Raw genomic sequence first — 55,200 nt, 5'->3', positions numbered from 1 at the left:
CCATGACGATGACGGACCCGATCGCAGACATGCTGACGCGTCTGCGCAACGCCAACCAGGCGTACCACGACAAGGTGACCATGCCGTACTCGAAGATCAAGGCGAACATCGCCGAGGTCCTCAAGGCCGAGGGTTACATCGCGTCGTGGACGTCTGAGGAGCCCGAGGAGGGCGCGGTCGGCAAGCGTCTGGTCGTTGAGCTCAAGTACGGCCAGAACCGCGAGCGCAGCCTCGCCGGCATCAAGCGCGTCTCGAAGCCGGGCCTGCGGGTGTACGCCAAGTCCGACGAGCTGCCCCGCGTGCTCGGTGGCCTCGGTGTCGCGATCATTTCGACGTCCCAGGGACTGCTGACCGACAAGCAGGCCCGCAAGCGGAGCGTTGGCGGGGAAGTCCTCGCCTTCGTCTGGTAACTGGAGACTTTGACATGTCGCGAATCGGACGTAAGTCGATCCCGGTCCCGGCCGGCGTCGACGTCACCATCACGGGGCAGACCGTCAAGGTCAAGGGCCCCAAGGGCGAGCTCTCGCACACCGTGGCCGAACCGATCACGGTGGCGCAGGAGGGCGGCGAGCTGGTCGTCAACCGCCCCAACGACGAGCGCAAGGCCAAGGAGTTGCACGGTCTCTCGCGCACCCTGGTCGCCAACATGATCGTCGGCGTGACCGAGGGCTACAAGAAGACCCTCGAGATCAACGGCACCGGTTACCGTGTCACCGCCAAGGGCAAGGACCTGGAGTTCGCTCTGGGCTTCTCGCACCCGGTGAACATCGTGCCGCCGGCCGGCATCACCTTCACCGTCGAGAAGCCCACCCAGTTCACCGTGGCGGGCATCGACAAGCAGCTGGTCGGCGAGGTCGCCGCCAACATCCGGAAGATCCGCCCGCCGGAGCCCTACAAGGGCAAGGGTGTCAAGTACCAGGGTGAGGTCATCCGCCGCAAGGCTGGAAAGGCAGGTAAGAAGTGACCGCCACGCTGCTCAAGCGCCGCAATGGCGGCGGTGTCGCCTCCCGGCGTGCCGTTGGCAAGGCGCGTCGGCACTTCCGGGTCCGCAAGAACGTGCGCGGTTCGGCCGAGCGTCCCCGCCTGGTCGTCACCCGGTCCACGCGGCACATCACCGCGCAGATCATCGACGACCTCAAGGGCCACACGCTGGCTTCGGCCTCGTCCCTGGACACCACGATCCGGGGCACCGAGGGCGACAAGAGCTCGCAGGCCGGCAAGGTCGGTGCGCTCCTCGCGGAGCGCGCCAAGGCCGCGGGTATTTCCAAGGTCGTCTTCGACCGCGGTGGCAACAAGTACGCGGGGCGGATCGCCGCGCTTGCCGACGCCGCTCGCGAAGCCGGACTCGAGTTCTAGGAGGAATTGACCAATGCCTGGTCAGCAGCGCCGTGGCGGCGGGTCCGGCGGTAACACCGAGGGTGGCGGCCGCCGGGACAACCGTCGCGAGGGCGGCCGCGGCAACGCGCCCGTCGAGAAGACCCCGCACCTGGAGCGGGTCGTCGCGATCAACCGGGTCGCCAAGGTCGTCAAGGGTGGTCGTCGCTTCAGCTTCACCGCCCTGGTGATCGTCGGCGACGGTGACGGCACCGTCGGTGTCGGTTACGGAAAGGCCAAGGAGGTGCCCGCGGCCATCGCCAAGGGCGTCGAGGAGGCCAAGAAGCACTTCTTCAAGGTGCCGCGGATCGGGGCTACCATTCCCCACCCGATCACCGGTGAGGCTGCCGCGGGCGTCGTCCTGCTCAAGCCGGCGTCCGCTGGTACCGGTGTCATCGCCGGTGGCCCGGTGCGCGCCGTGCTGGAGTGCGCGGGCATCCACGACATCCTCTCGAAGAGCCTCGGCTCCTCGAACCCGATCAACATCGTGCACGCCACGGTGGCCGCGCTGAAGGGCCTCGAGTCCCCGGAGAAGGTCGCGGCGCGCCGCAGCCTGCCGGTTGAGGACGTCGCGCCGGCGGCCATGCTGTCCGCGCGTGCGGAAGCGGCGGTGCACTGATGGCTCGCTTGAAGGTCACCCAGATCCGGTCCGAGATCGGCCGTAAGCAGAACCAGCGGGACTCCCTGCGGTCGCTCGGGCTGAAGCGGATCAACGATGTGGTGGTCAAGGAGGACCGTCCCGAGATCCGGGGCATGATCTTCGCCGTGAACCACCTCGTCACTGTCGAGGAGGTCGAGTAATGGCGATCAAGATTCATGACCTGCGCCCGGCGCCCGGAGCCAAGACCAAGAAGACCCGCGTGGGTCGTGGTGAGGGCTCCAAGGGCAAGACCGCCGGCCGTGGTACCAAGGGCACCGGTGCTCGCAAGAACACCCCGGCGTCGTTCGAGGGTGGGCAGATGCCCATCCACATGCGTCTGCCGAAGCTGAAGGGCCTGCGGAACCGCCCGCGCAACAAGGTCGTCTTCCAGGTCGTGAACCTGGACCGGCTGGCCGAGCTGTTCCCGAACGGCGGGCAGGTCGGTCCGGCCGAGCTCGTCCAGGCCGGCGCGGTCCGCAAGGGCCAGCCGGTCAAGGTGCTGGGCTCGGGCGAGCTGGGCGGCGTGTCGCTGACCATCTCGGCGCACGCGTTCAGCGAGTCGGCCAAGGAGAAGATCGCGGCTGCTGGTGGTTCCACCACCGAGCTGTGAGGCTTGCGGGGATGCTCGTCCGGACGCGTGTTCGGCGAGCATCCCCTTGTGGCGTCTGACCAGCACTTTTGTGAAGAGTTGTGACGCATTGCCGTACTGACGGCTACCGTGGCTGACCACGGCGGGCCAAGACTGTTAGAGTCCGTTCCCAGCTAGGGATATCGGTCATCCGGGCCGATGCCTTCCCCCCATACCGCCGATCCCGGCGGTTACCTCGCGCAGGAGGAAGAAGTTGCTCTCCGCCTTTTCGAGTGCGTTGCGGACGCCTGACCTGCGCAAGAAATTGCTCTTTACGGTGGCGATCATCGCGCTCTACCGGCTCGGTGCCACCTTGCCCAGCCCCGGCGTGTCGTACACCAACGTGCAGGCTTGCCTCAAGCTGACCGAGCAGTCGGGCAACCAGGTTCTGAACCTGCTGAACCTGTTCTCCGGCGGCGCTCTGCTCCAGCTCTCCGTCTTCGCGCTCGGCATCATGCCGTACATCACCGCGTCGATCATCCTGCAGCTGCTCACCGTGGTCATCCCGCGGCTGGAGCAGCTCCGCAAGGAGGGTCAGTCCGGCCAGGCGAAGATCACTCAGTACACCCGGTACCTGACGCTGGGCCTGGCGATCCTGCAGTCCTCGGCGTTCGTCGCCCTCGCCCGCACCGGCCAGCTCTTCGGCGGTCTCTGCGACCAGGACAACCCGTCCTACCAGATCATCCCCGAGGGCACCGGCATCCCGATGTGGCTGACCCTGACGGTCCTGGTGATGACGATGACCGCCGGCACCGGCGTGGTCATGTGGCTGGGCGAGCTGGTCACCGACCGCGGCGTCGGCAACGGCATGTCCGTCCTGATATTCACCTCGATCGCGGCCCGCCTCCCCGGCGAGGGCTGGACGATCAAGCAGTCCGCCGGCACCGGCAAGTTCCTCCTGGTGATCGCGCTGGTCCTGGTGATCATCGCGCTGGTGGTCTTCATCGAGCAGGCCCAGCGGCGCATCCCGGTGCAGTACGCGAAGCGCATGATCGGCCGGCGGATGTACGGCGGCACCTCGACCTACATCCCGCTGAAGGTGAACCAGGCGGGTGTCGTCCCGGTCATCTTCGCCTCGTCGCTGCTCTACCTGCCCCAGCTGTACCTGCAGTTCTTCGACAAGAACAACCTGGCGGGCTACCAGATCTGGATCCAGAACTGGCTCGCCACGCCGACCAGCTGGCTCTACATCACCGTGTACTTCCTGCTGATCATCTTCTTCACGTACTTCTACGTGTCGATCACGTTCAACCCGACTGAGGTCGCGGAGAACATGAAGAAGTACGGTGGGTTCGTGCCGGGTATCCGCCCGGGCAAGCCGACCGCCGACTACCTGGACTTCATCCTCAGCCGGATCACTCTCCCGGGCGCTCTCTACCTGGGTCTGATCTCGGTGCTGCCGAACTTCTTCTTCATCTGGCTGGACCAGCAGCAGTACCAGAACTTCCCGTTCGGCGGCACCGCGGTGCTGATCATGGTGGGTGTGGGTCTGGAGACGGTGAAGCAGATCGAGAGCCAGCTCATGCAGCGGAACTACGAAGGGTTCCTCCGGTAGTGGGTACGCCGAGCCGGAGGGCTCTGGCGGCGGTTGGCGTGGGTTCTTGCGACCGAAGCGAGGCGATGTAGGTGCGGCTGGTACTGGTGGGCCCTCCGGGGGCCGGCAAGGGGACCCAGGCTGAGTTCATCGCCGCCCATCTCGCCGTGCCCAAGATCTCGACCGGGGACATCTTCCGGGCCAACGTGTCGCAGGGGACCCCGCTCGGGGTCGAGGCCAAGCGGTACATGGACGCCGGGCAGCTGGTGCCGGACGAGGTCACCATCAACATGGTCCGCGACCGGCTCGCCGAGGCGGACGCCGGCGACGGGTTCCTGCTGGACGGGTTCCCGCGCACGGTGCCGCAGGCGTCCGCGCTGGACAAGCTGCTCGCCGACCTCGGCACCGCGCTGGATCTGGTGATGGAGCTGGTGGTCGACGACGACGAGGTGATCCGGCGGCTCTCCGGCCGCCGGACCTGCCGTGGCTGCGGCAAGATCTGGCACGTCGAGTTCGACCCGACGAGCAAGGAGAACATCTGCGACCGCTGCGGGTCGGAGCTGTTCCAGCGGGACGACGACAAGGCCGAGACGATCGCCAACCGCCTGGTGGAGTACGCGGACAAGACCGCGCCGCTGGTCGACTACTACGGTGCGCAGGGCAAGCTGGTGGGTATCGACGCGACCGGGCCGGTCGAGGACGTCACGGTGCGCGCGATCGACGCCCTGCGGTCGTACGGGGGCTGAGATGGCTCGTCAGGAGCTGGACATCCAGCTGAAGACGCCGGAGCAGATCGAGAAGATGCGGGCGGCCGGCCTGGTCGTGCGGGCCGCCCTGGAGGCGATGCGGGACGCGGTCGCGCCCGGCGTCTCGACAGCCGATCTGGACGCGATCGCCGAGAAGGTGATCCGCGACGCCGGCGCGATCCCGTCGTTCAAGGGCTACCACGGCTTCCCGGCCTCGATCTGCGCCTCGGTCAACGAGCAGGTGGTGCACGGCATCCCCGGCGCCCGGCAGATCCTGGCCGAGGGCGACCTGATCTCGCTGGACTGCGGCGCGATCCTGGACGGCTGGCACGGCGACTCGGCGATCACGGTCGGCGTCGGCGAGACCGACCCGGCCCTGCTGCGGATGGCGGAGGTCGCCGAGGACGCGATGTGGGCCGGGATCGCGGCGGCCGCCCGCGGCGTGGCGAACGGGCGCGGCCGGCTCACCGACATCTCGTTCAACGTCGAGAAGGTGATCCGCAAAGCCGGCCGGTACGGCATCGTCGACGGCTACGGCGGCCACGGCATCGGCACCGAGATGCATCAGGAGCCGCACGTGCTCAACCACGGCAAGCCGGGCCGCGGCCCGCGGCTGATCCCGGGCATGGCGCTGGCCATCGAGCCGATGATCACGATGGGCTCGCCGCGCACCCTGGAGCTCTCCGACGGCTGGACCGTGGTGACCCGGGACGGGTCCCGCGCCGCGCACGTGGAGCACACCATGGCGCTCCTGGACGACGGGGTGTGGGTGACGACCGCCCTGGACGGCGGAAAGGCCCGCCTCGGCGATCTGGTGACCGCCAGACAGCCCTGACCGACCGGCCTTACGCCCCCGGCGCCCGCCTGGCATGCTGTGACGCATGGGACGGGAGGGGATGCGGGCCGGCGACAGTGATCGTCAGCGCGTCGCGGATCAGTTGAAGGCCGCGCTCGACGAGGGCCGGCTGGATCTGAACGAGTACGACGAGCGCGTCCAGCGGGCCTACGCCGCCCGGACCTACGGTGACTTCGACGGCCTCCTCGACGACCTGCCCGGCGCGGTCCCGGTGCAGCACGCCCAGATGCAGCCGCATACCCCGCCGCCGGCGCCCCGGCAGCCGATGCCGGTGAAGCCGGAGCAGCACCACGGCCGGCACACCTTCGGCTCGGCGCTCACGGCGTTCCTGGTCTGCACGCTGATCTGGGCCATCACGTCGTTCACCTCGGGCCACGCGTATTATTTCTGGCCCGCCTGGGTGCTGATCCCGGTGGTGATCACGGCGGTCGGAGCGCTGACGGATCGCAATCGCCGCATCCGCTGAGCGGTAGCGCTGAGGGGCCGCAACCGCCGCAACGGCCGCGTCCGCTGAGCGGTAGCGCTGAGGGCCGCAACCGCCGCAACGGCCGCAACCGCAGCAACGGCCGCAACCGCTGAGCGGTAGCGCTGAGGGGCCGCAACCGCAGCAACGGCCGCAACCGCTGAGCGGTAGCGCTTGACGGATCGCAACCGCCGCAGCCGGCTGAGCGGTGCGTGACACGCCCGACCCCGGGTATCGGTGACCTCGGTTTGGCGTCCCCGAGACGTGCGCGTAGACTGGCTTGCTGGCGCGCAGCGTCCACTCCTTCATGTCCTCAGCGCTTCGAGGACAGGGGGAGCCGCGGCTGGTCCGAGCCCCCAAGAGGCTCGGGTACGACGTTGCACAGCCTGCCCCAGAACCCGATGTCAGGTAGCGGAGGACATGCCTAAGAAAGACGGAGCCATCGAGATCGAAGGCCGAGTGATCGAGCCCCTGCCGAACGCCATGTTCCGCGTCGAGCTCGCCAATGGTCACAAGGTCCTGGCACACATCTCCGGGAAGATGCGCCAGCACTACATCCGCATCCTTCCCGAGGACAGGGTCGTCGTCGAGCTCTCGCCGTACGACCTGACCCGTGGGCGCATCGTCTACCGCTACAAGTGAGCTCCTTCCGAGCCGGCCAGGGTCGAGGTCCGAAGCCGGTTCGGGGTGGCTCATGTCGGGTCGCGGGGTTTTCCATACCCGTCTGACTGAGAGTTAAGGCAAACCGTGAAGGTCAAGCCGAGCGTCAAGCGGATCTGCAACAACTGCCGGATCATCCGGCGGCACGGCCGGGTCATGGTGATCTGCAGCACTGACCCGCGCCACAAGCAGCGCCAGGGCTGAGTAGACCCGCGCAGGATCCGCACCACTGAATAAGCCCGTCCCAGCCTCTCTCGCGAGGCTGTACCCCCGGTCGGAGGCCGGGGCCCGCCCGGGCAGGCGGGAAGGGACGGGCACAGACCTCCGCGACAACAACGAGGAGTACGCCCAGAAATGGCACGTCTCGTCGGCGTCGATCTCCCCCGCGAGAAGCGGATGGAGATCGCGCTCACCTACATCTTCGGGATCGGGCGCACCCGGTCCGTCGAAGCATTGACCGCTACGGCGATCGACCTGAACAAGCGCGCCAAGGACCTCACGGAAGAGGAGCTGCTCAAGCTCCGCGAGTACATCGAGGCCAACTTCAAGGTTGAGGGCGACCTGCGCCGCGAGGTCGCCGCGGACATCCGCCGCAAGGTAGAGATCGGCTGCTACGCCGGCATCCGCCACCGCAAGGGTCTGCCCGTTCGGGGACAGCGGACCCGGACCAACGCTCGTACCCGCAAGGGCCCGAAGCGGACGGTCGCCGGTAAGAAGAAGCCCGGTCGGAAGTAATAGGAGCGCACTGACTTATGCCACCGAAGGCACGCGCAGGGGCCGCAGTCAAGAAGGTCCGGCGCAAGGAACGCAAGAACGTCGCCCACGGGCAGGCGCACATCAAGAGCACCTTCAACAACACCATCGTGTCGATCACCGACCCGACCGGTGCGGTCATCTCCTGGGCCTCGTCCGGCCAGGTGGGCTTCAAGGGCTCCCGCAAGTCGACTCCGTTCGCCGCCCAGCTGGCCGCCGAGGCCGCCGCGCGCCGGGCCATGGAACACGGCATGCGCAAGGTCGACGTGTTCGTCAAGGGCCCCGGTTCCGGCCGGGAGACCGCCATCCGGTCGCTGCAGGCAGCGGGTCTCGAGGTCGGTCAGATCTCCGACGTGACCCCGCAGCCGCACAACGGTTGCCGTCCGCCGAAGCGTCGCCGGGTCTAAGGGAGAGATCGAAGCAATGGCTCGTTACGTAGGTGCGGACTGCAAGCGCTGCCGCCGCGAGAAGATGAAGCTGTTCCTCAAGGGCAGCAAGTGCGACGGGCCGAAGTGCCCGTTCGAGTCGCGTCCCTTCCCGCCCGGCCAGCACGGCCGTGGCCGGACCAAGGAGACCGAGTACCTGCTCCAGCACCGTGAGAAGCAGAAGGCCCGCCGCGTGTACGGCGTGCTGGAGAAGCAGTTCTTCACGTACTACAAGGAGGCTGTCACCAAGCCGGGTCGTACCGGCGAGGTGCTCCTGCAGATCCTCGAGAGCCGGCTCGACAACGTCGTCTACCGGGCCGGCTACGCCGCGTCCCGCGACGCCGCCCGTCAGCTGGTCAAGCACGGCCACTTCCTGGTCAACGGCGCCAAGGTCGACATCCCGTCGTACCGGGTGAAGGAGCACGACATCGTCTCGCTCCGGGAGAAGTCGAAGGAGCTCACGCCCTTCGTCGTCGCCCAGGCCCAGGCGGGCTCCCGGCCGGTGCCGGCGTGGCTGGAGCCGATCCCGAGCGAGATGAAGATCCTGATCCACTCGCTCCCGGCCCGCGCGGTCATCGACACGCAGGTCCAGGAGCAGCTGATCGTGGAGCTCTACTCCAAGTAACAAGTTGCCCGGCGCCGTCGGCGGCGCCGGGCAAGTCCGACGGCCATCAAATAGCGGTTGGCCTGACAGAAAGAAGAACAGCGTGCTCATCAGCCAGCGGCCGACTCTCTCGGAAGAGTCGATCAGCGAGACCCGCTCCCGGTTCACCATCGAGCCTCTGGAGCCCGGTTTCGGCTACACCCTCGGCAACTCGCTCCGGCGGACCCTGCTCTCGTCCATCCCGGGCGCGGCGGTCACCAGCATCAAGGTCGACGGCGTGCTTCACGAGTTCACCACGATCCCCGGTGTCAAGGAGGACGTGGTCGAGCTGGTCATGAACGTCAAGGAACTGACCGTCAGCTCCGAGCACGACGAGCCGGTCAGCATGTACCTGCGCAAGCAGGGCCCGGGCGACGTGACCGCCGGCGACATCCAGCCTCCGGCCGGGGTCTCGGTGCACAACCCGGACCTCAAGCTCGCCACGCTGAACAGCAAGGGCCGGCTGGACATGGAGCTGACCGTCGAGCGGGGCCGTGGCTACGTCACGGCGGCGCAGAACAAGAGCGCTGGCGCGGAGATCGGCCGGATCCCGGTCGACTCGATCTACTCGCCGGTGCTCAAGGTCACCTACCGGGTCGAGGCGACCCGTGTCGAGCAGCGCACCGACTTCGACCGTCTGATCATCGACGTCGAGTCGAAGGCGTCCATCTCGCCGCGGACCGCGCTGGCCTCGGCCGGCTCCACCCTGGTCGAGCTGTTCGGCCTGTGCCGGGAGCTGGACGAGACCGCCGAGGGCATCGACATCGGCCCGTCGCCCCAGGACGCGCAGCTCGCTGCCGACCTGGCGCTGCCGATCGAGGAGCTGGACCTCACCGTCCGTTCGTACAACTGCCTCAAGCGCGAGGGCATCAACAGCGTGGGCGAGTTGATAGGGCGTACGGAGGCCGACCTTCTGGACATCCGGAACTTCGGCCAGAAGTCCATCGACGAGGTCAAGATGAAGCTCGCCGGAATGGGCCTGGGCCTCAAGGACAGCGCGCCGTCCTTCGACCCGGCGCACGTCGTGGACTCGTTCGGCGACGTGGACTACGACACCGACGACTACCGCGAGACCGAGCAGCTCTAAGCTCTCGGGACTGCGCCACTTCTTCAAGGAGCATCTGAAATGCCCACGCCCACCAAGGGTGCCCGCCTCGGCGGTAGCCCGGCACACGAGAAGCTCATCATGGCCAACCTGGCCACCGAGCTCTTCCGGCACGGGAAGATCAAGACCACCGAGACGAAGGCCAAGCGGCTGCGCCCGCTGGCTGAGCAGCTCATCACGAAGGCCAAGCGCGGCGACCTGCACGCCCGGCGCCGGGTGCTGACCGTCGTGAAGGACAAGGACGTCGTGTACGCCCTGTTCGAGCAGATCGCTCCGCGGTACACCGGCCGCCCCGGTGGTTACACCCGGATCACCAAGACCGGTCCCCGCAAGGGCGACGCCGCGCCGATGGCGATCATCGAGCTGGTCGAGGAGCTCCAGGTCGCGGCCACCACCGCGCCCGCCGCGAAGGCCGCCGCTCGCCAGGCGACCGCGCAGCAGGACAAGGTCGAGGCCCTGGCGCCGGAGGAGACGGCTCCGGCCGCCACCGAGGACCAGGACTCCGAGCCGCCGGTCAACGCCTCCGGTGACAAGGGCGCCGAGGGCCCTGGTGACAAGGCCGAGGGCGAAGACACCGACAAGGCCTGACCTCAGGTCAGCAGGCCCGGCATCCGTTCAGGGTGCCGGGCCTTTCGGTTGCAAGGACACGATTGACCGGTACGACCGGAGCGCACGGCCCGTGGCCGCGGGGGCGCCAGCCGGGTCGTGGGCAAGGCCGAGGAGCGCGCTGCGGGATGACGGAAAAGATCCGCCTACGACTCGACGTCTCGTACGACGGCGCGGACTTCTCGGGCTGGGCGGCGCAGCCCGGCCGGCGGACCGTCGCCGGGGTCCTCGCCGAGGCCCTGAACCGGGTCCTCGGCGCCCCGGGAGCGGACTGGCCGCTCGGGCTGACCGTGGCCGGGCGCACCGACGCGGGGGTGCACGCCACCGGCCAGGTGTGCCACATCGACCTGCCGGCCGAGCGGTACGAGGAACTGGCCGGCTCCCTGCTGCGCCGGCTGAACGCGCTGATGCCGCCGGACGCCCGGATCAAGGGCGTGGTGCCGGTGCCGGAGTCGTTCGACGCCCGCTTCTCGGCCACGTTCCGCCGGTACGAGTACCGGGTCTGTGACGACGGCTGGGGCCCGGAGCCGCTGCGCCGGTACGACACTCTGGCCTGGCTGCGCCCGCTCGACCTGGACCGGCTGAACGCGGCCGCCGCCGGGCTGCTCGGCGAGCACGACTTCGCGGCGTTCTGCAAGCGCAAGGAGCACGCCACCACGATCCGCGCGATCGCCCGCCTGGACTGGCGCCGCGAGGCCGACCGCACGCTGGTGGCGACCGTGCAGGCCGACGCGTTCTGCCAGGCGATGGTCCGCAGCCTGGTGGGCGCGATGCTGGCGGTCGGCGAGGGCCGGCGGGAGCCGGAGTGGCCGGCCAGGCTGCTCACCCTGCGCGAGCGTTCCAGCGAGGTGACAGTGGCGCCGGCGCACGGCCTCACCCTGGTCGCGGTCGGCTACCCGGACGAGGCGGAGTACGCCGCCCGCGCCGAGGCGACCCGCCGGCTGCGCGCCTGACAGCGCCGGCGAGGTGCTGGGCCGCGAGCCCGGCGTCGGGTCTCCGCCGCACGGCGCCGGCGGGGCGCCGGCCGCGAGTCCGGCATCGGGTGACCATCGCCGGTCACCCGATCGGCGCCGCGCGACGGTCCAGCACCTGTTCGGTGAGGTAGTCGTCGAGCAGGTGGCCGGTCACCTCGCCCAGCGCCGGGCCGGCGGCCGGGACCGGCTCGCCGCCCGGCCCGGTGATCACGCAGTACAGCAGGTAGTGGCCGTGGGCGCGCCAGCCGATCGGGGTGCCCGCGGCGGTCGCGCCACCGGACATCTCGGTGAACCCGCCGTCGCCGGTCTCGACGAGTGCGCGGACCCGGTCGGCGACCGCCGCGGCGCCCTGCGAGTCGGCCAGGTTGAGGATGCCGGCGGTGACCCGGTAGCCGCCCTCTGGGACGGTCAGGGCCGCTCGGACCGCCTGCGAACATCCGTACGCCGCGAGCGCCGGCCGCAAGCCGCCGGTGACCGCGAGCCGGCAGTCGGCCTGGACCACCGCATCGCCGACCCGGTAGCCGGCGGCGCCGGCCGGGAAGGCCTCCGGGACCGACAGCGGCTCGGGGTCCGCCGCCCGGGTGTCGATGCCCGGACCGGCGGCCGCCCGCCGCGGGTTCTCGGACAGGATCAGGAAGCCGAGCGTCAGCAGGATGCCGAGCACGATCATCGCGCCCAGGCCGTGGGTCAGCAGTTGCATGGTCTGATGCGGCTCACGCCCGGGACGTCTCCGCGGGCGGACCCGGGGCCGGATGTGCTGGCGGTGCTGGCCGCCGGTGGCCCGGGGGAGATGCCGGACCAGGAACATCGGGTGGGGTGCGGGGACGGCGCGATGGGCGGAGCGGTTCGGGGTGGCGTACCGCATGGGTGACAACCGTAGGAGCGTATGCCGATCCGGGAACGCACAGCCTGTCCGGCACCCGGTGGTCCGTGCTGCGTTGTGGCGCGAGAAACTGACCTGGTGACCGCCGAGCATTACTTCAGCACCGACCCGGACGCCCCGATGCGACGGGGCGAGATCGAGTTCAGCGTGGCCGGCCGGCATTATCGGCTCGCCGTGGCCGCCGGGGTGTTCTCCGCCGGGCGGCTCGACCCGGGCACCGCGGTGCTGCTGCGCAAGGCGACGCTGCCCGGCGCGGCCACCGAGGGGGCGCTGCTCGACCTCGGCTGTGGGTACGGCCCGATCGCCTGTGTGCTGGCCACCGAGGCGCCCGCGGCCACTGTCCACGCGATCGACGTCAACTCCCGGGCCCGCGAGCTCACCGCCGAGAACGCGGCGACACTGGGACTGGGCGACCGGGTGCGGGTGAGCGCGCCGGACGACGTGCCGGACGACGTCGAGTTCGCCCAGATCTGGAGCAACCCGCCCACCCACGTCGGCAAGGCCGAGCTGCACGCGCTGATGGACCGCTGGCTGCCCCGGCTCGCCCCGGGCGGCGTCGCCTGGCTGGTGATCAACCGGAACCTCGGGGGTGACTCGCTGCACACCTGGCTGGCCGGGCGGGGGTGGATGGTCGACCGGGTGGCCAGCCAGAAGGGTTTCCGGGTGCTCAGAGTCGGCGGAAAACCGGCTGCCGCCTGAGTCCTCGACCCGGCAGGATGCCCTGCATGGGTTACGTGGATGTCGCCGGCGCCGGGTTCGTGCTGCCCGACGGCCGGGAGCTGTTCGCCGACGTGTCGTTCCGGGTCGGTGAGGGCGCCAAGGTCGCGCTGGTCGGGCCGAACGGGGCGGGCAAGACCACCCTGCTGCGGATGGTGGCCGGGGACATCCCGACGCAGAGCGGGACGATCGCGCGCTCCGGCGGGCTGGGCGTGATGCGCCAGTTCATCGGCATGATCGGCGACGACCGTTCGTTGGAGGACCTGGCGCTGTCGCTGGTCGCGCCGGCGTTGCGGGAGGCCGGCTCGGCGCTGCGGCGCGCGGGCGAGGCTCTGGACGAGACCGAGAAGAGCCAGATCGCGTACGCGAACGCGCTGGCCACCTGGGGCGAGGCCGGTGGGTACGACGCCGAGGTGCTCTTCGACACGGTGGCTGTCTCGATCCTCGGCAAGCCGTGGGAGGAGGCCCGCAGCCGCGTGGTCCGCACCCTCTCCGGCGGCGAGCAGAAACGCTTCGCCCTCGACCTGCTGCTGCGCGGCGGTGACGAGGTGCTGTTGCTGGACGAGCCGGACAACTTCCTCGACGTGCCCGCCAAGCGCTGGCTGGAGCAGCGGATCCGCGAGTCCAACAAGTCGGTGCTGTTCATCTCCCACGACCGGGAGTTGCTCGCGCAGACCGCCGACCGGGTGGTGGCGGTCGAGGGCGGCGGCGCGTGGACCCACCCGGGCGGGTTCGCCTCCTGGCACGAGGCCCGCTCCAACCGGCACGACCGGATGGAGGAGCTGCGCCGGCGTTGGGACGAGGAGCACGAGAAACTCCGCGAGCTGGTGTTCACGCTGAAGAACAAGGCGGCGTACAACGACGGTCTCGCCTCGCGTTACCAGGCGGCGCAGACCCGGCTGCGCAAGTTCGAGGAGGCCGGCCCGCCGCCGCTGCCGCCCAAGGAGCAGTCGGTCCGGATGAACCTGCGCGGCGGCCGCACCGGCAAGCGTTCGGTGATCTGCGAGGGCCTGGAACTGGAGGATCTGACCTTCCCGTTCGACCTGGAGATCTGGTACGGCGACCGGGTCGCGGTGCTCGGCGCGAACGGCACCGGCAAGTCCCACTTCCTGCGCCTGCTCGCGGCCGGCGGCAGTGAGCCCGATCTGGAGCACAAGCCGGTCGACGGGGCGCCGCTCGCGCACGTGGCGCACACCGGCGTGGCCCGGCTCGGCGCGCGGGTCCGGCCCGGCCACTTCTCGCAGACCCACGACCGGCCCGAGCTGGTGGACAAGACGCTTGTCGAGATCCTCTGGCGGGGTGACGAGCACCGCTCCGGGATGGACCGGGCGGGCGCGATGAAGCACCTGAGCCGTTACGAGCTGTCCGCCCAGGGCGACCAGCGGTTCGGCACGCTCTCCGGCGGTCAGCAGGCGCGCTTCCTGGTGCTGCTGCTCGAGTTGTCCGGGGCGACGTTGCTGCTGCTCGACGAGCCGACCGACAACCTGGACCTGGCCTCGGCGGAGGCTCTGGAGGAGGGGTTGAAGGCGTTCGACGGGACGGTGATCGCGGTCACCCACGACCGCTGGTTCACCCGCTCCTTCGATCGTTTCGTGCTGTTCCGGGGCGACAACGAGGTCGTCGAGACCCCGGCGCCCGTCTGGGACGTTCGCTGAGCTGCCGGCTGCGCTGCCCGGACGCCAGACACCCGGTGAGAGGGGACTCGCCGCCGCCGCCCGATCGCCAGGGGCGTCGGAGAATCGAGTCCCATCTCACCGGCGGCGTTCGCTAGCTTTTCGCGTCACGAAAGGGTTAGGGTCCGGTTACAAGAAACCCCACGGGAGTCCGGGCACCGGGCTGAGAGGGGGGCTGATGCGGCCCCCGACCGTCGAACCTGATCCGGGTAATGCCGGCGCAGGGAGGAGTGCGTCATGGACGCTCTTTCGTTCCCCCGACTGCATGTGATCACCGACGACATCGACGTCGTGCGCGGTGTGGCCCAGCCTGGCGTGGCAGTGCAGATCAGAGTCAAGACCACTGACAACGCGGCGTACGCGCTGACCCGGCAAGCGGTCGGCATCTGCCGGGCGGCCGGGGCGATGTGCCTGGTCAACGATCGGATCGGGGTCGCGCTGGCGGCGGGTGCCGACGGGGTGCACGTGGGCGCCGACGACCTGCCGGTCGAGGCCGTGCGGCGGGTGCTCGGGCCGGACGCGGTGGTCGGGGCGACCTGCCGTACTCCGGAATCGGCGCGGGCCGCGGTCGAGCACGGCGCGACCTACCTGGGGGTCGGGCCGGCGTTCGAGACCTCCACCAAGGACGGGCTGCCGCCACCGCTCGGGCCCGGTCGGATCGCGGTCGTCGCGGCCGCCGTTCCGGGCACGCCGGTGGTGGCGATCGGCGGGATCACGCTGGATCGGGTGGCGCTGTTCGCGGGACGGGCGCACGGGGTGGCGGCGGTCTCCGCGTTCGCCGCCGATCCGCGGGGGGCGGCCGCCGCGTTCCTCGCCGCGCTGAGCCCCACGGTCGTCTCCGGTCCTGCGCCGGCTTCGCCCGTGCCGGCCTCTTCGCCGGAGGCGGCGGCATGAAGGTCGGGATCGTCGGCGGCGGGATCATCGGGCTGGCCGCCGGAGCCGAACTGCTGCGGCGCGGCGCGGACGTCACGGTCTACGACCCGGCCCCGGACGGCGGGGACGGCGCCTGGCACGTCGCCGCCGGGATGCTCGCTCCGGGCGGCGAGTCGGTCTTCGAGTTCCCGCAGCTGGAGCGCCTGCTGGAAGCGTCCAGCCGGCTGTGGCCGGAGTTCGCCGCGGCCCTGGGCGACGTCGGCTACGACGACGCGGGGACCGTCGGGGTGGCGCTGACCGCGGACGACGTGGCCGAGATGGCCCGCGAGTGGAAGCATCAGAAGTTGTCCCCGCTCACCGGCTCGCAGGTGCGGGATCTGGAACCGGCCCTGTCGCCGCGGATCCGGGCGGGCGCCCACGCGCCCACCGAGCGGCAAGTGGACCCCCGCCGGGTGGTCTCCGCCCTGCGCGAGATCCTCGCGGGCCGGCTCGTCCGCCGGAACGTCGCCGACCTGTCCGAGGTGGTCGCGGACGCGACGGTGGTCGCGGCCGGCTGCGGCACGGCGGCGCTCACCGGCCTGCCGATCCGCCCGGTCAAGGGCCAGGTGCTCCGCCTGCGCGGCGAACCGGGCCTGCTCCGGCACGTGATCGACGGCGCCGCGGACGGCCGGCACGTCTACCTGGTCCCGCGGGCGGACGGCGAGGTCGTCGTCGGCGCCACCCAGGAGGAGCGCACCGACCGGCAGCCCACCGCCGGGGGCGTCCACGACCTGCTGCGCGCCGCCCTCGACCTGGTCCCCGGTCTCGCCGACCACGAGCTCGCCGAGGTCACCGTCGGGCACCGCCCGTGCACCCCGGACAACGCCCCGATCATCGGCCGCCTGCGCGACAACGTGTTCGTCGCCGCCGGCCACCACCGCAACGGGATCCTGCTCACCCCGATCACCGCGCGGCTCGTCGCCGACCTGGTGCTCACCGGGACAGCGGACCCGATCATCGACGACTTCACTCCCGGGAGGTTCGGATGCGCCTGATCGTCAACGGCCGGCACCAGACCCGGCCGGACTCCTGCTCGGTGGCCGCGCTGGTCGCCGAGATCACCGACGCGCACCGGGGCGTCGCGGTCGCCGTGAACGGCTCGGTCGTCCCGCGCAGCACCTGGGCGCAGGTCGGCCTGGCCGACGGCGACGCGGTCGAGGTGCTCACCGCGGCGCAGGGCGGTTAAGATGTTCCTACCGGAGAACGGGCTGATCCTCGGCACCGGCGGCGCGAACAGCCTGGCCGCTCTCGAAGAGGCCATCGTCGCGTCGCAGACCGATCTGGTCACGGTCGCGCTGCGGCGGGTCGAGGCGGCCGGGCCGGGCCTGCTGCCGATGCTGGACCGGCTGCGGGTGCGGATCCTGCCGAACACCGCCGGCTGCTTCACCGCCGGGGACGCGGTCAAGACCGCCCAGCTGGCCCGCGAGGCGTTCGAGACCGATCTGATCAAACTCGAGGTGATCGGCGACGAGCGGACCCTGCTGCCGGACGGCGTCGAGCTGCTGCGGGCGGCCGAGGTGCTGGTCGCGGACGGGTTCACGGTCCTGCCGTACACCACCGACGACCCGATCCTGGCCCGCCGGCTGGCCGACGCGGGCTGTGCCGCGGTGATGCCGGCCGGCTCGCCGATCGGTTCCGGGCTGGGCATCTCGAACCCGCACCACATCGAGCTGATCCGGCAGAACGTCGACGTCCCGGTGGTCCTGGACGCCGGCATCGGCACCGCCTCGGACGCCGCGCTCGCGATGGAGCTGGGCTGCGACGCGGTGCTGGTGGCCAGCGCGATCACCCGGGCCGACGAGCCGGCGGTGATGGCGGCGGCGATGCGGCACGCGGTCGCGGCCGGGCGCCTGGCCCGCGAGGCCGGGCGGATCCCGCGCCGCTTCCACGCGGTCGCGTCCACCTCGGACGAGGGGATCCCGGTGTGGTGACGCCGGGCGGGCTGGTGGTGCTCACCGATCGGCGGTCCGCAACCGGGCCGCTGGTGGAGGTGGTCGCGGCGGCGGTGCGCGGTGGCGCTGAGTGGGTGGTGTTGCGGGAGCGCGATCTGCCGTACGACGGGCGCGTCGCCCTCGTCGAGCAACTGCGCTCCGTGGTCCCCGCCGGGCGGCTGATCGTGGCCGGCCCGGATCCGCTGGGCGGGACCGCTGTGCACCTGTCCGCGGCCGATCCGGTGCCCCCGGGGGTGCCTCTGGTGGGGCGCTCGTGGCACGGCGCCGAGCCGCTGTCCGGCGTGGACTACGTGACGCTCTCGCCGATCTACCCGACCGCGACCAAGCCGGGCTACGGCCCGCCGCTGGGCGCCACGCACGCGGCCGCGCTGGCCGGCGCCCGGCCGTGGCTGGCGCTCGGCGGGGTCGATTCGGCGGAGCGGGCCGCGGAGTGCGCGGCCGCCGGAGCCGCCGGCATCGCCGTCCTCGGCGCGATCATGCGAGCCCCGGACCCGGAGCGGGCAGCCCGGACCCTGGCCACCGCCTTCACCCGCGAGACACCCCTGGCGACCAGCCGTGACCTGCCGGCCGGCGCTGAGCGGTCGCTCCGGACCCGTGAGGCACCCCTGGCGGCCAGCCGCGGGCTGGTGGCTGGCGGTGCGGGGGGTGTCGGAGGGATCGAGGGACCTTCGGAGGCCGGACGGCAGGGATGGGTCGCGGGGCCTGGGGTGGGCCCGGCCCGCGCGCGGGGGGTGAGGGTGTGACGCCGCCGGTGGTGCTGACCATCGCGGGGTCGGACTCCGGCGGGGGAGCCGGGATCCAGGCCGACCTCAAGACGTTCGCGGCGCTGGGGGCCTACGGCACCTCGGTGCTCACCGCGATCACCGCGCAGAACACGCTCGGCGTGACCGCGATCCACCCGGTGCCGGCCGAGGTCGTCGCCGCGCAGCTCGACGCCGTGCTGACCGATCTGCCGGTGGCCGCCGTCAAGGTCGGGATGATCGCGGATCCGGCCGTCGCCAAGGTGATCGCCGACCGGGCCGCCGAGCTGCCGAACCTCGTCGTCGACCCGGTGCTGGTGTCCACCTCGGGCAGCCGGCTCGGGGAGGCCGCGGTGGTCTCGGTGCTCATGCCGTACGCCCGGGTCGTCACGCCGAACCGGCAGGAAGCCGGCGCCCTCGGCGGACGTCCGGTCGAGACCACCTCGGAGATGGCCGCGATGGCGACCGAGCTGGCCGCGACCGGGCCGCGCGCCGTGGTGGTGACCGGCAGCGAGCTCGCGGTCGACGTGCTCTGGCACGACGGCGTCGTCACCACGCTGCCCGGGGAGCCGGTGCGCACGCCGAACAACCACGGTTCGGGGTGCACGTTCTCCTCCGCGATCGCGGTGCGGCTGGCGCTCGGCGATCCGGTGCCGGCCGCGGTGGCGGCCGCGAAGGAGTACGTCGCCGGGGCGCTGCGCGGCGGCGCCGGCTGGGAGCTGGGCGCCGGTCCGGGCCCGCTCGACCACTTCTGGGCTCGGTCCTAACCGGCCCGTCTGGAGACTCCGGCGGATCAGCGCTGCCAGCGGCCGCCGGCTTTGTACCTATCTGGGAGGAATCATGAGGCGCAAGGTCTACGTGGAGGGCTCCCGTCCGGAGATCCGCGTGCCGTTCAGCGAGGTGGTGCTGACCGGTGACAACCCGCCGGTCCGGCTCTACGACACGTCCGGTCCGGGCAGCGACCCGTCGGTCGGCCTGCCCCCGCTGCGAAAACCGTGGTGGAGCGGGCGGACCCAGCTCGCCGCCGCGCGGGCCGGCGGCATCACGCCGGAGATGGAGTTCGTGGCGGTCCGCGAAGGCGTCGACCCCGCCCTGGTCCGCGACGAGATCGCGGCGGGGCGCGCGGTGCTGCCGGCCAACCGCAACCACCCGGAGTCCGAGCCGATGATCATCGGGTCGAGGTTTCTGGTGAAGGTCAACGCGAACATCGGCACCTCGGCGGTCACCTCGTCGGTCGCCGAGGAGGTGGAGAAGCTGACCTGGGCGACGCGGTGGGGCGCGGACACCGTGATGGACCTGTCCACCGGGCCGCGGATCCACGAGACCCGTGAGGCGATCGTCCGCAACTCGCCGGTGCCGATCGGGACCGTGCCGATCTACCAGGCGTTGGAGAAGGTCAACGGCGACCCGCTCAAGCTCACCTGGGAGCTGTTCCGGGAGACCGTCATCGAACAGGCCGAGCAGGGCGTCGACTACATGACGATCCACGCCGGGGTGCTGCTCGCGCACGTGCCGCTGGCGGCCGAGCGGGTGACCGGCATCGTCTCCCGGGGCGGGTCGATCATGGCGGCCTGGTGCCTCGCGGAACACCGGGAGAACTTCCTCTACACGCACTTCCGCGAGCTGTGCGAGATCTTCCGGGAGTACGACATCACGTTCTCCCTCGGTGACGGCCTGCGGCCGGGCTCGATCGCGGACGCCAACGACGAGGCCCAGTTCGCCGAGCTGCGCACCTTGGGCGAGCTGACCCACATCGCCTGGGAGTACGACGTGCAGGTGATGGTCGAAGGGCCCGGCCACGTGCCGATGCACAAGATCAAGGAGAACGTCGACCTGCAGCAGGAGCTGTGCGCCGGCGCGCCGTTCTACACGCTCGGCCCGCTGGCCACCGACATCGCGCCCGCCTACGACCACATCACGTCCGCGATCGGCGCCGCGATGATCGGCATGTTCGGCACCGCGATGCTCTGCTACGTCACCCCCAAGGAACACCTCGGCCTGCCGAACAAGGAGGACGTCAAGGCCGGGATGATCGCCTACAAGATCGCGGCGCACTCGGCCGACCTGGCGAAGGGGCATCCCGGCGCGCAGGCCTGGGACGACGCGCTGTCGCACGCGCGGTTCGAGTTCCGCTGGGAGGACCAGTTCGAGCTGGCGCTGGACCCGGAGACCGCCCGCTCTTACCACGACGAGACGCTGCCGGCCGCGCCGGCCAAGACCGCGCACTTCTGCTCGATGTGCGGCCCGAAGTTCTGCTCCATGAAGATCAGCCACGAGTTGCGGGCGGCCGGGATGAAGGCGAAGTCGTCGGAGTTCGTGGACGCGGGCGGGCGGGTGTACCTGCCGGTCACGCCGTAGCCCGGTGGGGACGGGTGTGCCTGCCGGTGTCGTAGCCGGCGGGCGCACGTCCGCTTCCGCTGCCGCAGCGGCGACGCCGCCCGGGTGCCGTCCGGTGCGCGCGGGTTGCGGGAGCCGCTTGGAAAATGGCGAACGGCGCGCGGCGGCCGTCCGGAGGCGGCCGCCGCGTACGTACCGAAGGACTTCTCAGAGCTTGTAGAAGGTCACGTAGTGATCGGGCGTGAAGTACGCGACCTTCGTGCCGCGGTCGACCACGATGCGGTAGGCGTCCCGCGACGCGCCCTTGGCGCGCGAGTAGACGTCGTACTCGTTGTAGGTGGCCGACGGCAGGTAGCCCTCCCGGTTCTGGAAGGTGCCACCGGTGTAGTTGTAGTTGCCGTAGGGCCAGGAGTACCAGCCGGCGCTGAGCGGCCAGCCGAGCGTCTTCCAGCCGTTGACCGCGGTGCGCGCGGCAGAGCAGCGGCTGATCGTGCAGGTGGGGTAGACGGCGGCCTGCGCGGCCGCGGTGTGGGTGGGCGCGACCACGGCGGGGGCGACCAGGGCGGTGCCGGCCAGGCCGAGGACCACGGCCAGGCCGAGGAGCAGCCGGCGTACGCGGGGCAGGGGACCAGTCACGTTCGAACTCCGATGCCAGAAGGGTGGTAGATCCCGGACACCGGTCATCGTCTCCGCACGAGGTGCCTGGCGGTACCTCCCGGATGCATCATTCCATCGGAGTTTACGCATGCTTTACTGGCCGCCGAGCCCGCTCACCCAGTCGACGTAGTCGGTCTCCTGGGCGGGCCGGTGCGGGCCGCTGATCGAGGTGGGCTCGACCACCGGACCGCGCGGCGCGGTGACCCGGGACTGCTCGGCGGTGACCGAGCCGGTGTGCACGGCGTTGAAGCCGTTGAAGGAGTCGCCGCCCGGCGCCTGCTGCGGGGGAGCGGCGGGCGCGGGGGAGCGGCGCCCACCCCAGCCCGGCGCCGCCTTCGGCCGCTGGCCGGAGAAGCGCGGCGGGTTCTCCGGGGCCGGCGCCTTGGGCGGGGCCTGGGTCGGGGTCGGCTGCGGGGGGAACGGCACACCTGAGCGGAACGGGCTGCCGGTGCCGCCGGCGAACGGGTTGTTCGGAGTGCCCGCCGCCGGGATGACCCCGGTGTCGGAGGGGCGCAGCTGGTCCTCGGGGCGCTGCGCGGCGGCGGCCGCGGCCTGCGCGATCGCGGACCGGACCGGCACGTCGCGCTTCGGCAGCGGCGGAGCCGGGACGGCCGGTGGGGCGGCTGGTGGGACGGCCGGTGGGACGGCCGGTGGGGCGGCCGGTGGGGCGGCCGGGCCGGACTCCGGCCCGGACTCCGGCTCGGGCCGGGCCTTCTCGGACGGCACCTGGCCCGGGACGGCCGCGAGCACCGATCCGAGCACTCCGGCGCCGCACGCGGTCATCGCCGACCAGTACGGGTCGTGCTGGAACCCGGCCGCGCCCGCCTCCGGCCCGGCCACCAGATACGCCGCGGTGAGCAGCGCCGGCCCGGTCAGCCCGGCCAGGCCGGCGGCCAGGACCGGCAGCCGGCGGCCGCGGGCCACCCAGCCGGTCGCCAGGCCGGCGAGCAGCGACAGCACCGGCATGGTCAGCAGGGCGGTGTGCGCGGCCACGGCTGGCGGGACGAGGCTGCCGCTCAGCACGCCGAGCCGGATCCCGATCGGGGTGTGGCCGGGCAGCAGCGACGGGACGATCGAGACCAGCGCCACGATCCACATCAGCACGCTCAGCGCCGCCGCGTTCCAGCGCGCCGCCGGCTTGGCGGCGACCGCCCAGGCGGCGAAGACGCCGGCCGCGGCGCCGAGCCCGGCGGCCACGCCGATCACGAAGACCGGCTGCACCCCGGCGACCTGCGCGGACCGGGCCGGCTGCATGGTCAGCGGGAGGACGGCGAGCGAGCCGAGGCCGGCCGCGATGCCGATCGAGAGCGCGCCGCCGGCGCCCACCGGGCGGGTGCGCCAGCGGGCGCCCAGAGCGGTGGCGACGATCGCGCCGATCGCGGCGGCGCTCATCGTGATCCAGGCGACCCAGGCGAGTTGTGCCGTCCATTGATCACGGGCAGTGACGTCGAGAACGCGATCCAGCCGGACGATGCCGAGTCCGTAGGCCATGCCGAGTTGGCCGGCTCCGACCACGGCGGCGGCCGTGGCGGTGGTGGCCAGCAACTTCACCCAGCTCCGAATTGCCATGCCGGGCACGTTACGGAATGCGGCGGCCGGTTCGCCAGGGGGAGCCCGCCTTCTTAAGGCACCCTAAAGTCTGGATCTTCGTCAATAGAAGAACCTCGATTGCTATACGTTACGGCGAGTAACTTCAATACAACGTACGGAACAGTTGCCAGACCACGCTCCAGAGTGGACACTGTCCGGCACGGACAACGAGTCCGTCGCGTCGTGCCGATCCTTGCGAACGTGAGACCCCTGCTCAGATGCCGCGGTTTCCTCAGCGCACGGAACAGGACTCTCACATAGTGGTTGGAATCGTGAAGGTGTTCGGTTGCCGTGACCGCCGGAGCGGTCTCGGATGAGGCATTCGCGCACGTCAACGCCGCGCTGCCGGCCGGCGGGACGGCACGCGCGCGGTTACCACCCGGACAGCCGGGTGGTTTCCGGGAGGATCCAGGCTTCCCAAAACCGCCGGGGGTCTGATGAAATCGCCGCCGTGCCGATAACGGCAGGGACCTTGCTGCGTGCGCCGGACGGGGCCGGACCGCAGACCCCGGGCGGCGCCGCGGAGGCGACGACAGCGCTCCGGGGCGTTCAGCGAGGCGGGACGACCGCGAAGGAGATGTCGTGAGGACGGGATCCTCGGGCCTGGCTGTGCGACGCGGTCCGCTCCCGTGGCTCCGGGACGCCCGGATCCGCGCCAAGCTCGCCGGCCTTCTCGTCATCCCGCTGACGGCGGTGCTGGTGCTGGCCACGGTGCGGCTGATGGATGTGCGGGGCCGGGCCAGCGACGCCGGCCGCGTCGCCGACCTCACCGGGCTGGGCACCGACCTCTCCGGCCTGACCCGGCTGCTGCACCGCGAGCGGATGGCCGCCGCCGCCTTCCTGACCGACCCGGACGCCTCGCCGGACGCCTACCGGGACGCCACCGAGTCCGTCGACGCGCAGGCACAGACGTTCCGCCGGCACCGCGGCGAGCTCCGCGCGGTGCCGGCCCGGGTGGGCGAGCGGCTCCAGCTGATCCAGGAACAGCTCGGCACGCTCACCGACACGCGCGGCGCGGTCTGGGCGCGCAAGGACGTGACGGTCGCCACCGCGGTCCAGCGCTACGGCGAGATCCTCGACGAGCTGTCCGATTTCGACGAGTCGGTGAGCCAGATCGCGATGCCCGGCGCCACCGCCGACGGGCTGCGCGCGCTCGCCGCGTTCAGCCGGATCCAGGCGGCCACCGCCGACCAGGAGGCCGCGGCGTACGTGGTCCGGATCACCGGCCAGCTCAGCTCCGTCTGGCAGCAGGAGCTGATCGGCGCGCGGGCCGCACGGCAGGACGCGCTCGACGACTTCCGGAAGATCGCCGGCGCCGACCAGGTGGGCCTGGTCGAGGCGGCCCTCGCGGACGCCGCCGTGGCCCGGGCGGACGGCCTGGTCACCCGGCTCACCGGGGCGGGCGCGGTGCCGGTGGGGGAGCTGACGAAGGCGTACGGCCAAGTCCTCGATCGTCTCCGGACGGCCGAGACCACCCTGGAGGCCGAGATCCTCGAGGTGGCCCAGGACGACAGCTCGGCCACCACGAAGCGTTCCACGCTCGAGTTCGTGGTGGTGCTGCTGGTCCTGATCGCCGCCCTGGCGCTCGCCTTCTACCTGGGCCGTAACCTGCACCTCTCGCTGCGGCGGCTGCGCGAGGGCGCGCTCGCGGTGGCGCACCGTGACCTGCCGGACGCGGTCAGCCGCCTGCAGGACGTGGAGAGCCTGGGCGAGGGCGGCGTCGACCGGATCGTCGCGCAGACCCGGGACCCGATCCGGCTCACCGAGCGCGACGAGTTCGGGCAGGTGGCCGAGGCGTTCAACATGGTGCACCGGGAGGCCATCCGGGTCGCCGCCGAGCAGGCCGCGCTGCGCACCAGCGTCTCCGCGATGTTCCTGAGCCTGGCCCGGCGCAGTCAGGCGCTGGTCGACCGGATGATCGGCGAGCTCGACCAGATCGAACGCGCCGAGGAGGACCCGAAGCGGCTGGCCAAGCTCTTCGACCTGGACCACCTCGCCACCCGGATGCGCCGCAACGACGAGAACCTGCTGGTCCTGGCGGGCGCCGACGTGGGCGCGCCGCGCCGCGAGGACGCGCTGCTGGTCGACGTGCTCCGGGCCGCGCAGTCCGAGGTGGAGCTCTACCACCGGGTCGAGTTCGGCGCGATCGACACCGACGTCTCGATCGCCGCGGCCGCGGTCAACGACGTGGTCCGGCTGATCGCGGAGCTGCTCGACAACGCGACCCGCTTCTCGCCGCCGACCACAGTGGTGATGGCACAGGGCCGCCTGGCCGGCGACCACGCGACCGTCTCGGTCGAGGACCACGGGCTGGGCATCTCGCCGGAGCAGCTGGAGCAGATCAACCGTCGGCTGAACGAGCCGGCCGAGGTGGACGCGTCCGCGTTCCGGCTGATGGGCTTCGCGGTGATCGCGCGGCTGGCGGCCCGGCACGGGATCGGGGTGCGGCTGCTGCCGCACCGGGACGGCGGGACGATCGCCGAGATCACCCTGCCCGCCGAGATCGTGGTGCTGCCCGGCGCGCCGGCGACCAACCCCGGGCGGGCGGCCAGCTGGACCCGGCCCGGACCGGCTCCGCAGCCGGTCGGGGGCGGTGAGCGCAGGCCCGAGGTGCGCCCGCCGATCCGGGCGACTCCGGCGCACCCGCACGCGCCGGCGCTGCCTCGGTGGGCGCAGATGGCCGCCGAGCGCCCGGCCGAGCTGGATCTGCGGCCGACGCCGGACCGGCCGAAGCTGCCGACCCGGGTGCCGCAGCCGGCCGCGCCGATGGATCCGCCCTCGGCGCCGCTGTTCGCGCCGGTATCGGCCGGGCCGCAGCCGGTGTCCGCGACGCCGAGCTGGGCCAGGTCCGATTCTGCACAGCATCCGGTTTCGGCTCCGGCTTCCCCGGTTTCGGCTCCGGCTTCCCCGGTTTCGGCTCCGGCCTCGCCGGCTCCGGCTCCGGCCTCGCCGGCTCCGGCTCCGGCCTCGCCGGCTCCGGCTCCGGCCTCGCCGGTTTCCGGTCCGGGCTCGCCGGTGGAGGCGGCCGAGCCCATCCATGTGGAGATGCAGCACAACTGGTTCGAATCCGAGCCGGACAGCTCCGCCGGGGCCGGAAGGCCCGGCGCGCCGGACTGGCAGGGCATGCCCACCGCCGGCTACGCCCCGGCCCCGGTCTCCGCGGCGCCCGTTCCGGTGTCCACGACCCCGGCAATGCGCGCGGAGACGAACAACCGCCCGGAAACACCGGACAACGCGGAGGCGAACACCCGCGAGAATCGCGACCACCGCGCCTCTCGCACTGAACCGAACACCCCTGAGAACCGTACGATCCCCCAGCCGGCGGTCCCCCGACCACGTACCGCCCCCGAGGATCGCTGGCGGACCGCCGCCGACGAAGGATGGCAGCGCGCGATGGCCGCTTCCGCACCCCAGGACGCCGGCACCACCCGCTCCGGACTGCCGAAGCGGATCCCGCAGGCGCAACTCGTACCGGGCGGGGTGCAGGAGACGCCTCGCGCACACAACCGTCGCAGCCCTGACGACGTACGTGGACTTCTCTCCGCGTACACCCGAGGGGTTCAGCGAGGGCGGACGGACGGCGTCGCCGAACCCGCCGCCGCGGCACCACAGGCTCCTAAGGAGAACGAACAGTGACCAGGCCTCCCACCATGCACGACATGGGCTGGCTGCTCAACAACTTCGCCGACAGCATCGCGGGCATCGCGCACGTGGTCGCGGTCTCCGCGGACGGCTTGTTGCTGGCATGCTCGCGGGATCTGCCGGCCGACCGGGCCGACCAGCTGGCCGCGATCACATCCGGCGTGGTCAGTCTGACCGACGGCGCGTCCCGGATGTTCACCGCAGGGAAGGTCCAGCAGACCATCATCGAGATGGACAGCGGTTATCTTTTCCTGATGTCCATCAGCGACGGTTCGTCGATGGCCGTGCTCGCGGCGCGCAGCTGCGACGTCGGCCAGGTCGGCTACGAGATGGCTCTGCTGGTGGAGCGCGTCGGCGCGGCCCTGTCGCCGGCGGCGCGCGAGGCCGTCAGCCACTAGGCGCCGGGGTCGGCTGGACCCCGGCGGAGATGAGGTGACCGCGACATGACACAGCCGCACGATCCCCGGGGGAACCTGGTGCGGCCGTACGCGGTGACCCGCGGCCGCACCGAACCGATCCGGGACATCCCGATCGAGGCGGTCCTGGTCGCCAGTTCGGCGGCCGTACAGGAAGCGCGCTTCGCCGGACATGACAAATACCGCATCGCCGTGCTGTGTGAGCCGAAAGCGCAATCGCTGGCCGAACTCGCGGCGCTCACCCGGCTGCCTCTCGGGGTGGCCCGGGTCCTCGTCGCCGACATGGTCGCCGACGGTTTGCTCACGCTGCACAGTGCCGCTCCGCGCAAGGGCTTCACGGAGCGGATGGATCTTCTGGGAAGGGTTTTGAGTGGACTTCGCAAGCTCTGAGCGGGCGGGTGCCCCTCCTTCGGAGATCACGTCGGCGAAGATCGTCATCGCCGGCGGCTTCGGCGTCGGCAAGACGACGCTGGTCGGCGCGGTCTCCGAGATCGAGCCGCTGACCACGGAGGCGGTGATGACCGCGGCCGGCGCGGGCATCGACGACGCGTCCAAGGTGCCGGAGAAGGGCACCACCACGGTGGCCATGGACTTCGGCCGCATCACCATGGCCGAGGATTTGATCCTCTACCTGTTCGGCACCCCGGGCCAGACCCGCTTCTGGTTCATGTGGGACGAGCTGATCCGCGGCGCGGTCGGCGCCGCGGTGCTGGTCGACACCCGCCGGCTGACCGACGCGTTCGCCCCGCTCGACTACTTCGAGAACCGGCACCTGCCCTACCTGGTGGCGGTGAACTGCTTCGACGGCGCACCCCGCTACGAGGCCGAGGAGGTCCGCGAGGCGCTCGCCATCCCGGCCCGGGTCCCGCTGATCATGTGCGACGCCCGCCATCGCGAGTCGGTCAAGGCGGTCCTGATCGGCGTGGTCGAGCACGCCATGAACACCCTCGTGGCCGAGCACGAGCAGGGCGTCGGGGTCGGCTGAGCCGTACCGTCTGAAGATCAACTTCAAGATCTTCAGGTGGTACGCCGGTTGTCGGTCCAGATCGTCGTTCCCGCCGGGCGGGGCGGCGATCTGGCCGCTGGCGCCTCCACGGCGATCGCCGCCCCCTTCTTCCCCCGGCGTTGGCCCCGCGACGTGGAGGCGGACCGCACCCGGGCCACCCGGGCGGACCCCCGCTCCCATCCCGACCGCATCGCCCTCCCGGCAGACCCGCGCCGCCAGCCCTCATCAACCGGCAGCGTGCGCGGGGAGCCTGGCGCCCAGCCGCGTGATCTCGGCCGGCACACAGGGGTGTGTCGGGCGCGTTGAGGCACCTCTGGCGCCCAGCCGCGTGGCGCCGCCCGGCACTGAACGGGTGGGTCAGGCCGGGATCCGGTAGCCGCGCTTGACGACCGTCTGGATGGCGCCCGGGATCGCGAGCGCGGCTCGGAGACGGGCCACCGCCATCTCGACGGCGTGCTCGTCGGCGTTGCGCGGGAGGGCCTGGAGCAGCGCCGCCCGGGAGAGCACCCGGCCGGGCGACCTGGCCAGGGCGCGCAGGACCGCCATCGGTCCCGGCGCCAGCGGCCGGAGTTCGCCGTCGACCACCGCGGCATGGCCCCGCAGAGTGATCGAATGGCCGTTCACCTGCAGAGACACCGCCCTTCTGGGCAGCTCGTCGATCAGCGTGCGGACCAGGGCGCTGAGCCGGGCCCGGCTCGGGGTGGAGACCGGCACGTCCAGGCGGCGCAACGGAGCGGCGGTGACCGGACCCACGCAGGCGGCGAGCACGTCCGTGCGGAGCGCGTCCAGCGGCGGCTCGGTGGCCGACCCGGCGGCGCGCAGCAGCGCCTGGACGGCGGCGGCCGAGGTGAACGTCACGGCGTCGACCAGCCGGTTGGTGATCAGGTCGACGAGGCGGTGCAGCGGGGCCGGGTCGGCGGGCGGGGCCCAGCGGTAGACCGGAACCTCGATCACCCGGGCGCCGGCGGCCTCCAGCGCCGCGGTGTACTCCGGCTGGCTCTCGCCGTGCAACTGGGTGGCGACCGTGCGGCCGGCGACACCACGGGCGGTGAGGTGGTCGACCACCTCCTCGTAGCCCTCGCCGTCCGGGGTCCACCGCTCGCGCAGACCCGCGGCCTGCACCGCGGCCCGCGCCTTCGGGCCGCGAGCCACCAGATAGGCCCGGCTCAGCACGGCGCGCAGGGGTTCCCCCAGACCCCAGCCGTCGGCCGCCTCCAGCCAGCCGCGCATGCCGATGCCGGTGTTCACCAGCACGATGTCGGGCGGGGTGTCCAGGCAGGCCCGGGTGGCGGCGCGCAGCTCGGCGTCGTCGGAGATCGGGACGATGCGCAGCGCCGGGGCGAGCACGACCCGGGCGCCGCGGTGTTCCAGCAGACCGGCCAGCTCGTCCTGGCGGCGGTCCGAGGTGACGCCGACGGTGTAACCGGAAAGGGTGGCGGTCGGCTCGGCCAGCGCGGCCGCCGTCAGCACCAGCCGTCGGGCGCCCGGAGTCCGGTCCGTCATCCGGCGCCCGGGACGAGGCCGTTGCCCGCGGGGACGCCGGCGCCGGTAGTGGGATTGGCGTCCGTGGAGAGGCCGGCGCCTGCGGAGAGGCTGGGGCCAGTGGCGCGGCCCGCGACCGCGGAGAGATCGGAGGGCGTGGAGCCGGCGAGGTCGGCCCCTTCCGGGAGAGGAGCGCCGGTGATGGGGCCGGCGCGGCCGCCGGTGCGAGCGGCGCCGCCGACGAGGAGGTCGAGAAGTCGCGACGTGGCCGGGCGGTCCACCGAAGGGCACGCTCGAGAACCGTCGTCCTCAGCGTCGACCCGCTCCCATGTCACGCTTACGGTTCTCGCCATGCCTCCGTCCGGGGCACGCCGCGACTTCTCCTCGCCACTCCGGCCAACCGGTGTGGCGAACACCGCCAGGTCCGTCCTCAACCCTGACGGCGGTCTTCCCATGGTGCGCCCGAACACGCCGCGCCGGCCAGTGCCGGGCCGCGTCGTCCGGAGTTCCGCACCGATGGGCATGACTGGAAGCCTGCCGGTGGGGAATTTCCGCCAAGCGTCCCATTTGTTTCGAGCCTGATAAGAGCCGGCGAGCTCCAGATGGCGAACCCCCGGCGGGGGTAGTCCGGAGACCGAGTATGCTGGATACCGTTTGAGGTCCCGCCTCGGGCTATTCACCCAGGGGCAGCCTGTTTTGACCACGCGCCGCGCGGCCGGGTATTGTTGCCTGCTGTTGTGCGATAGCTGCGAGCGCTCCCCCTGGGGTGTGCTTGATGTTCGTGTCGACGTCGAGTTCGACGCGGCCAGCGCGCGCCCCCAGACCGACGACGAGACAAGGTAATTCTGTGCGTACGTACAGCCCGAAGCCGGGTGAGATCGAGCGTCAGTGGCACATTATCGACGCTTCTGACGTCGTCCTGGGCCGCCTGGCTACCCACACCGCGACCCTCCTCCGCGGCAAGCACAAGCCGACGTTCGCCCCGCACGTCGACACCGGCGACTTCGTGGTGATCATCAACGCCGGCAAGGTCGCGCTGACCGGCAACAAGCGGCAGACCAAGGTCGCCTACCGGCACTCCGGCTACCCGGGTGGTCTGAAGCAGGTCGGTTACGAGGAGCTGCTGACCAAGCGCCCCGAGAAGGCGATCGAGCTGGCGGTCAAGGGCATGCTCCCGCACAACAAGCTGGCGCGGCAGATCATCAAGAAGCTGAAGGTCTACCCGGGCGCCGAGCACCCGCACGCCGCGCAGCAGCCCCAGCCGTTCGAAATCACCCAGATCGCGCAGTGAGCGCGGGAGAAGGCAGCAGCATGACCGACATCATCGAGCCCGAGGTCGTCGAGACCGTCGAGACCGTCGAGGAGCCCGCTGAGACGGTCGTCGTTGAGGCGCCCGCGCCGGTTCGCGCCCCCCGCCCCGGTGACCGTCCGGTGCAGACCGTGGGCCGCCGCAAGGAGGCCATCGTCCGGGTGCGTCTGGTCCCCGGCACCGGCAAGATCACCTGCAACGGCCGCGAGCTCGAGAACTACTTCCCGAGCAAGGTCCACCAGCAGCTGATCCGCGAGCCGCTGAGCACCGTCGAGCGGGCCGAGCAGTTCGACGTCTTCGCGAACCTGCGGGGCGGCGGCATCACCGGCCAGGCCGGTGCGCTGCGGCTGGCCATCGCCCGGGCGCTGATCTCCAGCGAGCCCGACGACCGCCCGGCCCTGAAGAAGGCCGGCTTCCTGACCCGCGACGCCCGGGTCAAGGAGAGCAAGAAGTACGGCCTCAAGAAGGCCCGCAAGGCGCCGCAGTACTCGAAGCGCTGATTTTCCCGCGACGGCCGAGTACGCCTCCCGAACAGCCGGGAAGCGTGCTCGGCCGTCGCGGTTTTCGTACCACCGCGATCTTCATGGTTTTTGTGACACCCCCCTCCCCCAACTAGCCGTTCCGGTACTCCTGCCCTGACCAGAAGTTGTTGCACGCTTGAGGGCACGTGTCACCGGCGAAAGGAAGCCGCCATGGGGCGACTCTTCGGCACCGACGGCGTTCGCGGTCTTGCGAACGGCGAACTGCTCACCCCGGAACTGGCTCTCTCGGTCGCGGTCGCGGCCGCCCGGGTCCTGGTCGAGACCGACAGCAGCCACCAGCCGCTCGCGATCGTGGGGCGTGACCCGCGGGCCAGCGGCGAGATGCTGGAAGCGGCGGTCGTCGCGGGCCTGACCAGTGCCGGAGCCAACGTGGTCCGGGTCGGCGTGCTGCCGACGCCGGCGGTCGCGTACCTGGTGGGGCAGACCGGTGCCGATCTCGGTGTGATGCTCTCCGCGTCGCACAACCCCATGCCGGACAACGGCATCAAGCTCTTCGCCGCCGGCGGCCAGAAGCTGCCGGACGAGCTCGAGGCGCGCATCGAGAAGGCGATCGAGGATGGGCACGGCCTGGTCGGGCGGCCCACCGGCGCCGGCATCGGGCGGGTGCACGACCTGCTGGACGGCGCCGAGCACTACATCAAGCACCTGGTCGAGTCGATCCCGAACCGGCTCGAGGGCATCAAGGTCGTGGTCGACTGCGCGAACGGCGCCGCCAGCGAGGCCGCCCCGGTGGCGTACCGGGAGGCCGGTGCCGAGGTGATCGCGATCCACGCCGAGCCGGACGGGCTGAACATCAACGAGGAGTGCGGCTCCACGCACCTCGACAAGGTCCGCGAGGCGGTGCTGCGCGAGGGCGCCGACCTGGGCCTGGCGCACGACGGCGACGCCGACCGCTGCCTGGCCGTCACCGCGTCCGGCGAGGAGGTGGACGGCGACCAGATCATGGCGATCCTGGCGCTGGCCATGCGCGACGCCGGCACGCTGACCGAGGACACCCTGGTCGCCACCGTGATGAGCAACCTCGGCCTGCGGATCGCGATGAAGCAGTCCGGGATCAAGCTGATCGAGACCAAGGTCGGCGACCGGTACGTGCTGGAGGAGCTGCAGGGCGCCGGGCTGGCGCTGGGCGGCGAGCAGAGCGGGCACATCGTGATGCCGGCGTTCGCCACCACCGGCGACGGCGTGCTGACCGGCCTGCACCTGATGGCCCAGATCGCGTCGAGTGGCAAGTCGCTGGCCGACCTGGCCGCCGTGGTGCACAAACTGCCGCAGAAGCTGATCAACGTGAAGGTCGGCGACCGGGAGGCCGGGGCGGCCGCGCCGACCGTGCAGGCAGCGGTGGCGCTGGCTGAGGCGGAGCTGGGCGAGACCGGCCGGGTGCTGCTGCGCCCCTCCGGGACCGAGCCGCTGGTCCGGGTGATGGTCGAGGCCGCCACCGAGGAGCAGGCGAGCAGCGTCGCCGCGCGGATCGCGGACGAGGTGCGGGCCGCGAGCCCGGCCAGCTAGCGGTTCGCGCCCGGCCGAGCGGTTCGCGCCCGGCCGGCCAGCGGTTCGCGGACCGGGCCCGGCAGGCCCCGGCCGGTCGACGGTGCCCGGCCCGTCTCCTCACTTGAGGCGGGCCACCGCTTCGTCGATCACCTCGGGCCGCTTGCAGAACGCGAACCGGATCAGGTGCCGCCCCGCCTCCCGATGGTCGTAGAAGACCTGGGTCGGCACCGCCACCACCCCGGAGCGCCCGGGCAGCGCACGGCAGAACTCGACGCCGTCGGTCCCGCCCAGCGGCCGGATGTCGGCGGTCACGAAGTACGTCCCCTCGGGCGGCAGCACCCCGAACCCGGCCGCGGTCAGCCCGGCCACCAGCCGGTCCCGGTTGGCGCGCAGGCCAGCCGTGAAGCCGGTGAAGTAGGAGTCCGGCAGCCCGAGCGCGACAGCCACGGCCGGCTGCAGCGGCGCCGCGTTCACGAACGTGAGGAACTGCTTGACCCGCAGCACCGCGGAGACCAAGGGGGCCGGCCCGGTGGCCCAGCCGATCTTCCACCCGGTGCAGGAGAACGTCTTGCCGGCCGAGGAGATGCGCAGGGTCCGCTCCCGCATGCCCGGCAGGGACGCCAGCGGGGTGTGCACACTGTCGAAGATCAGGTGCTCGTAGACCTCGTCGGTCACCGCGACCGTGTCGAACTCCCGGCAGAGCCCGGCGATCAAACCCAGCTCGGCCGGGGTGAACACCTTGCCGGTCGGGTTGTGCGGGGAGTTGAGCAGCAGCAGCCGGGTGCGCGGGCCGAACGCCGCGCGCAGCTGCGCCTCGTCGAACTCGTACCGCCCGTCCGGGCCGGGGCGCAAGGTGACCGGCCGCCGGACCGCGCCGGCCAGGGTGATCGAGGCCGCGTACGAGTCGTAGTACGGCTCGAAGCAGACCACCTCGTCACCCGGCTCGCAGAGCGCCAGAATGGCCGCCGCGACCGCCTCGGTGGCGCCGGCGGTGACCGCGACCTCGGTGTCCGGGTCCCGGGTCAGGCCCCAGAACCGCTGCTCGTGCTCGGCGATCGCCTGCCGCAGCGCGGGGATGCCGGCCAGCGGCGGGTACTGGTTCGCGCCGTTCGCCAGGGCGTGTGCCGCGGCGGCCAGCATCTCCGGCGGGCCGTCGGTGTCCGGGAAGCCCTGACCGAGGTTGACCGCCCCGGTGCGGACCGCGAGCGCGGACATCTCGGCGAAGATGGTGGTCCCGAACGGGCGCATCCGCTCGACCAGCGGGTCCGTGCTCACCGTGCTCCTTTCAGTTGAAGGTCACCTTGTTGCAGGTGGCGGTGGCGCCGATGCCCGAGGCGGTGTGCTCGGAGACCGTCCGGCCGTCGACCGTCGCCCTGCAGGTGATGCTGCCGTCGGCCAGCGTGGTCCGCACGGCCGACACCGAGACGAACGACAATCCTTCCATGGTCACCGACAGCCGCCACGGCAGCTTCACGTCGTTGAGGGTCTTGGGCAGGCCGTTCAGCTTCTCGGTGTAGATGATCGTGGCCGGGCCGTCCCCGGTCACCTCGTACTTCACCGTGACCGGCCGGCCGTCGGTGAGGCCGGGCAGGTCCGGCAGGTTGCTGGGCAGGGCCGTGGGTGCCTGGGTGGGCAGGGCGGTCGGGATCTTCTGCGCGGTCTCCTCGGCCTTGTCGGTGGCCCGCTGGACCAGGAGCACGCCGGTGGTCACCACACCGCCGCAGAGCAGCAGGCTGACCGCCAGGACCAGGGCGACCAGCGGCACGTTGCTGCGGCGCGGCGGGGGCGGCGGATAGCCCGGCGGGTAGCCGGGCTGCTGCGACTGGTCCGGAGGTGGCGGGTAGCCGGGCTGCCGCCAGTGATCCGGGGAATGGCCGGGCTGCCGCGGGTGGTCCGGCGGAACGTGGTCGACCGGCGGGAACTCGGAGGTGGGCGGGTAGTCCCGGGGCGGCCACACCGGGTCGCGCGGTTCGCTCATCTCTCCTCCTGACAGGCCGATTCGACGGTACGCCACCGGAGCGAGCGCCCACTGTACGGTCTATGTTTCCGATCACGTACGATGCGCGTAAGAGTGCTTCTCGCGCATGACGTTTGCGCAAAAGTCAGCTACGCTGCCCGGCATGTGTGGGATCGTGGGTTACGTAGGCAATCGTCCGGCCTTGGGCATCGTGCTCGACGGCCTCCGCCGGCTGGAGTACCGCGGATATGACTCCGCCGGCATCGCCGTCATCGACAACGGCGAAGTGCGCACCGAGAAGCGGGCCGGCAAGCTGGCCAACCTGGAGAAGGCCCTCGCCGACCGCACGGCCGACGGGATCGCCGCCGGCCGGACCGGCATCGGGCACACCCGGTGGGCCACCCACGGCGGGCCGACCGACCGCAACGCCCACCCGCACCTGTCCGCCGACGGCCGGGTCGCGGTCATCCACAACGGCATCATCGAGAACTTCGCCCGCCTGCGCGCCGAGCTGGAGGCCGGCGGCGTCGAGTTCCGCAGCGACACCGACACCGAGTGCGCGGCGCACCTGCTCGCCGCGGAGATGCGCGCGCTGCGCACGGCCGGCGCGGGGGACGGCCCGGCACTGCTCGCCGAGGGCATGCGGCGCGTCGTGCGCCGGCTGGAGGGCGCCTTCACCCTGCTCGCGGTGGACGTCGAGGTGCCGGACGCGGTGGTCGCCGCGCGGCGCAACTCGCCGCTGGTGGTCGGCCGCGGCGCCGGGGAGAACTTCCTGGCCAGCGACGTCTCGGCGTTCATCGAGCACACCCGCGAGGCGGTCGAGCTGGGTCAGGACCAGGTCGTCCTGATCACCCCGGACGCCATCGAGATCACCAACTTCGACGGCGCCCCGGCCAGCGGCAAGGAGTTCCACGTCGACTGGGACCTGTCGGCCGCCGAGAAGGGCGGTTTCGACTACTTCATGCTCAAGGAGATCGCCGAGCAGCCGCAGGCCATCGCGGACACCCTGCTCGGCCGGCTGAGCGACCGCGGCGAGATCATTTTGGACGAGGTCCGGCTCACCGACCAGGACCTGCGGGACGTGGACAAGGTGTTCATCGTGGCCTGCGGCACCTCCTACAACGCCGGCATGATCGCCAAGTACGCCATCGAGCACTGGGTCCGGATCCCCTGCGAGGTCGAACTGGCCAGCGAGTTCCGGTACCGCGACCCGATCCTGGACCGCTCCACCCTGGTGATCGTGATCAGCCAGTCCGGCGAGACCATGGACACCCTGATGGCGCTGCGGCACGCCAAGGAGCAGAAGGCCCGGGTGCTCGCCATCTGCAACACCAACGGCTCCACCATTCCGCGCGAGTCGGATGCCGTCCTCTACACCCACGGCGGGCCGGAGATCGCGGTCGCCTCCACCAAGGCGTTCCTCACCCAGCTGGTCGCGTGTTACCTGATCGGCCTGCACCTGGCCCAGATCCGCGGCGTGATGTACGCCGACGAGGTGGCCGCCGTGGTCTCCCGCCTGCGCAGCACCCCGGACAACCTGCGCGAGCTGCTCGGCAAGATGGAGGACGTGCGGGCGCTGGCCCGGGATCTCAAGACCGCCTCCACGGTGCTGTTCATCGGGCGGCACGTCGGCTTCCCGGTGGCCCTGGAGGGCGCGCTCAAGCTCAAGGAGCTCGCCTACATGCACGCCGAGGGCTTCGCGGCCGGCGAGCTCAAGCACGGTCCGATCGCGCTGATCGACCAGGGCACCGCGGTCGTCTGCGTGGTGCCGTCGCCGGCCGGCCGGGGCGTGATCCGCGACAAGGTGGTCTCCAACATCCAGGAGGTGCGCGCCCGCGGCGCGCGGACCATCGTGATCGCCGAGCAGGGCGACGAGGGCGTCCGCGCGTTCGCCGACCACCTGATCGAGGTGCCGCACACCCCGACGCTGCTCGCCCCGCTGATGACCACCGTGCCGTTGCAGATCCTGGCCTGCGAGATCGCCACCGCCCGCGGCCACGACGTGGACCAGCCGCGCAACCTGGCCAAGTCGGTCACCGTCGAGTAGCCCACCGGCGGCCGTGCGGCCGGGTTCCGGCCATGCGGCCGTGCGGCCAGGTTCCGGCCGTGCGGCCGTACGGCCCGGTCCCGGTCACGGCGGCCGTGCGGCACGTGCAGGACGGCGCGCGGGTCCGCGCCGTGGCGGGTTCGTCCGTCGCCCCCATTCCCGGCTCCGGCGATGCGGGCGGCGCCGACGGCCCACGCACCGTACCGAGCCGGCCCTCATGGCGCCTCACCGAGAGTGATCTTGGCGAGGGCGTCGAGGGCCGGCTTCCCCGGTTCCCAGTAGCCGAGGTGGCCGCCGTCCCACTGGCTGCCGAAGACCCGGGCGCCGAAGGCCGGGTCGCTCGGGTTGTGCCCGAACCACAGGTCGCCGGCCGGCCCGGTGACCGGCGGGCCGGGCAGCAGGCGGCGGGCCGCCGTGCCGGGGGAGACCGCGAGCCACTGGATCGGGTCGCTGATCGAGGTCGAGGCGAACACGTGGTCGGCCGGGAGAGTCAGCCGCGCCGCCGAGTCCACGCCGACCCCGGGCGAGCCGACGAAGACCACCCGGTCGGCGTCCAGCGCTCCGGTCGCCGCCTTGCCCACCACCAGCGAGCCGTAGCTGTGCCCGAGCACGGTGAGCCGGGCCGCCGGGCCCTCGTGGGTGGCCCGCAACCCGTCCTGGAACCGCCGCAGCCCGCTCGCGCCGTCCTCCGCCTGCCGGGCCGACCAGGCCTCGTGCAGGAAGTCGGGCGCGTCGTAGCCGAGCCAGACCACCGAGCTGGTCGCCGCGGTCGGCCCCAGCTCGCCGGCCCGGCCCGCGACCCGCTCGGCCCGGGTCAGCTCGTGGTCCAGCGACGACAGGCCGGCGGTCATCCCGGGGACGTGGGTCAACACGTTCGCCGCGCGATCCGGGTCACCGAAGGCGACCACGGCCCGGCCGTCCGCGGAGACGTCCAATCCGATGAGATACGACCTGGGCCCGCTCTCCGCCTCCAGCCGGGCGGCGAGCCGGTCCAGCCCGCGCAGCCGGTCCCCGTCCGTGCCGGCGCGCAGCAGGCTCTCCCGGCGGTCGGCCAGCAGCAGCCGGTTGGCCAGGTCGCGGTCGGCGACCGGGATCCCGTCCCGGCCGGCGACCGCCGCCGGCTCGCACGCCAGCAGCCACATCCGCTCGCCGGGGGACAGCCCGGCCCACCACTGGCGGACCCGCGCCGGAGTCGCCGTGCAGTCCGGTCCGGCGGCGGCCGCCGGGGCGACCGGGGTCGCGGCGACCTCGGCCAGGCGGGCGCGGGCGGTCTCGTCGGCGCCGGCGGCCACCTCGACCGCGGCGGCCAGATCGGCCTGGCCCGGCCCGGTCCCGCCGATCACCAGGTCGGCGCCGCCGACCGCGGCCCGCGCCCGGTCGAGCAGGGCGCGGGCCCGGGTCAGGGCCGCGGCGAACTCGCTGAGGATCTGGTCGGCCCGCCAGCAGAGCAGCCGGAACAGCACCAGCCGGCGGCGGAACGTGCCGAGCCGGGCGGTGGCGGCCTCGGCGGCGGCACCGGACCAGGCGGCGCGCAACCGGCCGGCGAGCGGGCCGAACTCGCCGCAGAGCACGCCGGCCAGCGCGGCCCAGCGACGCCAGTCGAGCGCCGCGGCGGCCCAGCGGGTCGGGTCGGTGACCCGCAGCCGGGTGTAGGTGACGACGCTCATCGGGCCGCTCGCAGACGGGTCGCGGCACGGGTGTCGGCCGCGGCGTACTCCGCGATGGTGTGCTCGATCTGGTCGGCGGTGTCGGTGAGGCCGGCGCCGAGGTTCCGCAGCGATCGGGCCGCGGCGCCGGCCGCGGAGGCGGCGGCGTCCACGGACGACCAGCGCGGGCCGGGCACGGGTGGCGGGGCCGAGGCCGCCGCCTCCCGCACCCGGGCCGCCGTCCCCTCGACCGCCGAGGTGGTGCCGTGCAGTTGCCGGATGTCGACGTCGATGTCGGGGTTCATGGCGCCGAAGGTAGGCCGTCGCGGAGGTCGCCGGGACGGGCCTGTGGACAACGCTCCGCGGCTGTCCACAGGCGTCCGGGCGAACGTTAGGGTGTCCGTTGTGATCGTGTCTGTCGGCATCGACGTCGTCCTGGTGGACCGCTTCGCCCGCGCGCTCGACCGGACCCCGCTGCTCGGGGACCGGTTGTTCACCGAGGAGGAGCGGTTGACCGGGTCGGGCAACCCGCGCTCGCCCGAGTCGCTGGCCGCCCGGTTCGCCGCCAAGGAGGCGGTGGCCAAGGCGCTGGGCGCGCCGGCCGGGCTGCGCTGGCACGACTGCGAGATCGTCACCGACCCGGACGGGCGTCCCTGGTTGACGGTTTCCGGTACGGTCGCCGCCGCCGCGTCCGAGCGCGGCATCAATCGATGGCACCTGTCGCTGTCGCACGACGGCGGGATCGCGTCGGCGATGGTGGTGGCTGAGGCGTAGGGGGAGAGATGCGGCAGGCATGGCGGGTCGCCGACGTCCGGGCGGCCGAGAAGACGCTGATGGCGACGCTGCCCGAGGGCACCCTGATGCAGCGGGCCGCGGCCGGCCTGGCCCGGCGCTGCGCGCTCCTGCTGGCGGACACCGGCGGCGTCTACGGCGCCCGCGTGCTGTTGCTGGTCGGCAGCGGCGACAACGGCGGCGACGCGCTCTACGCCGGCGCGGCGCTGGCCGCCCGCGGCGCCCAGGTGCGGGCCCTGCTGCTCAGCCCGGACCGGGTGCACCTGGCCGGGCTGGCCGCGCTGCGCCAGGCCGGCGGGTTCACCACCGGCGACCTGCCCGCCCACGCCGACCTGGTGCTGGACGGGATCGTCGGGATCGGCGCGTCCGGCGGCCTGCGACCGGACGCGGCAGCCGTCGTGAACCGCCTCGGCGGGCTGCGCGGGCGGACCGGGAGGCGACCTGTCGTGGTGGCCGTAGACGTGCCCAGCGGGGTGACCGTGGACACCGGCGACGTGCCCGGCGAGGCGGTCACCGCGGACGTCACTGTCACCTTCGGGTGCCTGAAGCCGGCGCACGTGGCCGGCCCGGCGGCGATCCGCTGCGGGCAGGTCGAGCTGGTCGACATCGGGCTGGGACCGGTGCTGGTGACCGACCCCGCGGTCCGGGTGGCCGAGGCCGCCGACGTCGCGTCCTGGTGGCCGCGTCCCGGCGCGGCCTCGGACAAGTACACCCGTGGCGTGGTCGGCCTGGCCACCGGCTCGGCGCGGTACCCGGGCGCCGCGCTGCTCTCCACGTCCGGCGCGTTGGCCGGACCGACCGGGATGGTGCGCTACGCCGGCAGCGCCCACCAGGAGGTGGTCCGCGCCCACCCGTCGGTGGTCGCCGCGCGCCGGGTCGCCGAGGCCGGCCGGGTGCAGGCCTGGGTCTGCGGCTCCGGCCTGGGCACCGCCGCCGACGCCCGCACCGAGCTGCGCAGCGTGCTGGCCACCTCGCTGCCGGTGGTGCTGGACGCCGACGCGATCACCATGCTGGTCGGCGGCGAGCACGCGCAGGACCTGCGCCGGGACGCGCCGCTGGTGCTGACCCCGCACGACGGCGAGTTCAAACGGCTGGCCGGGGAGGCCCCGGGCGCCGACCGGATGGCCGCGGCCGCCCGGCTGGCCGCCTGGACCAACGCTGTGGTGCTGCTCAAGGGCTACCGGACGATCGTGGCGACGCCGGCCGGCGAGATCTGGGCGAATCCCACGGGCACCGCGGCGCTGGCCACCGCGGGCAGCGGCGACGTGCTGGCCGGGCTGCTCGGGTCGCTGCTCGCGGCCGGTCTGCCGGCGGTCCGCGCGGCGGTCGCCGCTGCCTACGTGCACGGGCTGGCCGGGCGGCGCGCGGCGCTGGACGGCCCGGTGACCGCGCCGGACGTGGCCGCCGCGCTCCGCCCGGCGCTGGCCGATCTGCTCGTCTGACACCCGGTCCGGCGGGAACTGTCGTACCCCTCAGTAGGGTGGACGACATGTGGCAGGCCGAAGTCCGCGTCGATCTGGACGCCATCCGGGACAACGTTGCGATGCTGCGTGCCGGCACCTCCGCCGAGGTGCTGGTCGCGGTCAAGGCGGACGGGTACGGGCACGGCATGGTCCCGGCCGGGCGGGCGGCCGTGGCCGGCGGCGCCACCTGGCTCGGCGTGGCCACCCTCGACGAGGCGCTGGAGCTGCGCCGGGCGGGTGTGCGGGCCCGGGTGCTGGCCTGGCTGATCGCTCCGGGGCTGCCGCTGCACGAGGGCGTGGCGGCCGGCGTCGACCTGAGCGCCGCCACCGTCGGGCTGATCGACGAGCTGGTCACGGCCGCGCGCCGGGCCGGACAGCCGGCCGTGGTGCACCTCAAGCTGGACACCGGGCTGGCCCGGGGCGGCGCGGTGCCCGCCGAGTGGCCGGCGCTCTTCGAGGCGGCCGCCAAGGCGCATGCCGGCGGCGACGTGGAGATCGTCGGGATGTGGAGCCACTTCGCCCGCGCCGACGAGCCCGGCCACGAGTCGATCGACCGGCAGCTCGCCGTCTTCACCGAGGGCCTGGCGCTGGCCGAGCAGTACGGCCTGGCCCCGCGGTACCGGCACATCGCCAACTCGGCGGCCACCCTGACCCGGCCCGACGCCCACTTCGACCTGGTCCGGGTCGGCATCGCGGCGTACGGTCTGTCGCCCATCGCCGGCCGGACGTTCGGGTTGCGGCCGGCCATGACCGCCCGCGCCCGGGTCACCCTGACCAAGCGCGTGCCCGCGGGGCAGGGCGTCTCCTACGGGCTGACCTATCACACCGACCGCGAGACCACCCTGGCCGTGGTGCCGCTGGGCTACGGCGACGGAGTGCCCCGGCACGCGTCCAGCGCCGGTCCGGTGCGCATCGGCGACACCCGCGCGCGGATCGCCGGCCGGGTCTGCATGGACCAGTTCGTGGTCGACGTGGGCGACGCCCCGGTGGCGGCCGGCGACGTGGCCACGCTGTTCGGTCCGGGCGACGACGGCGGTCCGACCGCCGACGACTGGGCCGAGGCGACCGGCACGATCAACTACGAGATCGTCACCCGGTTCGGCAGCAGCCGGGTGCCGCGGATCTACACCGGGGAGGCCGGACGAGGGAGCGGGCAGGCGTTGCCGGCGACCGGTCACGACGCCGGGGAGATCGGATGAGGGGGCGCGCGACCGAGTGGGCGGGCGCGGCGCGGGTGGCGTCATGAGTTCCTCCCGAGCGGCCCGGCGGGCCGGGGTGGCCGGCGCGGTGGTCGGCGTCGCGGCGGCCGGGCTGGCGACCGCGCTGGCCGTGGAACGGGTGCTGGTGCGGCGTTCGGTCAACAAACCCGGGGATCCCTATGTGGACGAGCCGTTCGGCGACCAGCCGTTCGACCACGAGGTCACGGTGACCGCGGCGGACGGCACCCAGCTGCACGTCGAGATCGTGAATCCGCGGGTGGCCGGACCGTCGTCCCCGAGCAAGCCGACCATAGTCTTCGTGCACGGCTTCGCCCTGGACATGGGCACGTTCTACTTCCAGCGCAAGGCTCTGGCCGAGCGCGGAGACCACCGCCTGGTCTTCTACGACCAGCCGGGTCACGGCCGCTCGTCGAAACTGCAGTCCGGGACGTACGACATCGCCGCGCTCGGCAGGTCGCTGGCCACCGTCCTGGACGCGGCCGTGCCGGAGGGCCAGATCATCCTGGTCGGCCACTCGATGGGCGGTATGACGATCATGGCGTTCGCCGAGCAGTTCCCGGAGTGGTTCGGCGACCGGGTGACCGGTGTGGTGCTGATGTCCACCTCGGCCGGGTTGTTCGACAAGGCCACGCTCGGCGTCAGCAACGTGGTGGCCCGGTTCAGCGCGCCGTTCTTCCCGCTCTGGGACAAGGCGGCCAAGCTCGGCGGCGGCACCATCGACCGCGCCCGGGTGGCCTCCTCCGACCTGGCCTGGCTGCTCACCCGGCGGTACGGCTTCGGCGAGTCCCAGCCCAGCCCGTCGCTCGTCACGTTCGTGGAGAGCATGAACTCCAGGACCTCTGTGGAGACCCTCACGAAGTACCTGAACACGCTCTACCGGCACAGCCGCCTGCCGGCCCTGTCCGCGCTGCGCGGCGTGCCGGTGCTGGTCGTCGTCGGCACCCGGGACTACCTCACCCCGGTCACCCACTCCGAGCAGATCATCAAGGAGCTGCCGGAGGCCGAGCTGTTGAAGATCGAGAACAGCGGGCACGTGGTGATGCTGGAGAAGGCCGACGAGGTGAACGCGGCCCTCATCCCGTTCCTGGAGAAGATCTCGTGAAGCTGACCACCGTCGAGGAGACCCGGGCCTTCGGCCGCCGGCTCGCCACGCTGCTGCGTCCGGGCGACCTGGTGCTGCTCACCGGGCCGTTGGGGGCCGGCAAGACGGCTCTGGTGCAGGGCATCGGCGCGGGGCTGGGGGTGCGGGGCCCGATCACGTCGCCGACCTTCGTGATCGCCCGGCTGCACCGCGGCCCGGTCCCGCTGGTGCACGCCGACGCGTACCGGCTGGGCGACCGCCCCGATCCGCGCGCCGAGATCGACGACCTGGACCTGGACGCCTCCGCCGACGAGGCGGTCACCGTGGTGGAGTGGGGCGCCGGGCTGGTCGAGCAACTCAACGACGAATATCTGCTCGTCCGCATCGATCGGCTGGACGACGACACCCGAGTGATCGAACTGGTGCCGCACGGCGGCGACTGGGCCCGACGACTGGAGAGAATGTGAACCTGATCGAGCTGCTTCCCGGGCAGTGGCGCGCCGAGCTGGCCCCCTTCCTGGACGAGAAGGCGACGGCCGCGCTGGGCGACTTCGTCGCCGCGGAGTATGCCGAGCACACCGTCTACCCACCGGTGGAGGATCTGTTCTCGGCGTACCGGCTGTGCCTGCCGGAGCAGACCCGGGTGCTGATCCTGGGCCAGGACCCGTACCACGGCCCCGGCCAGGCGCACGGCCTGAGCTTCAGCGTGCGCGACGGCGTCCGGGTGCCGCCGTCGCTGCGCAACGTGTTCAAGGAGCTCGCCGAGGACGTCAACATCGCGCCGCCGAAGAGCGGCAACCTCACCGGCTGGGCGGAGCAGGGCGTGCTGCTGCTCAACGCGGTGCTCACGGTCCGCGCCGGCAAGGCCGCCTCGCACGCCAACAAGGGCTGGGAGACGTTCACCGACGCCACCATCCGCGCGCTGAACGAGCGGACCGAGCGGATCGTCTTCCTGCTCTGGGGCAACTACGCGAAGAAGAAGGCCGGCCTGATCACCAACCCGGCGCACGCGGTGATCGAGGCCGGTCACCCGAGCCCGATGAACCCGGCCGGCTTCCTCGGCAGCCGCCCGTTCAGCGCGGCCAACAAGGCCCTCGCGGACGGTGGCCGCCCGGTGGTGAACTGGGACCCGCGGCCGACCGTCTAGGCTCGTTGCGTGCTCGTTCTTGCTCTGGACACCGCCACGCCCGCTTCGACGGCGGCGCTCGTCGAGGTCACCGCGGACGGTCTGTTCGGGGTGGCGGAGAGCCGCACTGTCGATCCCCGCGCGCACGGCGAGAAGCTGGCGCCGGAGATCGCGGCGGTGCTCGCCGAGGCCGGGGCGCGGCCACGTGACCTGACCGCGATCGTGGCCGGCCTGGGCCCGGGGCCGTTCACCGGCCTGCGGGTCGGGCTGGCCACCGCCGCGAGCATGGGGCAGGCGCTGGGCATCCCGGTCTACGGGGTGTGCTCGCTGGACGCGCTGGGCCGGGCCGCCGGTCCGGGGCGGGTCCTGGTCGCCACGGACGCGCGACGCCGTGAGGTCTACCACGCGACGTATGCCGACGGCGTACGGGAAAGTGGTCCTGATGTCGCGAAGCCCGCGGATGTGACGGTGGACGTGGAGCGGGCGGCCGGCGAGGGCGCGTTGAAATACGGTGACATCTTCGGCGTGCCGGTCGAGGAGCACCTGCTCCACCCGCCCGGCGCCGCTCTCGTCGCGCTCGCCGCCGACCGGATTCGGTCAGCCGCGCCGAGCGAGGTGCTGACGCCGCTCTACCTGCGCCGGCCGGACGCCGTCGAGCCGGCCGGCCGCAAGCCGGTGCTGACCTGATGCGCGTCGAACGTTTCCGCTGGTGGCACATCGACGAGGTGCTGCCGCTGGAGGAGGACCTCTTCGGCAACGAGAAGTGGTCGGCCGCGATGTTCTGGAACGAGCTGGCCCAGCGCCACCACTACGTCGTCGCGGTGGACGGCGAAAGAGTGCTCGGCTACGCCGGCTTGTCCGTTGTGGATCAGGAAGAGTCCTGGGTGCAGAACATCGCCGTCCGCCGCGAGGCGCAGCGGCTCGGCATCGGCCGCACCCTTCTGGAGGACCTGTTGGCCGAGGCGGCGCGGCGATCCGTCAGGCGGACCCTGCTCGAGGTGGCGGTCGACAACCATCCGGCGCAGAGGCTCTACGCCGGCTACGACTTCGAGCCGGTCGGCATCCGGCGCGGCTACTACCAACCCAGCAACACCGACGCCCTGGTGATGATGCGAGATGCGTGACGAGCCCCTGGTACTCGGAATCGAGACCTCCTGCGACGAGACCGGGATCGGCATCGTCCGCGGGCACACCCTGCTGGCCGACGCGCTGGCGTCCAGCGTGGACCAGCACGCCCGGTTCGGCGGGGTGGTGCCCGAGGTGGCCAGCCGCGCCCACCTGGAGGCGCTGGTGCCGACCATGCAGCGGGCGCTCGACGAGGCCGGCGTGACCCTGGCCGACGTCGACGCGATAGCGGTGACCAGCGGTCCCGGCCTGGCCGGCGCGCTGCTGGTGGGGGTGGCCGCGGCCAAGGGGTACGCGCTGGCCGCCGAGAAACCGGTCTACGGCGTCAACCACCTGGCCGCGCACGTGGCGGTGGACACGCTGGAGCACGGGCCGCTGCCCGAGCCGGCGGTGGCCATGCTGGTCTCCGGCGGGCACTCCTCGCTGCTGCTGGTCGACGACCTGACGGCGGGGGTGACGCCGCTCGGCGCCACCATCGACGACGCGGCCGGCGAGGCGTTCGACAAGGTGGCGCGGCTGCTCGGGCTGGGCTTTCCGGGCGGCCCGATCATCGATCGGTCGGCGCGTGACGGCGACCCCGGATCGATCGCCTTCCCGCGGGGGCTGACCGCGCCCAAGGACCAGGCCGAGCACCGCTTCGACTTCTCCTTCTCCGGCTTGAAGACCGCTGTGGCGCGCTGGGTGGAGGCGCGGGAGCGGGCCGGCGAGCCGGTGCCGGTGGCCGACGTCTCGGCGAGCTTCCAGGAGGCGGTCTGCGACGTGCTGACCGCCAAGGCGATCGACGCCTGCCTGAGCAACGGGGTGCGCACCCTGGTGATCGGCGGCGGCGTGGCGGCGAACTCGCGGCTGCGGGTGCTCGCCGAGGAACGCGCGGCCCGGCACGGGATCGCGGTGCGGGTGCCCCGCCCGCAGCTGTGCACCGACAACGGCGCGATGGTCGCCGCCCTGGGCTCGCACCTGGTGGCGGCCGGCGTCGCGCCCAGCCGTCTCGATCTGCCGGCGGATTCCGCGATGGGTTTGACCTCGGTCAGTGTGCCAGGGTAGGAAGCCAGCATGATCGCGCGGATGTGGGAGGTGCGGGCCTCGCGCAGCGGCTTCGACGAGCTGCTGAGCTGGGTCTGCGACATAGCGGTGCCGGCACTCGAGGTGCTGCCACAACATGTGTCGAGTGACGTCTATTCGTCCACGGATCATCGCATCGTCGTCATCACCAAATGGCGAAACACCCCGGAGAGCCTGCCCACCCCGCCGGAGAAGCTGGTGGCACGCGCTCCGCACGTCTGGGATTTCACCCCCGTCGATCGCTGAGCGGTCGCAGCGCGGGCGTTCCCGGCCGTACCGTCGGGGCCTGATGCGCAGACTGCCCGTGGCCGATCCCGGCCTGCCCGACGCCCGGTCCGCCACGCGTTTCCTGAGCTGGCTGATCCGGCGCTCCCGCATGACGATCGTCACGGCGATCGCGCTCGCGGTCGCCTGGATGGGCTGCCAGTCGCTGGTGCCGGCGATGGTCGGGCGGGCCATCGACGCGGCCGCCGCCGAGCGTGGCGGCGCGTTGCTCGGCTGGGCACTGGTGCTGTTCGTGATCGGCGTCGTGCAGGCGCTCACCGGGATCAGCCGGCACCGCTTCGCGACCGTCAACTGGCTGGCCGCCGGGTTCCGGACCGTGCAGGTGACGGTCCGCCAGGCGAACCGGCTCGGCTCGGCCCTGCCGCGGCGGCTGGACGCCGGCGAGGCGGTGGCCATCGGCACCTCGGACATCACCCACATCGGCGGCGCGGTGGACGTCGCGGCCCGCGGGACCGGCGCGCTGCTCGCGGTCGCCACTGTCACGCTGCTGTTGCTGCACACCTCGGTCCCGCTCGGCCTGGTGGTGCTGCTCGGCGTGCCGGCGCTGATGGCCGTCGTGGGCGGGCTGATCCGGCCGTTGCACAGGCGCCAGCAGGCGTACCGGGAACAGCAGGCCCGGCTCACCGGCCAGGCCGCGGACCTGGTCACCGGGTTGCGGGTGCTGCGCGGCGTGGGCGGCGAGGCGGTCATGGTGGCGCGCTATCGCGCGCAGTCCCAGGCGCTGCGCGCGGCGGGGGTACGTACGGCGAGCGTCGAGTCCCTCCTGGAAGCCGCCCAGGTGCTCCTGCCCGGCACGTTCCTGGTGCTGGTGACCTGGCTGGGCGCCCGGTTCGCGGCGGACGGCCGGATCACGGTCGGCCAGCTCGTCTCGTTCTACGCCTACGCCGCCTTCCTGGTCTCCCCGCTGCGGCAGCTCACCGACTCGATCGACAAGCTGACCCGGGGGCACGTGTCGGCCCGCCGGGTGGTGCGGATGCTCACGTTGCCGCGGGTCGCGGCCGAGCCGTCCGGGGCGGCCCGGCCGCGCGGTGGTGAGCTGGCCGATCCGGAGTCCGGGGTACGTGTCGTCCCCGGCCGGCTGACCGCGATCGTCGCCCGGGACCCCGCCGACGCGGCGCGCGTCGCCGACCGGCTCGGGCGGTACGCCGGGGGCGCCACGCTCGGCGGGGTGCCGCTGACCGACCTGCCCCTGGCCGAGGTACGCGAGCGGATCCTGGTGGCGGAGAACGAGGCCCGGCTCTTCTCCGGGCGACTGCGGGCCGACCTGGACCCGTACCGGAGCGGGCGTCTGGCGGAGGCGCTGGAGGCGGCGGCCGCGCGGGACATCGTGGACGGCCTGCCGGACGGGCTGGACAGCGAGGTCGTCGAGCGCGGCCGGTCCTTCTCCGGCGGCCAGCAGCAACGGCTGCGGCTGGTCCGGGCGCTGGTCGCGGATCCGGAGGTCCTGATCCTGGTGGAGCCGACGAACGCGGTGGACGCGCACACCGAGGCGCGGATCGCCGAGCGGCTGCGGGCCGTACGGGCCGGGCGCACCACTGTCGTCTGCACGTCCAGCCCGCTCGTGCTCGGCCACACCGACCGGGTGCTCTACCTGGAACACGGCCGGGTGGTCGCGGCCGGCACGCATCACGAGCTGCTCGGCTCGGAGCCGCGGTACGCCCGCGTGGTGCTCCGTCAGGAGCAGTCGTGAGCCCTGCGCTACCGGTTGCCGGCCGCTCCCAGGCCTGGCGATACGCCCGGTCCCTGTTCCGCCGGCATCCCGGCATGTTCCGCGCGACCGTCGGGCTGCACCTGCTGGCCGCCCTGGCCGGGCTGGCCGGGCCGCGCTACCTCGGCGACCTGGTGCAGGCGGTGCAGCGCGGGACGTTCGCCGCCGAGCTGAACGGGCTGGCCGCCGCGCTGGCCGGGTTCGTGCTGCTGCAGGCGGTGCTGACCCGGTTCGCGTACCTCGCCTCGGCGCGGCTCGGCGAGCAGGTGCTGGCGCAGCTGCGGGAGGAGTTCATCGCCCGGGTGCTCACGCTGCCGCTGGGCACCGTGGAGTCGGCGGGGACCGGGGACCTGCTGACGCGTACCACCCGGGACGTGGACGCGCTGTCCCGCTGCGTCCGGCTGGCCGTGCCGGAGACGATGATCGCCCTGCTCACCGGTGGCCTGGTGGTGGTGGCGCTGGTCCTGGTGAGCCCGGTGCTCGCCGCCCCGCTGCTGGTCGGGGTGCCGATCACGGTGGCCGGGACGCGCTGGTACGTGCGCCGCGCCCCGGCCGGCTACCTGCGGCAGAACGCGGCGTACTCGGAGGTCACCGACGGGCTGACCGAGACGGTCGAGGGCGCCCGGACGGTGGAGGCGCTGGGCCGGCAGCGGCAGCGGGTCGCCCGGACCGACCGGGACCTGGGCCGGTCCTGGCGGGCCGAGCGGTACACGCTGTTCCTGCGGACCGTCTGGTGGCCGGTGATCGAGGTGAGCTACCTGCTGCCGATGGTGCTCACCCTGCTCACCGGCGGCTGGCTGTACCTGCGCGGCACCGTCACGCTGGGCCAGCTGACCGCGGCGGTGGTCTACGTCCAGCAGCTCATCCACCCGCTCGACCGGTTGCTCTCCTGGCTGGACGAGCTGCAGGTGGGCGCGGCCTCGCTGGCCCGGCTGCTCGGGGTGACCGCCGCGCCGCACCCGCCCCGGCCGCGGGCGCCCCGGCCGGACGGCACCCGGATCGAGCTGCGCGGGGTGCGGTTCGGCTACCGCGAGGGGCGCGAGGTGTTGCACGGCGTGGACCTGACCCTGCGCCCGGGGGAACGGCTGGCCGTGGTGGGCCCGTCCGGCGCCGGCAAGTCGACACTGGGCCGGCTGCTGGCCGGCATCCACCAGCCCACCGAGGGCAGCGTCACGGTCGGTGGGGTGCCGCTCGGCGCGCTCGCCCCGGACCGGTTGCGCGCCGAGGTGGCGCTGGTCAGCCAGGAACACCACGTCTTCATCGGTACGCTGCGGGACAACCTGGCGATGGCCCGGCCGTCGGCGCCGGAGCCGGACGTCCGGGCCGCGCTCGCCGCGGTGCGCGCCCTGCAGTGGGCGGACGGGCTGCCGAACGGGCTGGACACCGTGGTGGGCGAGGGCGCGCATCCGCTCACCGCGGCGCAGGCGCAGCAGGTGGCGCTGGCCCGGCTGATCCTGGCCGACCCGCATACGCTGGTGCTGGACGAGGCGACCGCGCTGCTGGACCCACGGGCGGCGCGGGATCTGGAACGCTCGCTCGCCGCGGTGGTGCGCGGACGGACCGTGGTGGCCATCGCGCACCGGCTGTTCTCGGCGCACGACGCGGACCGGGTGGCGGTGGTGGAGGACGGCCGGATCACCGAGCTGGGATCGCACGACGAGCTGGTGGCGGCGAACGGGCCGTACGCGGCGCTGTGGCGCTCGTGGCAGGGCCGCGGCGAGGGCCCGGAGAGACCCCCGGACATGGCAAGGGCGCGTCCCCGGGAGGACGCGCCCTTGTGAGAGTCGGTCAGAAGCCCGGACCGTGCTGGTGGCCGTGCCCGTGACCGTGGCTGTGCCCACCGGCGGCGGCGGGCTCCGGCTCGGCCGGCTTGTCCACCACGAGGCTCTCGGTGGTCAGCAGCAGCCCGGCGATCGAGACGGCGTTGGAGACCGCGTTGCGGGTCACCTTCACCGGGTCGATGATGCCGGACGCGACCAGGTCCACGTACTCGTCGGTGGCCGCGTTGAGGCCGTGGCCCCAGCCCAGCTCGCCGACCTTGCCCACCACGACGTAACCGTCGTGGCCGGCGTTCTGCGCGATCCACCGCAGCGGCTCGACCAGCGCCTTGCGGACGATCGAGACGCCGATCGCCTCCTCGCCGGTCAGGCCGAGGCTGCCGTCGAGCTCCTTGGCGACCTGGGCGAGGGCGGCGCCACCGCCGGGGACGGTGCCCTCCTCGACGGCCGCCTTGGTCGCCGCGATGGCGTCCTCGATGCGGTGCTTGCGCTCCTTCATCTCGACCTCGGTCGCGGCGCCGACCTTGATCACCGCAATGCCGCCGGAGAGCTTGGCCAGCCGCTCCGAGAGCTTCTCCCGGTCCCAGTCGGAGTCCGACGCCTCGATCTCCTTGCGGATCTGCGAGACCCGGTCGGCGACCTCGGCGGAGTTGCCGCCACCGTCGACGATGGTGGTGTTCTCCTTGTCGACCACGATCCGCCGGGCGCTGCCCAGCTGCTCGATGCCGACCTGGTCGAGCTTGTAGCCGAGCTCGGGGGCGATCAGCTCGCCGCCGGTGGCGATGGCCAGGTCCTGCAGGATCGCCTTGCGGCGGTCACCGAAGCCGGGCGCCTTCACCGCGGCGACCTTGATGGTCTTGCGCAGCGCGTTGACCACCAGCGTGGAGAGCGCCTGGCCCTCGACGTCCTCGGCGACGATGAGCAGCGGCTTGCCGGTCTGCAGCACCTTCTCCAGCAGCGGGAGCAGCTCCTCGATGCTGGAGATCTTCTGGGTGGTGAGGAGGATGTGCGCGTCCTCCAGCACCACCTGCTGCGACTCGGCGTCGGTCACGAAGTTCGGGGAGATGAAGCCCTTGTCGAACTGCAGACCCTCGGTGACCTCGAGCTCGGTCAGCATCGTCGAGCCCTCCTCGACGGTGATCACACCGTCGCGGCCGACCCGGTCCATCGCCTCGGCGATCAGCTCGCCGATGGTGGCGTCCTGGGCCGAGATGGTGGCCACGTTCGCGATCGCCTTGTGGTCGGCGACCTCGACGGCCTTGCCCAGCAGCGCCTTGGACACGGCCTCGCCGGCCTGGTCCATGCCCCGCTTGAGGCCGATCGGGTTGGCGCCCGCGGTGACGTTGCGCAGGCCCTCCCGGACCAGCGCCTGGGCCAGCACGGTCGCCGTGGTGGTCCCGTCGCCGGCGACGTCGTTGGTCTTCGTCGCCACCTCCTTGACCAGCTGGGCGCCAAGGTTCTGGTACGGGTCGGTGAGCTCGATCTCCTTGGCGATGGTCACGCCGTCGTTGGTGATCGTGGGGGCGCCGAACTTCTTGTCCAGGACGACGTTGCGGCCGCGCGGGCCGAGAGTGACCTTTACCGTGTCGGCGAGCGTGTTGACGCCGTGCTCCAGCAGGTGCCGCGCGTCGTCGGAGAAACTCAGGATCTTCGCCATGAATGGTCCCTTCACGCACTACCGCCCCGGTCCGGTTGCCCGGGCCGAGGCGGTCAGCACTGTCAGTAGGTCACTTCTCGATGACCGCGAGGACGTCGCGGGCGGAGAGCACCAGGTACTCCTCACCGGCGTACTTGACCTCGGTGCCGCCGTACTTCGAGTAGAGGACCACGTCGCCGACCTTGACATCGAGCGGAACGCGGTTGCCCTTGTCGTCGATCCGGCCGGGGCCGACAGCGAGGACGGTGCCCTCCTGCGGCTTCTCCTTCGCGGTGTCGGGGATCACGATGCCGGACGCGGTGGTGGTCTCGGCCTCGTTCGCCTGGACCACGATGCGGTCCTCGAGCGGCTTGATCGCAACCTTGGTCGCGGTAGTCACGGGCATACCCTCCTGGGTACAGGTTTCGCCGGCCTTGGTCCAGGCCGGTCTGATGCCTCATGCCACCGGGCGGGGCCGTCGTCGCGGGTGCCGGTCCGCCTGGTGCCTAACCACCACGGACTGGTCCGGGGTGGCTGGCACCCTCATGTTGAGAGTGCTAACCGGAGATTATGCCGGAACTAGCACTCCGTCAACCAGAGTGCCAACCTGTCACGCCGGGGAGAATGCCTGGTGTGACCCCTGAACTTCTCGCTCTGCTGCAGACCCCCGAAGGGATGGCTGCCCTGGCCGTGGCGGCCGAGGTGGGCGACGGCGAGCCACTCGCCGCTGCCTCGGCCCTGCGGGCCCGGGGCTTCGGCGCGGAGCTGGCCGCAGCCGCACTCACCCAGGCTAGTTTGCGCCGCCGGGCCGCGGTGAAGTTCGGCCCGGACGCCACCCGAATGTTCTTCACCCGGCACGGCCTGGAGCAGGCGACACGGGCGGTGGTCGCGGATCGCCGAGCGGCCCGGCTCGCCGCCTCCGGCGCGCGGACCCTGGCGGATCTGGGCTGCGGGCTGGGCTCGGACGCGCTGGCCGCGGCGCGGCTGGGGATCCAGGTGTACGCGGTGGAGGCCGACCCGGACACGGCCGCGCTGGCCGCGGCGAACGCGCGGGCCGCGGGGCTGGCCGACCTGATCACGGTGACCTGCGCGGATGCCACCTCCGTCGAGGTGGAGAGGTTCGACGCGGTCTTCGCCGACCCGGCTCGCCGGCAGGCCGGCCGTGGCCGGGTGTTCGACCCGAAGTCCTACTCGCCGCCCTGGGACTTCGTGGCCGGGCTGGCCGCCCGCGTGCCGCGCACGGTGCTGAAGCTGGCCCCGGGGATCGACCACGCGCTGCTCCCGCCGGGCGCCGAGGGCGAGTGGGTCAGTGTCGGCGGCGACCTGGTCGAGGCGGCCTTCTGGTGCGGTCCGCTGGCGCGGGCGCAGCGCCGGGCGACGCTGGTCGGCCTCGGCGAGCTGACCGGCTCGGGGCGGGAGCGGGCTCCGGTCGGGCCGGTCGGCGCGTGGTTCTACGACCCGGACCCGGCAGTGGTCCGGTCCCATCTGATCGCCGAGTTCGCGGCGACCGTGGGCGGCCACCTGGCCGACCCGGACATCGCCTACGTCTACACCGACGACCCGGTGGACACGCCGTTCGCCCGGCGGCTCGCGGTGACGGACGTGCTGCCGTTCTCCCTGAAGAGGCTGCGCGCCCTGCTGCGCGACCGCGGGGTGGGCACCCTGGAGATCCGCAAGCGTGGCTCCGCCCTGGTCCCCGACCAGCTGCGCAAGGACCTGCGGCTCGCCGGGCCGAACGCGGCGGGCCTGGTGCTCACCAAGGTGGACGGCGCGCCGGCCGCGCTGCTCACGGCGCACTCGTGAGGACGCGGCGTCGTAACGTAACCGAATCGTCGCAACGAGTCCGAATCGGGTGTCTGCGGAGATCGCTCCAGGAGTAGCCTGCGGCCCATGCCGAAGAAGGCGGCCGGCACCCCGGCCACTGTGCTGCTGACCGCGGAGAAGGTGCCGCACACCCTGCATCAGTACGAGGTGTCCCCGGACGCGCCGAACTACGGCGCCCTGGTCGCGGAGTTCCTCGGGGTGGCGCCGGAGCGGCTGTTCAAGACGCTGGTCGCCGATGTGGACGGGCGTCTCGTGGTGGGCGTCGTGCCGGTCACCGGTGATCTCGATCTGAAGGCGCTGGCGCAGGCGGCGGGCGGCAAGCGGGCTGCCCTGGCCGACCGCGCCGTGGCCGAGCGCAGCAGCGGGTACGTGCGCGGCGGCATCAGCCCGCTGGGTCAGCGCAAGCGACTGCCCACAGTGATCGACGACTCGGCGCCGGGCCTGGACCTGATGTATGTCTCCGCGGGGCGTCGCGGCCTGCAGGTCTCCCTGGCGCCGGCCGACCTGATCCGGTTGACCGGCGCGACGGTCGCGGCGATCAGAGCGTGACGCGGCGTCCCGGCGGCTCCGCGCGGCGACCGCCGGGACTCTCCACTCGTCCTTCCGGGATCCGCCGTTCCACACGCTGATCTCACTCGGTGTGATCTCGCGGAGCGGATTTCCCGACTTTCCGGGTCGAGTGGCGGGGGTTGGGGCTCAGGTGTGTTGCTGGATTGTTATCCAGCGTTACGAGATAGACCTCCATGGTGCCTTGTGTTCCAGGCCACTACCGGAATACGTTGCCGGGCACAACAAACCGGTTCCTGATCCATCGGCGCCCAGGGGAGCGACACTCCCAGGCACGCACCAACCCTGACAAATCCGACGAAGGCCCCGGATTTACCCCCCGAAAGGACATATGGAATGCGTAAGGGACTGTTCGCCCTTGCCGCGGTCGGCCTGCTGGCCACCGGAAGCATGGCCGCCTGTGGCGATGACAAGGGCGATGACGCCGGCAGCGCCAGCGGCGGCGCCGCCGGCAAGGCCGGCAAGGTCGGCGTCATCCTTCCGGACACCAAGAGCTCGGCTCGCTGGGAGACGGCGGACCTCAAGTACCTGACGGACGCCTTCAAGGCCGCGGGCGTCGAGGCTGAAATCAAGAACGCCCAGGGCGACAAGGCTTCCTTCCAGACCATTGCCGACGGGATGATCCAGGCGGGCGTCAAGGTCCTCATGATCGTCAACCTGGACTCCGGCACCGGTAAGAACGTGCTGGACAACGCCAAGAAGGCCGGCATCGCGACGATCGACTACGACCGTCTCACGCTGGGCGGCGGCGCCAACTACTACGTCTCGTTCGACAACAACGAGGTCGGCAAGCTGCAGGGCCAGGGCCTGGTGGACTGCCTGACCGCGGCGAAGGCGACCAAGCCGGTGGTGTCGTACCTGAACGGCTCGCCGACCGACAACAACGCCACCCTGTTCAAGGAGGGCTACGACTCGGTCCTCAAGCCGAAGTTCGAGTCCGGTGAGTACACCAAGGGTCCGGACGACGCGGTTCCGGAGTGGGACAACGCCAAGGGCGGCACGATCTTCGAGCAGCAGCTCACCAAGGAGCCCAAGATCGCCGGCGTGCTCGCCGCGAACGACGGCCTCGGCAACGCCGCCATCGAGGTGCTGAAGAAGAACAAGCTGAACGGCAAGGTGCCGGTGACCGG

At 72.2% G+C, this 55,200-nt stretch carries 59 protein-coding genes, 1 pseudogene and 1 riboswitch; of the genes and pseudogenes, 50 read left to right on the top strand and 10 right to left on the bottom strand.

The features are described 5' to 3' along the window. The first annotated feature begins 2 nt into the window (after window positions 1-2). The 18 genes from rpsH to truA all read left to right on the top strand — a co-directional run bounded on the left by rpsH (window position 3) and on the right by truA (window position 11,386). A complete protein-coding gene (gene rpsH, locus Asi03nite_RS18580) occupies window positions 3-410 on the top strand; it encodes a 30S ribosomal protein S8 (protein ID WP_014440735.1) in 408 nt (135 codons plus the stop codon). 14 nt (window positions 411-424) lie between these two features. Then, complete coding sequence (gene rplF / locus Asi03nite_RS18575; RefSeq protein WP_203681339.1) at window positions 425-964, top strand: 50S ribosomal protein L6; 540 nt, start codon at window positions 425-427, stop codon at window positions 962-964. Further along, a complete protein-coding gene (gene rplR, locus Asi03nite_RS18570; protein ID WP_444978643.1) occupies window positions 961-1,356 on the top strand; it encodes a 50S ribosomal protein L18 in 396 nt (131 codons plus the stop codon). Before rplF ends, rplR begins: the two co-directional genes overlap by 4 nt. A 13-nt stretch (window positions 1,357-1,369) precedes the next feature. Beyond that, entirely contained in the window at window positions 1,370-1,993 is a 624-nt protein-coding gene (rpsE, locus tag Asi03nite_RS18565; protein ID WP_203681338.1) for a 30S ribosomal protein S5, read from the top strand. Beyond that, the gene (gene rpmD / locus Asi03nite_RS18560; RefSeq protein ID WP_014687772.1) at window positions 1,993-2,175 is read left to right on the top strand and encodes a 50S ribosomal protein L30; all 183 of its coding nucleotides are present in this window, start codon (window positions 1,993-1,995) and stop codon (window positions 2,173-2,175) included. Before rpsE ends, rpmD begins: the two co-directional genes overlap by 1 nt. Further along, window positions 2,175-2,624, top strand: a complete 450-nt coding sequence (gene rplO / locus Asi03nite_RS18555; protein ID WP_203681337.1) for a 50S ribosomal protein L15 — start codon at window positions 2,175-2,177, stop codon at window positions 2,622-2,624. Before rpmD ends, rplO begins: the two co-directional genes overlap by 1 nt. A 232-nt stretch (window positions 2,625-2,856) precedes the next feature. Then, the gene (gene secY, locus Asi03nite_RS18550) at window positions 2,857-4,197 is read left to right on the top strand and encodes a preprotein translocase subunit SecY (protein WP_203681335.1); all 1,341 of its coding nucleotides are present in this window, start codon (window positions 2,857-2,859) and stop codon (window positions 4,195-4,197) included. Window positions 4,198-4,268: 71 nt separating this feature from the next. After that, the gene (locus Asi03nite_RS18545) at window positions 4,269-4,922 is read left to right on the top strand and encodes an adenylate kinase (protein WP_203681334.1); all 654 of its coding nucleotides are present in this window, start codon (window positions 4,269-4,271) and stop codon (window positions 4,920-4,922) included. 1 nt (window position 4,923) lies between these two features. Continuing rightward, the gene (map, locus tag Asi03nite_RS18540) at window positions 4,924-5,757 is read left to right on the top strand and encodes a type I methionyl aminopeptidase (protein WP_203681333.1); all 834 of its coding nucleotides are present in this window, start codon (window positions 4,924-4,926) and stop codon (window positions 5,755-5,757) included. 61 nt (window positions 5,758-5,818) lie between these two features. Next, on the top strand, window positions 5,819-6,244 hold the full coding sequence (locus tag Asi03nite_RS18535; protein WP_203681465.1) for a DUF1707 SHOCT-like domain-containing protein: 426 nt from the start codon (window positions 5,819-5,821) through the stop codon (window positions 6,242-6,244). Between the two features lie 417 nt (window positions 6,245-6,661). Further along, entirely contained in the window at window positions 6,662-6,883 is a 222-nt protein-coding gene (infA, locus tag Asi03nite_RS18530; RefSeq protein ID WP_007073013.1) for a translation initiation factor IF-1, read from the top strand. A 105-nt stretch (window positions 6,884-6,988) separates the two neighbouring features. Next, window positions 6,989-7,105 carry a 50S ribosomal protein L36 gene (gene rpmJ, locus Asi03nite_RS18525; protein WP_014687778.1) on the top strand — a complete coding sequence of 39 codons (117 nt, stop codon included), beginning with the start codon at window positions 6,989-6,991 and terminating at the stop codon, window positions 7,103-7,105. A 150-nt stretch (window positions 7,106-7,255) separates the two neighbouring features. Beyond that, window positions 7,256-7,636 (top strand): 30S ribosomal protein S13, encoded by a 381-nt coding sequence (gene rpsM, locus Asi03nite_RS18520; RefSeq protein WP_014687779.1) that lies wholly within the window; start codon window positions 7,256-7,258, stop codon window positions 7,634-7,636. 17 nt (window positions 7,637-7,653) lie between these two features. After that, the gene (gene rpsK, locus Asi03nite_RS18515) at window positions 7,654-8,061 is read left to right on the top strand and encodes a 30S ribosomal protein S11 (protein WP_014440747.1); all 408 of its coding nucleotides are present in this window, start codon (window positions 7,654-7,656) and stop codon (window positions 8,059-8,061) included. 16 nt (window positions 8,062-8,077) lie between these two features. Next, entirely contained in the window at window positions 8,078-8,704 is a 627-nt protein-coding gene (gene rpsD / locus Asi03nite_RS18510; protein ID WP_203681332.1) for a 30S ribosomal protein S4, read from the top strand. Window positions 8,705-8,786: 82 nt separating this feature from the next. Then, the gene (locus Asi03nite_RS18505; protein WP_203681327.1) at window positions 8,787-9,809 is read left to right on the top strand and encodes a DNA-directed RNA polymerase subunit alpha; all 1,023 of its coding nucleotides are present in this window, start codon (window positions 8,787-8,789) and stop codon (window positions 9,807-9,809) included. Window positions 9,810-9,848: 39 nt separating this feature from the next. Beyond that, complete coding sequence (gene rplQ / locus Asi03nite_RS18500; protein WP_203681325.1) at window positions 9,849-10,415, top strand: 50S ribosomal protein L17; 567 nt, start codon at window positions 9,849-9,851, stop codon at window positions 10,413-10,415. A 146-nt stretch (window positions 10,416-10,561) separates the two neighbouring features. Further along, window positions 10,562-11,386: a tRNA pseudouridine(38-40) synthase TruA gene (gene truA, locus Asi03nite_RS18495; protein ID WP_203681323.1), complete on the top strand. Its 825-nt coding sequence runs from the start codon at window positions 10,562-10,564 to the stop codon at window positions 11,384-11,386. 103 nt (window positions 11,387-11,489) lie between these two features. On the opposite strand, the gene Asi03nite_RS18490 is transcribed toward truA, so the two are convergent. Continuing rightward, entirely contained in the window at window positions 11,490-12,272 is a 783-nt protein-coding gene (locus tag Asi03nite_RS18490) for a hypothetical protein (protein ID WP_203681321.1), read from the bottom strand. A 96-nt stretch (window positions 12,273-12,368) separates the two neighbouring features. Here Asi03nite_RS18490 and Asi03nite_RS18485 point away from each other — a divergent pair, with 96 nt between their 5' ends. The 9 genes and pseudogenes from Asi03nite_RS18485 to thiC all read left to right on the top strand — a co-directional run bounded on the left by Asi03nite_RS18485 (window position 12,369) and on the right by thiC (window position 20,642). Beyond that, a complete protein-coding gene (locus Asi03nite_RS18485; protein WP_203681320.1) occupies window positions 12,369-12,989 on the top strand; it encodes a class I SAM-dependent methyltransferase in 621 nt (206 codons plus the stop codon). A 26-nt stretch (window positions 12,990-13,015) separates the two neighbouring features. Further along, window positions 13,016-14,662 (top strand): ABC-F family ATP-binding cassette domain-containing protein, encoded by a 1,647-nt coding sequence (locus Asi03nite_RS18480; RefSeq protein ID WP_203681318.1) that lies wholly within the window; start codon window positions 13,016-13,018, stop codon window positions 14,660-14,662. Window positions 14,663-14,813: 151 nt separating this feature from the next. Beyond that, window positions 14,814-14,924: riboswitch (TPP riboswitch) on the top strand. After that, complete coding sequence (locus tag Asi03nite_RS18475) at window positions 14,918-15,574, top strand: thiamine phosphate synthase (protein WP_203681316.1); 657 nt, start codon at window positions 14,918-14,920, stop codon at window positions 15,572-15,574. It overlaps the preceding riboswitch by 7 nt. Next, a complete protein-coding gene (gene thiO, locus Asi03nite_RS18470; protein WP_203681314.1) occupies window positions 15,571-16,587 on the top strand; it encodes a glycine oxidase ThiO in 1,017 nt (338 codons plus the stop codon). Before Asi03nite_RS18475 ends, thiO begins: the two co-directional genes overlap by 4 nt. Further along, window positions 16,578-16,778 (top strand): sulfur carrier protein ThiS, encoded by a 201-nt coding sequence (gene thiS, locus Asi03nite_RS18465; protein ID WP_203681312.1) that lies wholly within the window; start codon window positions 16,578-16,580, stop codon window positions 16,776-16,778. Before thiO ends, thiS begins: the two co-directional genes overlap by 10 nt. A gap of 1 nt (window position 16,779) precedes the next feature. Then, the gene (locus tag Asi03nite_RS18460) at window positions 16,780-17,523 is read left to right on the top strand and encodes a thiazole synthase (protein ID WP_203681310.1); all 744 of its coding nucleotides are present in this window, start codon (window positions 16,780-16,782) and stop codon (window positions 17,521-17,523) included. Beyond that, window positions 17,517-18,098, top strand: a pseudogene (locus Asi03nite_RS18455) (thiamine phosphate synthase); the annotation flags it as partial. The gene Asi03nite_RS18460 and the pseudogene Asi03nite_RS18455, both read left to right, overlap by 7 nt. A 185-nt stretch (window positions 18,099-18,283) precedes the next feature. Beyond that, a complete protein-coding gene (gene thiD, locus Asi03nite_RS18450) occupies window positions 18,284-19,051 on the top strand; it encodes a bifunctional hydroxymethylpyrimidine kinase/phosphomethylpyrimidine kinase (protein WP_203681308.1) in 768 nt (255 codons plus the stop codon). Between the two features lie 73 nt (window positions 19,052-19,124). Then, the gene (thiC, locus tag Asi03nite_RS18445; RefSeq protein WP_203681306.1) at window positions 19,125-20,642 is read left to right on the top strand and encodes a phosphomethylpyrimidine synthase ThiC; all 1,518 of its coding nucleotides are present in this window, start codon (window positions 19,125-19,127) and stop codon (window positions 20,640-20,642) included. A gap of 186 nt (window positions 20,643-20,828) precedes the next feature. Here the strand turns inward: thiC and Asi03nite_RS18440 are convergent, their stop codons facing one another. Beyond that, window positions 20,829-21,257, bottom strand: a complete 429-nt coding sequence (locus Asi03nite_RS18440; protein WP_373872137.1) for a ribonuclease domain-containing protein — start codon at window positions 21,255-21,257, stop codon at window positions 20,829-20,831. A gap of 114 nt (window positions 21,258-21,371) precedes the next feature. Continuing rightward, on the bottom strand, window positions 21,372-22,847 hold the full coding sequence (locus Asi03nite_RS18435; protein ID WP_203681302.1) for a hypothetical protein: 1,476 nt from the start codon (window positions 22,845-22,847) through the stop codon (window positions 21,372-21,374). 603 nt (window positions 22,848-23,450) lie between these two features. On the opposite strand from Asi03nite_RS18435, the gene Asi03nite_RS18430 reads away from it, so the two are divergent. Genes Asi03nite_RS18430 through Asi03nite_RS18415 form a run of 4 tightly spaced genes read left to right on the top strand, consistent with a single transcriptional unit; the run spans window position 23,451 to window position 27,911 of the window. Further along, a complete protein-coding gene (locus tag Asi03nite_RS18430; RefSeq protein WP_203681300.1) occupies window positions 23,451-26,504 on the top strand; it encodes a sensor histidine kinase in 3,054 nt (1,017 codons plus the stop codon). Continuing rightward, window positions 26,501-26,908 carry a roadblock/LC7 domain-containing protein gene (locus tag Asi03nite_RS18425; protein WP_203681298.1) on the top strand — a complete coding sequence of 136 codons (408 nt, stop codon included), beginning with the start codon at window positions 26,501-26,503 and terminating at the stop codon, window positions 26,906-26,908. Before Asi03nite_RS18430 ends, Asi03nite_RS18425 begins: the two co-directional genes overlap by 4 nt. A gap of 45 nt (window positions 26,909-26,953) precedes the next feature. Further along, window positions 26,954-27,316, top strand: coding sequence for a DUF742 domain-containing protein (locus Asi03nite_RS18420; RefSeq protein WP_203681296.1), 363 nt, complete (start codon window positions 26,954-26,956; stop codon window positions 27,314-27,316). Next, on the top strand, window positions 27,297-27,911 hold the full coding sequence (locus Asi03nite_RS18415) for a GTP-binding protein (RefSeq protein WP_203681294.1): 615 nt from the start codon (window positions 27,297-27,299) through the stop codon (window positions 27,909-27,911). The genes Asi03nite_RS18420 and Asi03nite_RS18415 overlap by 20 nt, the downstream gene beginning before the upstream one ends. Window positions 27,912-28,289: 378 nt before the next feature. Here Asi03nite_RS18415 and Asi03nite_RS18410 read toward each other — a convergent pair whose 3' ends face one another. Further along, window positions 28,290-29,435, bottom strand: coding sequence for a uroporphyrinogen-III synthase (locus Asi03nite_RS18410; RefSeq protein WP_203681292.1), 1,146 nt, complete (start codon window positions 29,433-29,435; stop codon window positions 28,290-28,292). A gap of 826 nt (window positions 29,436-30,261) precedes the next feature. Between Asi03nite_RS18410 and rplM the strand changes: the two genes are divergently transcribed. From rplM to glmM, 3 genes are all read left to right on the top strand, one after another. Next, window positions 30,262-30,705, top strand: coding sequence for a 50S ribosomal protein L13 (rplM, locus tag Asi03nite_RS18405; protein ID WP_203681290.1), 444 nt, complete (start codon window positions 30,262-30,264; stop codon window positions 30,703-30,705). Window positions 30,706-30,725: 20 nt separating this feature from the next. Beyond that, complete coding sequence (gene rpsI, locus Asi03nite_RS18400; protein WP_239102766.1) at window positions 30,726-31,223, top strand: 30S ribosomal protein S9; 498 nt, start codon at window positions 30,726-30,728, stop codon at window positions 31,221-31,223. A gap of 192 nt (window positions 31,224-31,415) precedes the next feature. Further along, window positions 31,416-32,771: a phosphoglucosamine mutase gene (glmM, locus tag Asi03nite_RS18395; RefSeq protein ID WP_203681288.1), complete on the top strand. Its 1,356-nt coding sequence runs from the start codon at window positions 31,416-31,418 to the stop codon at window positions 32,769-32,771. A 99-nt stretch (window positions 32,772-32,870) separates the two neighbouring features. On the opposite strand, the gene Asi03nite_RS18390 is transcribed toward glmM, so the two are convergent. Then, on the bottom strand, window positions 32,871-34,028 hold the full coding sequence (locus Asi03nite_RS18390; RefSeq protein WP_203681286.1) for a pyridoxal phosphate-dependent aminotransferase: 1,158 nt from the start codon (window positions 34,026-34,028) through the stop codon (window positions 32,871-32,873). Between the two features lie 10 nt (window positions 34,029-34,038). Further along, complete coding sequence (locus Asi03nite_RS18385) at window positions 34,039-34,731, bottom strand: MmpS family transport accessory protein (protein ID WP_203681284.1); 693 nt, start codon at window positions 34,729-34,731, stop codon at window positions 34,039-34,041. A 142-nt stretch (window positions 34,732-34,873) separates the two neighbouring features. Here Asi03nite_RS18385 and glmS point away from each other — a divergent pair, with 142 nt between their 5' ends. Beyond that, entirely contained in the window at window positions 34,874-36,757 is a 1,884-nt protein-coding gene (gene glmS / locus Asi03nite_RS18380) for a glutamine--fructose-6-phosphate transaminase (isomerizing) (RefSeq protein WP_203681282.1), read from the top strand. Between the two features lie 215 nt (window positions 36,758-36,972). On the opposite strand, the gene Asi03nite_RS18375 is transcribed toward glmS, so the two are convergent. Beyond that, a complete protein-coding gene (locus Asi03nite_RS18375) occupies window positions 36,973-38,424 on the bottom strand; it encodes an alpha/beta hydrolase (RefSeq protein WP_203681279.1) in 1,452 nt (483 codons plus the stop codon). Further along, complete coding sequence (locus Asi03nite_RS18370) at window positions 38,421-38,708, bottom strand: hypothetical protein (RefSeq protein ID WP_203681277.1); 288 nt, start codon at window positions 38,706-38,708, stop codon at window positions 38,421-38,423. Before Asi03nite_RS18370 ends, Asi03nite_RS18375 begins: the two co-directional genes overlap by 4 nt. A 100-nt stretch (window positions 38,709-38,808) precedes the next feature. Between Asi03nite_RS18370 and Asi03nite_RS18365 the strand changes: the two genes are divergently transcribed. The 12 genes from Asi03nite_RS18365 to Asi03nite_RS18310 are packed head-to-tail and all read left to right on the top strand — an operon-like array spanning window position 38,809 to window position 50,046. Further along, window positions 38,809-39,177, top strand: coding sequence for a holo-ACP synthase (locus Asi03nite_RS18365; RefSeq protein WP_203681275.1), 369 nt, complete (start codon window positions 38,809-38,811; stop codon window positions 39,175-39,177). Between the two features lie 8 nt (window positions 39,178-39,185). After that, window positions 39,186-40,637 carry an NAD(P)H-hydrate dehydratase gene (locus Asi03nite_RS18360; RefSeq protein WP_203681273.1) on the top strand — a complete coding sequence of 484 codons (1,452 nt, stop codon included), beginning with the start codon at window positions 39,186-39,188 and terminating at the stop codon, window positions 40,635-40,637. 47 nt (window positions 40,638-40,684) lie between these two features. Then, a complete protein-coding gene (gene alr / locus Asi03nite_RS18355; RefSeq protein ID WP_203681272.1) occupies window positions 40,685-41,857 on the top strand; it encodes an alanine racemase in 1,173 nt (390 codons plus the stop codon). 43 nt (window positions 41,858-41,900) lie between these two features. Next, on the top strand, window positions 41,901-42,980 hold the full coding sequence (locus tag Asi03nite_RS18350) for an alpha/beta fold hydrolase (protein WP_203681271.1): 1,080 nt from the start codon (window positions 41,901-41,903) through the stop codon (window positions 42,978-42,980). Beyond that, entirely contained in the window at window positions 42,977-43,426 is a 450-nt protein-coding gene (gene tsaE / locus Asi03nite_RS18345) for a tRNA (adenosine(37)-N6)-threonylcarbamoyltransferase complex ATPase subunit type 1 TsaE (protein WP_203681270.1), read from the top strand. The genes Asi03nite_RS18350 and tsaE overlap by 4 nt, the downstream gene beginning before the upstream one ends. Next, window positions 43,423-44,106 carry a uracil-DNA glycosylase gene (gene ung / locus Asi03nite_RS18340; protein WP_203681269.1) on the top strand — a complete coding sequence of 228 codons (684 nt, stop codon included), beginning with the start codon at window positions 43,423-43,425 and terminating at the stop codon, window positions 44,104-44,106. Before tsaE ends, ung begins: the two co-directional genes overlap by 4 nt. A gap of 9 nt (window positions 44,107-44,115) precedes the next feature. Beyond that, a complete protein-coding gene (gene tsaB / locus Asi03nite_RS18335; protein ID WP_203681268.1) occupies window positions 44,116-44,772 on the top strand; it encodes a tRNA (adenosine(37)-N6)-threonylcarbamoyltransferase complex dimerization subunit type 1 TsaB in 657 nt (218 codons plus the stop codon). Continuing rightward, complete coding sequence (gene rimI, locus Asi03nite_RS18330) at window positions 44,772-45,209, top strand: ribosomal protein S18-alanine N-acetyltransferase (protein ID WP_203681266.1); 438 nt, start codon at window positions 44,772-44,774, stop codon at window positions 45,207-45,209. Before tsaB ends, rimI begins: the two co-directional genes overlap by 1 nt. Next, on the top strand, window positions 45,202-46,254 hold the full coding sequence (tsaD, locus tag Asi03nite_RS18325; protein WP_203681264.1) for a tRNA (adenosine(37)-N6)-threonylcarbamoyltransferase complex transferase subunit TsaD: 1,053 nt from the start codon (window positions 45,202-45,204) through the stop codon (window positions 46,252-46,254). The genes rimI and tsaD overlap by 8 nt, the downstream gene beginning before the upstream one ends. A 9-nt stretch (window positions 46,255-46,263) precedes the next feature. Next, window positions 46,264-46,518 carry a hypothetical protein gene (locus Asi03nite_RS18320; RefSeq protein ID WP_203681262.1) on the top strand — a complete coding sequence of 85 codons (255 nt, stop codon included), beginning with the start codon at window positions 46,264-46,266 and terminating at the stop codon, window positions 46,516-46,518. A gap of 43 nt (window positions 46,519-46,561) precedes the next feature. Further along, window positions 46,562-48,247, top strand: a complete 1,686-nt coding sequence (locus tag Asi03nite_RS18315; RefSeq protein ID WP_203681260.1) for an ABC transporter ATP-binding protein — start codon at window positions 46,562-46,564, stop codon at window positions 48,245-48,247. Further along, the gene (locus tag Asi03nite_RS18310; protein ID WP_203681258.1) at window positions 48,244-50,046 is read left to right on the top strand and encodes an ABC transporter ATP-binding protein; all 1,803 of its coding nucleotides are present in this window, start codon (window positions 48,244-48,246) and stop codon (window positions 50,044-50,046) included. Before Asi03nite_RS18315 ends, Asi03nite_RS18310 begins: the two co-directional genes overlap by 4 nt. 7 nt (window positions 50,047-50,053) lie before the next feature. On the opposite strand, the gene groL is transcribed toward Asi03nite_RS18310, so the two are convergent. Further along, window positions 50,054-51,700, bottom strand: coding sequence for a chaperonin GroEL (gene groL / locus Asi03nite_RS18305; protein WP_203681256.1), 1,647 nt, complete (start codon window positions 51,698-51,700; stop codon window positions 50,054-50,056). Between the two features lie 70 nt (window positions 51,701-51,770). Continuing rightward, a complete protein-coding gene (groES, locus tag Asi03nite_RS18300) occupies window positions 51,771-52,079 on the bottom strand; it encodes a co-chaperone GroES (RefSeq protein WP_014687825.1) in 309 nt (102 codons plus the stop codon). Window positions 52,080-52,303: 224 nt separating this feature from the next. Here groES and Asi03nite_RS18295 point away from each other — a divergent pair, with 224 nt between their 5' ends. The 3 genes from Asi03nite_RS18295 to Asi03nite_RS18285 all read left to right on the top strand — a co-directional run. Continuing rightward, on the top strand, window positions 52,304-53,482 hold the full coding sequence (locus Asi03nite_RS18295; protein ID WP_203681255.1) for a class I SAM-dependent methyltransferase: 1,179 nt from the start codon (window positions 52,304-52,306) through the stop codon (window positions 53,480-53,482). Between the two features lie 87 nt (window positions 53,483-53,569). Beyond that, a complete protein-coding gene (gene ybaK / locus Asi03nite_RS18290) occupies window positions 53,570-54,052 on the top strand; it encodes a Cys-tRNA(Pro) deacylase (RefSeq protein ID WP_203681254.1) in 483 nt (160 codons plus the stop codon). A 354-nt stretch (window positions 54,053-54,406) separates the two neighbouring features. After that, the coding region (locus Asi03nite_RS18285; protein ID WP_203681248.1) for a sugar ABC transporter substrate-binding protein at window positions 54,407-55,200 on the top strand (794 nt) is incomplete at its 3' end.

The sequence above is a fragment of the Actinoplanes siamensis genome (genome assembly GCF_016862395.1).
GTDB classification, from domain to species: domain Bacteria; phylum Actinomycetota; class Actinomycetes; order Mycobacteriales; family Micromonosporaceae; genus Actinoplanes; species Actinoplanes siamensis.
The sequence above is the reverse complement of the archived record's forward strand: the minus strand, read 5'-3'. Positions and strand labels throughout refer to the sequence as shown.

Bases quoted from the DNA above. Each gene is read 5' to 3' on its own strand.
- rpsH (WP_014440735.1), top strand. From the start codon at position 3: ATGACGATGACGGACCCGATCGCAGACATGCTGACGCGTCTGCGCAAC.
- rplF (WP_203681339.1), top strand. From the start codon at position 425: ATGTCGCGAATCGGACGTAAGTCGATCCCGGTCCCGGCCGGCGTCGAC.
- rpsE (WP_203681338.1), top strand. From the start codon at position 1,370: ATGCCTGGTCAGCAGCGCCGTGGCGGCGGGTCCGGCGGTAACACCGAG.
- rpmD (WP_014687772.1), top strand. From the start codon at position 1,993: ATGGCTCGCTTGAAGGTCACCCAGATCCGGTCCGAGATCGGCCGTAAG.
- rplO (WP_203681337.1), top strand. From the start codon at position 2,175: ATGGCGATCAAGATTCATGACCTGCGCCCGGCGCCCGGAGCCAAGACC.
- map (WP_203681333.1), top strand. From the start codon at position 4,924: ATGGCTCGTCAGGAGCTGGACATCCAGCTGAAGACGCCGGAGCAGATC.
- Asi03nite_RS18535 (WP_203681465.1), top strand. From the start codon at position 5,819: ATGCGGGCCGGCGACAGTGATCGTCAGCGCGTCGCGGATCAGTTGAAG.
- infA (WP_007073013.1), top strand. From the start codon at position 6,662: ATGCCTAAGAAAGACGGAGCCATCGAGATCGAAGGCCGAGTGATCGAG.
- rpsM (WP_014687779.1), top strand. From the start codon at position 7,256: ATGGCACGTCTCGTCGGCGTCGATCTCCCCCGCGAGAAGCGGATGGAG.
- rpsK (WP_014440747.1), top strand. From the start codon at position 7,654: ATGCCACCGAAGGCACGCGCAGGGGCCGCAGTCAAGAAGGTCCGGCGC.
- rpsD (WP_203681332.1), top strand. From the start codon at position 8,078: ATGGCTCGTTACGTAGGTGCGGACTGCAAGCGCTGCCGCCGCGAGAAG.
- rplQ (WP_203681325.1), top strand. From the start codon at position 9,849: ATGCCCACGCCCACCAAGGGTGCCCGCCTCGGCGGTAGCCCGGCACAC.
- truA (WP_203681323.1), top strand. From the start codon at position 10,562: ATGACGGAAAAGATCCGCCTACGACTCGACGTCTCGTACGACGGCGCG.
- Asi03nite_RS18490 (WP_203681321.1), bottom strand. From the start codon at position 12,272: ATGCGGTACGCCACCCCGAACCGCTCCGCCCATCGCGCCGTCCCCGCA.
- Asi03nite_RS18480 (WP_203681318.1), top strand. From the start codon at position 13,016: ATGGGTTACGTGGATGTCGCCGGCGCCGGGTTCGTGCTGCCCGACGGC.
- Asi03nite_RS18475 (WP_203681316.1), top strand. From the start codon at position 14,918: ATGGACGCTCTTTCGTTCCCCCGACTGCATGTGATCACCGACGACATC.
- thiO (WP_203681314.1), top strand. From the start codon at position 15,571: ATGAAGGTCGGGATCGTCGGCGGCGGGATCATCGGGCTGGCCGCCGGA.
- thiS (WP_203681312.1), top strand. From the start codon at position 16,578: ATGCGCCTGATCGTCAACGGCCGGCACCAGACCCGGCCGGACTCCTGC.
- Asi03nite_RS18460 (WP_203681310.1), top strand. From the start codon at position 16,780: ATGTTCCTACCGGAGAACGGGCTGATCCTCGGCACCGGCGGCGCGAAC.
- thiC (WP_203681306.1), top strand. From the start codon at position 19,125: ATGAGGCGCAAGGTCTACGTGGAGGGCTCCCGTCCGGAGATCCGCGTG.
- Asi03nite_RS18435 (WP_203681302.1), bottom strand. From the start codon at position 22,847: ATGGCAATTCGGAGCTGGGTGAAGTTGCTGGCCACCACCGCCACGGCC.
- Asi03nite_RS18420 (WP_203681296.1), top strand. From the start codon at position 26,954: ATGACACAGCCGCACGATCCCCGGGGGAACCTGGTGCGGCCGTACGCG.
- Asi03nite_RS18410 (WP_203681292.1), bottom strand. From the start codon at position 29,435: ATGACGGACCGGACTCCGGGCGCCCGACGGCTGGTGCTGACGGCGGCC.
- rpsI (WP_239102766.1), top strand. From the start codon at position 30,726: ATGACCGACATCATCGAGCCCGAGGTCGTCGAGACCGTCGAGACCGTC.
- glmM (WP_203681288.1), top strand. From the start codon at position 31,416: ATGGGGCGACTCTTCGGCACCGACGGCGTTCGCGGTCTTGCGAACGGC.
- Asi03nite_RS18385 (WP_203681284.1), bottom strand. From the start codon at position 34,731: ATGAGCGAACCGCGCGACCCGGTGTGGCCGCCCCGGGACTACCCGCCC.
- glmS (WP_203681282.1), top strand. From the start codon at position 34,874: ATGTGTGGGATCGTGGGTTACGTAGGCAATCGTCCGGCCTTGGGCATC.
- Asi03nite_RS18375 (WP_203681279.1), bottom strand. From the start codon at position 38,424: ATGAGCGTCGTCACCTACACCCGGCTGCGGGTCACCGACCCGACCCGC.
- Asi03nite_RS18370 (WP_203681277.1), bottom strand. From the start codon at position 38,708: ATGAACCCCGACATCGACGTCGACATCCGGCAACTGCACGGCACCACC.
- Asi03nite_RS18360 (WP_203681273.1), top strand. From the start codon at position 39,186: ATGCGGCAGGCATGGCGGGTCGCCGACGTCCGGGCGGCCGAGAAGACG.
- alr (WP_203681272.1), top strand. From the start codon at position 40,685: ATGTGGCAGGCCGAAGTCCGCGTCGATCTGGACGCCATCCGGGACAAC.
- Asi03nite_RS18350 (WP_203681271.1), top strand. From the start codon at position 41,901: ATGAGTTCCTCCCGAGCGGCCCGGCGGGCCGGGGTGGCCGGCGCGGTG.
- rimI (WP_203681266.1), top strand. From the start codon at position 44,772: ATGCGCGTCGAACGTTTCCGCTGGTGGCACATCGACGAGGTGCTGCCG.
- tsaD (WP_203681264.1), top strand. From the start codon at position 45,202: ATGCGTGACGAGCCCCTGGTACTCGGAATCGAGACCTCCTGCGACGAG.
- Asi03nite_RS18320 (WP_203681262.1), top strand. From the start codon at position 46,264: ATGATCGCGCGGATGTGGGAGGTGCGGGCCTCGCGCAGCGGCTTCGAC.
- Asi03nite_RS18315 (WP_203681260.1), top strand. From the start codon at position 46,562: ATGCGCAGACTGCCCGTGGCCGATCCCGGCCTGCCCGACGCCCGGTCC.
- groL (WP_203681256.1), bottom strand. From the start codon at position 51,700: ATGGCGAAGATCCTGAGTTTCTCCGACGACGCGCGGCACCTGCTGGAG.
- Asi03nite_RS18295 (WP_203681255.1), top strand. From the start codon at position 52,304: ATGCCTGGTGTGACCCCTGAACTTCTCGCTCTGCTGCAGACCCCCGAA.
- ybaK (WP_203681254.1), top strand. From the start codon at position 53,570: ATGCCGAAGAAGGCGGCCGGCACCCCGGCCACTGTGCTGCTGACCGCG.